This is a genomic window from Roseivirga sp. (assembly GCF_049099775.1).
Lineage (GTDB): Bacteria > Bacteroidota > Bacteroidia > Cytophagales > Cyclobacteriaceae > Roseivirga.
Genome location: NZ_JAGDZM010000012.1, coordinates 57,672 through 115,342, shown reverse-complemented (window position 1 = coordinate 115,342; position 57,671 = coordinate 57,672). Strand labels below are relative to the sequence as shown.

Annotated in this window: 50 protein-coding genes (2 of these 50 cut by a window edge); 29 read left to right on the top strand and 21 right to left on the bottom strand. The window is 38.8% G+C overall.

Features of this window, described 5'->3' with window-relative positions; translation table 11 throughout:
* Positions 1 to 360: the 5' portion of a DUF3244 domain-containing protein gene (locus JXQ92_RS17150; protein ID WP_421987869.1), read on the bottom strand. 231 nt of this gene lie to the left of the window's left edge; 360 of the gene's 591 nt are visible here — the first part of the coding sequence; its start codon is at positions 358 to 360; its stop codon lies off the left edge, out of view.
* Between the two features lie 372 nt (positions 361 to 732).
* Between JXQ92_RS17150 and JXQ92_RS17145 the strand changes: the two genes are divergently transcribed.
* The 8 genes from JXQ92_RS17145 (at position 733) to JXQ92_RS17110 (ending at position 11,961) form a co-directional block, all read left to right on the top strand.
* Positions 733 to 1,140, top strand: coding sequence for a 6-pyruvoyl trahydropterin synthase family protein (locus JXQ92_RS17145; protein WP_421987872.1), 408 nt, complete (start codon positions 733 to 735; stop codon positions 1,138 to 1,140).
* Positions 1,121 to 1,798 carry a GTP cyclohydrolase I FolE gene (gene folE / locus JXQ92_RS17140; protein WP_421987868.1) on the top strand — a complete coding sequence of 226 codons (678 nt, stop codon included), beginning with the start codon at positions 1,121 to 1,123 and terminating at the stop codon, positions 1,796 to 1,798. Before JXQ92_RS17145 ends, folE begins: the two co-directional genes overlap by 20 nt.
* Complete coding sequence (locus JXQ92_RS17135) at positions 1,798 to 2,496, top strand: SDR family NAD(P)-dependent oxidoreductase (protein ID WP_421987867.1); 699 nt, start codon at positions 1,798 to 1,800, stop codon at positions 2,494 to 2,496. Before folE ends, JXQ92_RS17135 begins: the two co-directional genes overlap by 1 nt.
* A gap of 158 nt (positions 2,497 to 2,654) precedes the next feature.
* Entirely contained in the window at positions 2,655 to 4,904 is a 2,250-nt protein-coding gene (locus JXQ92_RS17130) for a sodium-translocating pyrophosphatase (RefSeq protein WP_421987866.1), read from the top strand.
* A gap of 324 nt (positions 4,905 to 5,228) precedes the next feature.
* Complete coding sequence (locus JXQ92_RS17125) at positions 5,229 to 5,756, top strand: RNA polymerase sigma-70 factor (protein WP_421987865.1); 528 nt, start codon at positions 5,229 to 5,231, stop codon at positions 5,754 to 5,756.
* Positions 5,757 to 5,822: 66 nt separating this feature from the next.
* Positions 5,823 to 6,863 (top strand): FecR family protein, encoded by a 1,041-nt coding sequence (locus JXQ92_RS17120; RefSeq protein WP_421987864.1) that lies wholly within the window; start codon positions 5,823 to 5,825, stop codon positions 6,861 to 6,863.
* A gap of 112 nt (positions 6,864 to 6,975) precedes the next feature.
* Complete coding sequence (locus tag JXQ92_RS17115; RefSeq protein WP_421987863.1) at positions 6,976 to 10,386, top strand: SusC/RagA family TonB-linked outer membrane protein; 3,411 nt, start codon at positions 6,976 to 6,978, stop codon at positions 10,384 to 10,386.
* Positions 10,387 to 10,419: 33 nt separating this feature from the next.
* Positions 10,420 to 11,961, top strand: a complete 1,542-nt coding sequence (locus JXQ92_RS17110; RefSeq protein WP_421987862.1) for a hypothetical protein — start codon at positions 10,420 to 10,422, stop codon at positions 11,959 to 11,961.
* A gap of 551 nt (positions 11,962 to 12,512) precedes the next feature.
* Here the strand turns inward: JXQ92_RS17110 and JXQ92_RS17105 are convergent.
* Both JXQ92_RS17105 and JXQ92_RS17100 read right to left on the bottom strand, forming a co-directional pair.
* Positions 12,513 to 13,118 (bottom strand): hypothetical protein, encoded by a 606-nt coding sequence (locus JXQ92_RS17105; RefSeq protein WP_421987861.1) that lies wholly within the window; start codon positions 13,116 to 13,118, stop codon positions 12,513 to 12,515.
* 26 nt (positions 13,119 to 13,144) lie between these two features.
* Positions 13,145 to 13,735, bottom strand: a complete 591-nt coding sequence (locus JXQ92_RS17100) for a DUF4251 domain-containing protein (protein ID WP_421987860.1) — start codon at positions 13,733 to 13,735, stop codon at positions 13,145 to 13,147.
* A 273-nt stretch (positions 13,736 to 14,008) separates the two neighbouring features.
* On the opposite strand from JXQ92_RS17100, the gene JXQ92_RS17095 reads away from it, so the two are divergent.
* The 3 genes from JXQ92_RS17095 to JXQ92_RS17085 all read left to right on the top strand — a co-directional run bounded on the left by JXQ92_RS17095 (position 14,009) and on the right by JXQ92_RS17085 (position 18,092).
* Entirely contained in the window at positions 14,009 to 15,865 is a 1,857-nt protein-coding gene (locus tag JXQ92_RS17095) for an ABC-F family ATP-binding cassette domain-containing protein (RefSeq protein ID WP_421987859.1), read from the top strand.
* Between the two features lie 2 nt (positions 15,866 to 15,867).
* Positions 15,868 to 16,797, top strand: coding sequence for an adenylate/guanylate cyclase domain-containing protein (locus JXQ92_RS17090; protein WP_421987858.1), 930 nt, complete (start codon positions 15,868 to 15,870; stop codon positions 16,795 to 16,797).
* A gap of 107 nt (positions 16,798 to 16,904) precedes the next feature.
* Positions 16,905 to 18,092 carry a putative Ig domain-containing protein gene (locus tag JXQ92_RS17085; RefSeq protein ID WP_421987857.1) on the top strand — a complete coding sequence of 396 codons (1,188 nt, stop codon included), beginning with the start codon at positions 16,905 to 16,907 and terminating at the stop codon, positions 18,090 to 18,092.
* A gap of 89 nt (positions 18,093 to 18,181) precedes the next feature.
* On the opposite strand, the gene katG is transcribed toward JXQ92_RS17085, so the two are convergent.
* Positions 18,182 to 20,395 (bottom strand): catalase/peroxidase HPI, encoded by a 2,214-nt coding sequence (gene katG / locus JXQ92_RS17080; protein ID WP_421987856.1) that lies wholly within the window; start codon positions 20,393 to 20,395, stop codon positions 18,182 to 18,184.
* Positions 20,396 to 20,555: 160 nt separating this feature from the next.
* A complete protein-coding gene (locus JXQ92_RS17075) occupies positions 20,556 to 20,936 on the bottom strand; it encodes a DUF1987 domain-containing protein (RefSeq protein WP_421987855.1) in 381 nt (126 codons plus the stop codon).
* A gap of 257 nt (positions 20,937 to 21,193) precedes the next feature.
* On the opposite strand from JXQ92_RS17075, the gene JXQ92_RS17070 reads away from it, so the two are divergent.
* The gene (locus JXQ92_RS17070; RefSeq protein WP_421987854.1) at positions 21,194 to 21,451 is read left to right on the top strand and encodes a VF530 family DNA-binding protein; all 258 of its coding nucleotides are present in this window, start codon (positions 21,194 to 21,196) and stop codon (positions 21,449 to 21,451) included.
* Positions 21,451 to 22,497: a 23S rRNA (adenine(1618)-N(6))-methyltransferase RlmF gene (gene rlmF / locus JXQ92_RS17065; protein WP_421987853.1), complete on the top strand. Its 1,047-nt coding sequence runs from the start codon at positions 21,451 to 21,453 to the stop codon at positions 22,495 to 22,497. Before JXQ92_RS17070 ends, rlmF begins: the two co-directional genes overlap by 1 nt.
* Positions 22,498 to 22,526: 29 nt before the next feature.
* Here the strand turns inward: rlmF and JXQ92_RS17060 are convergent, their stop codons facing one another.
* Positions 22,527 to 23,012, bottom strand: a complete 486-nt coding sequence (locus tag JXQ92_RS17060; RefSeq protein ID WP_421987852.1) for a hypothetical protein — start codon at positions 23,010 to 23,012, stop codon at positions 22,527 to 22,529.
* 237 nt (positions 23,013 to 23,249) lie between these two features.
* Between JXQ92_RS17060 and JXQ92_RS17055 the strand changes: the two genes are divergently transcribed.
* From JXQ92_RS17055 to JXQ92_RS17035, 5 genes are all read left to right on the top strand, one after another.
* Positions 23,250 to 24,863: an ABC-F family ATP-binding cassette domain-containing protein gene (locus JXQ92_RS17055; protein ID WP_421987851.1), complete on the top strand. Its 1,614-nt coding sequence runs from the start codon at positions 23,250 to 23,252 to the stop codon at positions 24,861 to 24,863.
* Between the two features lie 174 nt (positions 24,864 to 25,037).
* Positions 25,038 to 25,580, top strand: a complete 543-nt coding sequence (locus JXQ92_RS17050; RefSeq protein ID WP_421987850.1) for a GNAT family N-acetyltransferase — start codon at positions 25,038 to 25,040, stop codon at positions 25,578 to 25,580.
* A gap of 1 nt (position 25,581) precedes the next feature.
* A complete protein-coding gene (locus JXQ92_RS17045) occupies positions 25,582 to 26,475 on the top strand; it encodes a DNA-3-methyladenine glycosylase family protein (RefSeq protein WP_421987849.1) in 894 nt (297 codons plus the stop codon).
* An 85-nt stretch (positions 26,476 to 26,560) separates the two neighbouring features.
* Positions 26,561 to 27,661 carry a YHYH protein gene (locus JXQ92_RS17040; RefSeq protein WP_421987848.1) on the top strand — a complete coding sequence of 367 codons (1,101 nt, stop codon included), beginning with the start codon at positions 26,561 to 26,563 and terminating at the stop codon, positions 27,659 to 27,661.
* A gap of 2 nt (positions 27,662 to 27,663) precedes the next feature.
* Positions 27,664 to 28,278, top strand: a complete 615-nt coding sequence (locus tag JXQ92_RS17035; RefSeq protein ID WP_421987847.1) for a hypothetical protein — start codon at positions 27,664 to 27,666, stop codon at positions 28,276 to 28,278.
* A 69-nt stretch (positions 28,279 to 28,347) separates the two neighbouring features.
* Here JXQ92_RS17035 and JXQ92_RS17030 read toward each other — a convergent pair whose 3' ends face one another.
* The 3 genes from JXQ92_RS17030 to JXQ92_RS17020 all read right to left on the bottom strand — a co-directional run bounded on the left by JXQ92_RS17030 (position 28,348) and on the right by JXQ92_RS17020 (position 32,473).
* The gene (locus JXQ92_RS17030) at positions 28,348 to 30,930 is read right to left on the bottom strand and encodes an ABC transporter permease (protein WP_421987846.1); all 2,583 of its coding nucleotides are present in this window, start codon (positions 30,928 to 30,930) and stop codon (positions 28,348 to 28,350) included.
* The gene (locus JXQ92_RS17025) at positions 30,931 to 31,266 is read right to left on the bottom strand and encodes a helix-turn-helix transcriptional regulator (RefSeq protein ID WP_421987845.1); all 336 of its coding nucleotides are present in this window, start codon (positions 31,264 to 31,266) and stop codon (positions 30,931 to 30,933) included.
* Between the two features lie 106 nt (positions 31,267 to 31,372).
* Positions 31,373 to 32,473, bottom strand: a complete 1,101-nt coding sequence (locus tag JXQ92_RS17020; protein WP_421987844.1) for an adenylate/guanylate cyclase domain-containing protein — start codon at positions 32,471 to 32,473, stop codon at positions 31,373 to 31,375.
* A gap of 118 nt (positions 32,474 to 32,591) precedes the next feature.
* Here JXQ92_RS17020 and JXQ92_RS17015 point away from each other — a divergent pair, with 118 nt between their 5' ends.
* From JXQ92_RS17015 to JXQ92_RS17005, 3 genes are read left to right on the top strand one after another with little or no spacing between them, the layout of a single operon-like run.
* The gene (locus tag JXQ92_RS17015) at positions 32,592 to 33,137 is read left to right on the top strand and encodes an RNA polymerase sigma factor (protein WP_421987843.1); all 546 of its coding nucleotides are present in this window, start codon (positions 32,592 to 32,594) and stop codon (positions 33,135 to 33,137) included.
* On the top strand, positions 33,134 to 34,612 hold the full coding sequence (locus JXQ92_RS17010) for a hypothetical protein (protein WP_421987842.1): 1,479 nt from the start codon (positions 33,134 to 33,136) through the stop codon (positions 34,610 to 34,612). The genes JXQ92_RS17015 and JXQ92_RS17010 overlap by 4 nt, the downstream gene beginning before the upstream one ends.
* A 26-nt stretch (positions 34,613 to 34,638) precedes the next feature.
* Positions 34,639 to 35,679, top strand: coding sequence for a glycosyltransferase family 2 protein (locus JXQ92_RS17005; RefSeq protein ID WP_421987841.1), 1,041 nt, complete (start codon positions 34,639 to 34,641; stop codon positions 35,677 to 35,679).
* Between the two features lie 24 nt (positions 35,680 to 35,703).
* Here JXQ92_RS17005 and JXQ92_RS17000 read toward each other — a convergent pair whose 3' ends face one another.
* Positions 35,704 to 38,238, bottom strand: a complete 2,535-nt coding sequence (locus tag JXQ92_RS17000; RefSeq protein WP_421987840.1) for a DUF3857 domain-containing protein — start codon at positions 38,236 to 38,238, stop codon at positions 35,704 to 35,706.
* Positions 38,239 to 38,384: 146 nt separating this feature from the next.
* A complete protein-coding gene (locus JXQ92_RS16995) occupies positions 38,385 to 39,755 on the bottom strand; it encodes a M28 family peptidase (protein WP_421987839.1) in 1,371 nt (456 codons plus the stop codon).
* Between the two features lie 460 nt (positions 39,756 to 40,215).
* On the opposite strand from JXQ92_RS16995, the gene JXQ92_RS16990 reads away from it, so the two are divergent.
* Complete coding sequence (locus tag JXQ92_RS16990; RefSeq protein WP_421987838.1) at positions 40,216 to 40,800, top strand: hypothetical protein; 585 nt, start codon at positions 40,216 to 40,218, stop codon at positions 40,798 to 40,800.
* Positions 40,801 to 40,966: 166 nt separating this feature from the next.
* Here the strand turns inward: JXQ92_RS16990 and JXQ92_RS16985 are convergent, their stop codons facing one another.
* The 8 genes from JXQ92_RS16985 to JXQ92_RS16950 all read right to left on the bottom strand — a co-directional run bounded on the left by JXQ92_RS16985 (position 40,967) and on the right by JXQ92_RS16950 (position 49,972).
* Positions 40,967 to 41,830: a nucleoside phosphorylase gene (locus JXQ92_RS16985; protein ID WP_421987837.1), complete on the bottom strand. Its 864-nt coding sequence runs from the start codon at positions 41,828 to 41,830 to the stop codon at positions 40,967 to 40,969.
* Complete coding sequence (locus JXQ92_RS16980) at positions 41,827 to 42,795, bottom strand: rhodanese-related sulfurtransferase (protein ID WP_421987836.1); 969 nt, start codon at positions 42,793 to 42,795, stop codon at positions 41,827 to 41,829. The genes JXQ92_RS16985 and JXQ92_RS16980 overlap by 4 nt, the downstream gene beginning before the upstream one ends.
* 52 nt (positions 42,796 to 42,847) lie before the next feature.
* The gene (locus tag JXQ92_RS16975) at positions 42,848 to 43,480 is read right to left on the bottom strand and encodes a NeuD/PglB/VioB family sugar acetyltransferase (protein WP_421987835.1); all 633 of its coding nucleotides are present in this window, start codon (positions 43,478 to 43,480) and stop codon (positions 42,848 to 42,850) included.
* A gap of 61 nt (positions 43,481 to 43,541) precedes the next feature.
* Positions 43,542 to 44,816, bottom strand: coding sequence for a DUF2851 family protein (locus JXQ92_RS16970; RefSeq protein ID WP_421987834.1), 1,275 nt, complete (start codon positions 44,814 to 44,816; stop codon positions 43,542 to 43,544).
* 25 nt (positions 44,817 to 44,841) lie between these two features.
* Complete coding sequence (gene pyrF / locus JXQ92_RS16965) at positions 44,842 to 45,657, bottom strand: orotidine-5'-phosphate decarboxylase (protein ID WP_421987833.1); 816 nt, start codon at positions 45,655 to 45,657, stop codon at positions 44,842 to 44,844.
* Positions 45,654 to 46,292: a LolA family protein gene (locus JXQ92_RS16960; RefSeq protein WP_421987832.1), complete on the bottom strand. Its 639-nt coding sequence runs from the start codon at positions 46,290 to 46,292 to the stop codon at positions 45,654 to 45,656. The genes pyrF and JXQ92_RS16960 overlap by 4 nt, the downstream gene beginning before the upstream one ends.
* A 22-nt stretch (positions 46,293 to 46,314) precedes the next feature.
* Positions 46,315 to 48,852 carry a DNA translocase FtsK 4TM domain-containing protein gene (locus JXQ92_RS16955; protein ID WP_421987831.1) on the bottom strand — a complete coding sequence of 846 codons (2,538 nt, stop codon included), beginning with the start codon at positions 48,850 to 48,852 and terminating at the stop codon, positions 46,315 to 46,317.
* Between the two features lie 73 nt (positions 48,853 to 48,925).
* On the bottom strand, positions 48,926 to 49,972 hold the full coding sequence (locus JXQ92_RS16950; RefSeq protein WP_421987830.1) for a quinone-dependent dihydroorotate dehydrogenase: 1,047 nt from the start codon (positions 49,970 to 49,972) through the stop codon (positions 48,926 to 48,928).
* Positions 49,973 to 50,201: 229 nt separating this feature from the next.
* Between JXQ92_RS16950 and corA the strand changes: the two genes are divergently transcribed.
* Positions 50,202 to 51,311: a magnesium/cobalt transporter CorA gene (gene corA, locus JXQ92_RS16945; protein WP_421987829.1), complete on the top strand. Its 1,110-nt coding sequence runs from the start codon at positions 50,202 to 50,204 to the stop codon at positions 51,309 to 51,311.
* Here corA and xerD read toward each other — a convergent pair whose 3' ends face one another.
* On the bottom strand, positions 51,312 to 52,211 hold the full coding sequence (gene xerD, locus JXQ92_RS16940; RefSeq protein ID WP_421987828.1) for a site-specific tyrosine recombinase XerD: 900 nt from the start codon (positions 52,209 to 52,211) through the stop codon (positions 51,312 to 51,314).
* 89 nt (positions 52,212 to 52,300) lie between these two features.
* Between xerD and aroQ the strand changes: the two genes are divergently transcribed.
* The 5 genes from aroQ (at position 52,301) to ppgK (ending at position 55,389) form a co-directional block, all read left to right on the top strand.
* Positions 52,301 to 52,723: a type II 3-dehydroquinate dehydratase gene (gene aroQ / locus JXQ92_RS16935; RefSeq protein ID WP_421987871.1), complete on the top strand. Its 423-nt coding sequence runs from the start codon at positions 52,301 to 52,303 to the stop codon at positions 52,721 to 52,723.
* 102 nt (positions 52,724 to 52,825) lie between these two features.
* Positions 52,826 to 53,398 (top strand): MarC family protein, encoded by a 573-nt coding sequence (locus JXQ92_RS16930; RefSeq protein ID WP_421987827.1) that lies wholly within the window; start codon positions 52,826 to 52,828, stop codon positions 53,396 to 53,398.
* Positions 53,395 to 53,853 (top strand): ribonuclease HI, encoded by a 459-nt coding sequence (rnhA, locus tag JXQ92_RS16925; protein WP_421987826.1) that lies wholly within the window; start codon positions 53,395 to 53,397, stop codon positions 53,851 to 53,853. Before JXQ92_RS16930 ends, rnhA begins: the two co-directional genes overlap by 4 nt.
* 63 nt (positions 53,854 to 53,916) lie before the next feature.
* Positions 53,917 to 54,567, top strand: a complete 651-nt coding sequence (locus JXQ92_RS16920) for a tRNA1(Val) (adenine(37)-N6)-methyltransferase (RefSeq protein WP_421987825.1) — start codon at positions 53,917 to 53,919, stop codon at positions 54,565 to 54,567.
* A gap of 78 nt (positions 54,568 to 54,645) precedes the next feature.
* Positions 54,646 to 55,389: a polyphosphate--glucose phosphotransferase gene (gene ppgK / locus JXQ92_RS16915; protein ID WP_421987824.1), complete on the top strand. Its 744-nt coding sequence runs from the start codon at positions 54,646 to 54,648 to the stop codon at positions 55,387 to 55,389.
* Positions 55,390 to 55,396: 7 nt separating this feature from the next.
* On the opposite strand, the gene JXQ92_RS16910 is transcribed toward ppgK, so the two are convergent.
* A complete protein-coding gene (locus JXQ92_RS16910) occupies positions 55,397 to 56,092 on the bottom strand; it encodes a hypothetical protein (RefSeq protein ID WP_421987823.1) in 696 nt (231 codons plus the stop codon).
* 87 nt (positions 56,093 to 56,179) lie between these two features.
* Between JXQ92_RS16910 and JXQ92_RS16905 the strand changes: the two genes are divergently transcribed.
* Positions 56,180 to 57,671: the 5' portion of a penicillin-binding protein 1A gene (locus JXQ92_RS16905; RefSeq protein WP_421987822.1), read on the top strand. 857 nt of this gene lie beyond the right edge of the window; only the first 1,492 of its 2,349 coding nucleotides appear in the window; its start codon is at positions 56,180 to 56,182; the stop codon falls past the right edge of the window.

The following is a 57,671-nucleotide window of genomic DNA, read 5'->3' as shown; positions in this document are numbered from 1 at the left end:
TTCAATCAATTTCTTACTACCTGACTCAATTCGTGCAGATTCTTCAGTTACTTGAATTGACATTACTTCTAAAGTCTCATCACTTTCAATTTCTAATTGCAACTGACCTTTATCTAACTTAGAAAGGTTGAATACTTTCCCATAAGCCTCGGCACTTGCTTCATCTTGGAACAACACTTTTCCGTTTTCATCTAATAATGAAATTTGAGTACCTGCTTTAACGTTGTCCATTCTCAAGACTACTGCTTTTTGATTTTCTGTAGTAAGTGAAATTTCTCTTTCCGTTTCGTTGGCTGATGCTATAAATCCGCTGGCCAAAAATATTGCTGCTGCTGCTAAAGTTTTGATTTGATTTTTCATGTTTTTGTTTTTTGAGTTTTTGTTGTTTTTGATCTTCATAAGTCTTCGCGGTATGTTGTTTGCGAATTCTTATTCAAATGAACGGTGGTTTTCGAGTGGGTTTGTCATGGAAGGGTAAACGAATGTCACAAGATGTCATAGACACATCTTAAGTTGTAAAAGCAGCCTTAAATCTGATAATTAAGACAATTTCAATGCCATTATTTATCTGAGAATCGTCAAAATAATATTCGACTGACTAAGATTCAGAGTGTTTCGAACGGTTTTAAATAGTTATTAGGCTTTTCTTGAACAAATCTGTTTTCATTGGTGTTGTAGTACCATTAATAAACAAGTAGTAAGCAAACTTCTTACTCATTGAAAAAATCAGAAATGAAAGTAGCAGTTTTTCGCAAGGAGCATTTTAATGCTGCTCACAGATTACATAACCCAAATTGGACGGATGAAAAGAACGAATCAGTTTTTGGTAAGTGTAATAACAAATACTATCACGGTCATAACTATGAACTCATTGTAAAAGTGAGTGGCGAACCTGATCCTGATACGGGATATGTATATGATATGAAATTGCTCAGCGATTTAATTAAAGAACACGTAGCCGACAAATTCGATCATAAAAACTTAAACCTTGATGTAGAAGAGTTCAAAACAGTCAACCCTACTGCAGAAAATATAGTTGTAGTGATTTACAATATTTTAAGGAATAAGATCGAGGCCAATCTTGATTTAAAAGTGACACTTTACGAGACCGAAAGAAATTATGTTGAATACCCAGCCTAATACATTAACAATAGAAGAAATTGGTGACGAGCATATAGGAACATCATATGACACACCTTTAAAAGAAGACGCATTTAATATTGATGACGATCTTAAAATGTCTCTTATCGAAGATAAATTCCGAGACATTATGGATATCATGGGATTGGATCTAACAGATGACAGTCTCAAAGGAACTCCGAAAAGGGTCGCTAAAATGTATATCAAAGAAATTTTCAGCGGACTTAACCCTGAGAATAAACCAAAGATAGCGCTCTTCGAAAACAAGTATCAGTACAATGAAATGCTTGTCGAGAAAGACATCACCTTCTACTCAAACTGTGAACACCACTTTGTACCTATTATAGGAAAAGCTCATGTGGCGTATATCTCTAGCGGCAAAGTAATTGGTCTTTCCAAGATTAACCGGATTGTAAACTATTATGCTAGAAGACCACAAGTCCAAGAAAGACTAACCGTTCAAATAGCCAACGAGCTTAAAGAAATTCTCGAAACAGAAGATGTTGCCGTTGTTATAGATGCAGAACACTTATGTGTTTCTTCAAGAGGTGTAGAAGATGTTAATAGCAGTACGGTGACTGCTCAGTTCTCTGGAAAATTTAAGCAGGACGGAACCAAGAATGAATTCTTCGCTTACGTGAACAACAAGATTAAATAATGGAAGGTAAAACTATTTTGATTGTTGGAGCTAGTTCTGGTATTGGTAAAAGCATTGCTGAAATGGCAATGGCTAAAGGTGCTAAGGTAATTTCTGCATCAAGACAAAACCCTAACCTTTCCGGTGTTGAACATCACACTGTTGATGTTTTAGCCGAAGAAATAAATTTTTCATTTATCCCCGAAACGCTAGACGGTGTGGTATATGCACCTGGTTCGATCAATTTAAAACCATTTCATAGGCTGAAAATTGAAGACTTTCAGGATGATTTTCAGATTAATGTAACTGGTGCCATTAAAGTTTTGCAAGCATCGTTTAAGGCACTCAAAAAGTCGGACAACGCTTCGGTAATACTTTTTAGCACTGTAGCAGCTAAGCTTGGTATGAATTTTCATTCATCGATAGCTACATCCAAAGGAGCAATAGAAGGACTCGCTAAATCACTAGCAGCAGAATGGAGCATGCATGGCATTAGAGTAAATGTATTATCTCCTTCACTAACAGAAACACCGTTAGCTGAACGATTATTAGCAAATGATGATAAAAAAGAAGCTTCTAATAAGCGACACCCTATAGGACGATTCGGTCAGCCAGAAGATCTTGCCCATATGGCTTCGCTTTTACTCTCTGATGAAGCTGGCTGGATTACCGGACAAATAATAGGCGTCGACGGTGGTGTTGGCAGCTTAAAACCTTAGACTTTTTACTTTCCGAGGCACAAAACCCTAGTTCATTCTAAAGAATTAAGAAAACCTGAGCATCTGACGTCGATTGCGGACAGATTCTTTGCTCATGCTTTTCATTTTCTATACGCTTCTTTTATCTTTGCGGGTCTTTAAAAAAAACGACCTTAAATATGTCATATCTACTTTACGCAGTACCCGCTCTGGGTTTAATTGGTTTGTTAGTCATGATCGTGAAAGCACGATGGGTTAATAAGCAAGATGCAGGTTCAGAAAAAATGCAAAACCTTGCGAATTACATCAAAGAGGGAGCACTTGCTTTCCTTAGCGCAGAGTACAGAGTACTTGCCATTTTCGTTGTAATAGCAGGAATTTTATTAGGAATAGTTTCTACGCTAGTAGAAACCACACATATTTTCATTGTAGTTGCTTTTGTAATTGGTGCTTTTTTCTCTGCACTAGCCGGAAACATCGGCATGAGAATAGCCACTGCTGCAAACGTTCGTACTACACAAGCAGCTAGAACAAGCCTTCCACATGCTTTAAAAGTTTCATTCACTGGTGGAACCGTAATGGGACTTGGTGTTGCAGGTCTCGCCGTATTCGGCCTAAGTGTATTATTCATCTTCCTTTTCCAATTCTTTATGAGCGGAAGCATGGACAACGGTGGTGTTGATAAAATGATTGTTGTATTAGAAGCATTAGCTGGTTTCTCACTTGGTGCTGAATCTATTGCACTTTTCGCAAGAGTTGGTGGTGGTATCTATACAAAAGCAGCAGACGTTGGAGCTGACCTTGTAGGCAAAGTTGAAGCAGGAATTCCTGAAGATGATCCAAGAAACCCAGCTACGATTGCCGATAACGTAGGTGATAATGTAGGTGATGTTGCGGGAATGGGTGCCGATTTATTCGGTTCTTATGTAGCAACAGTGCTAGCTTCAATGGTACTAGGTAACTATGTAATTAGAGATATGGGCGGATCTGTAGTCGATGATTTCGGCGGAATTGGTCCAATTCTTCTTCCATTAATCATTGCAGGTGTTGGTATCATATTCTCAATTTTAGGAGCAATGATTATCAAAGTGACTAATGAGAATGCAAAAGAAGCTGAAGTTCAATCAGCATTAAATAAAGGAAACTGGGGCTCAATTGTGTTAACAGCTGTCGCATGTTGGTTCCTAATCGATCTACTTTTACCTGCTACCATGCAAATGAGGCTTTTTGGTGAAGGTTTAGTTGAAATCACTTCTCTAAGAGTATTTGGAGCAGTATTGGTTGGTTTATTCGTAGGTGCAGCTATCTCCTACTTTACTGAATATTACACTGCTATTGGCAAGAAGCCGGTTATGAGTATTATTCAAAACTCTTCTACCGGTGCAGCAACAAATATCATTGCTGGACTTTCAACTGGTATGAAATCTACTTTTGCACCAATTATACTTTTCGCTGGTGCCATTTGGGGTGCTTACGAGCTAGCTGGTTTTTATGGTGTTGGTATTGCCGCATCTGCCATGATGGCTACAACGGCTATGCAATTAGCAATCGACGCTTTTGGTCCAATCGCTGATAACGCCGGTGGAATTGCTGAAATGAGTGAATTACCTGAAGAAGTAAGAGAAAGGACAGATATACTCGATTCTGTTGGTAATACAACTGCCGCTATTGGTAAAGGGTTTGCCATTGCTTCTGCTGCCTTAACTGCTTTAGCATTGTTTGCGGCATATGTAACTTTTACAGGAATTGACGGAATTAACATCTTTAAAGCAGACGTTCTTGCAGCGCTATTTATAGGTGGTATGATACCCGTAGTATTCTCTGCCTTAGCAATGGAATCAGTTGGTAAAGCAGCCATGGAAATGGTTAAAGAAGTAAGACGCCAGTTCAAAGAAATTCCAGGTATAATGGAAGGAACAGCTACACCAGAATATGGTAAATGTGTTGATATTTCAACGAAAGCAGCGATTAGAGAAATGATGTTGCCAGGTGCAATCACTATCATCTTCCCGATCCTTATTGGATTCTTGATGGGTGCTGAACCTCTTGGAGCTTACATGGCTGGAGTTGCTGTATCAGGTGTACTTTGGGCAATTTTCCAAAACAATGCCGGTGGTGCTTGGGACAACGCCAAGAAGTCTTTTGAAGCAGGTGTAGAAATTGACGGAGAGATGACTTACAAAGGTTCTGAAGCACATAAAGCTGCAGTAACTGGAGATACAGTTGGCGACCCTTTCAAAGACACTTCCGGACCATCAATGAACATTCTTATTAAACTTACATGTCTTATCGGTCTTGTTATAGCACCGATTCTTGGTAACATTGAGGGGACATCTTCTCACAGTGAAGACTTGAAAGTTGAGATGAATGATGACAAAAAGGAAATAAAGTTAGACGAAGTTGAAGAGGCCATTTCTATAGTAGAATAGCTCTTTTTAACAGAAAACACACCTTATGGCTCCATTCGATTTTATCGGATGGAGCCATATTTTTTTATACCAACTAAGGGCAAAACTGTGTGGAAATTGTGTTAATAGGGAAGAAATTCAGTCGATTTGAGTAAAATTTCATGTTTTACTCAACTTGAATGGAGTTGTTGCGTTACGATCTCATTAAGGTCAATAATTTTTTATCAAACTCAATCATCAACAACTATGCAAACAATAAGAACAGGTCGTATCACAGACATTGCACATTACCATTCAATTCTGAATTTCACTTTAAAAACATCTCTCACCTAAAGTCTCGGAGATATGAAGAGGCTGTTGGAAAGATTAAAAGATGGAGATGAAAAGGCTCTAGAAAAATTCGTACACCTAAACCTACCTAGGGTTTATAATTTTTCATTTTCATTACTAAAATCGAAGGAGGAGGCTGAGGAAGTCAGTCAAGATGTATTTATCAAATTCTGGAACAATAGGGAGAAGCTAGACTTAAACCTATCGGTAGACAATCTTTTATTCAGAATCGCAAAGAACCTAACGTTAAATAAGATTAGGGATAACCTAAAGCATAAAAATGCAATTGAGTTATCTGATGATCTATTAACTCAAAACTCCACAATGGAGCAAGTTCTTTTTAAAGAAATGGAAACCACGCTACTCAGAGCAATTGAAGGTTTACCGCCTAGGCGTAAGCTTATTTTTAAAATGAGCAGACTCGAAGGTTTCTCTAACAAAGAGATTAGTGAGGAACTGAATATCTCTATAAATACGGTAGAGGGGCAAATCAGAAAGGCTATTAAAACCATACACGCTTACTCTGATTCTATCTCTATCTAAAAAAATTTATAAATGGAGTAACGGCTACTTCATTTTTCGGTGTATTCATTATTAGACACTAGTGTATTGGAAGACAAAAACGTTTTGTATCATTTTTTAAGGGACGACTGCTCGGAGGAGGAGCGTAACCAGCTGCATACTTGGTTAGCCAATGATCTTGATGAAAATGATGCAAACGAACTTCTATTATCAATCTGGAACAAAACCGCAAACAAGGCAAAATCTTCAATAGACAAGGAGCGCATTCTCGAAGGAGTTAAGGCTGCCGTAAAAGCTCAAACAACTGAATCTAATTATGAATACAGCGAAATTGCGCTAGCGGCACCCAAGCAAAATAAATTCACCTCACTCCTTGCAGTAATGTCTATCCTTATTATAGTCTTAGCAGGTGGATATTTCTTAACTGATAGAAATTCAGTTAATGTTGATCAGCTTCATGTTGCCCGACAAATCGAAAAGACCACATCTAAAGGACAACGCAGCTCAATATTACTACGCGATGGATCTAAAGTGACTCTAAACTCAGAGACCACAATTATCTATGATGATAATTTTGGACTTGATAACCGAAGAATACAACTCAACGGGGAAGCATTCTTTGAAGTCACCAAAAATAAAAATCTACCATTTACAGTTACATCCGCTCACCTAGTAACAAGAGCACTAGGCACCTCATTCAACGTTCGTGACTATGTTGACGAGGAAGATGCATCAATTGCTTTGGCTACTGGCGAGGTGAAAGTGAACAGAACAGATGTTTCTTTAAAAGAGGTTAAAGTTATATTAACACCAAACGAACAAATTACCGTGGACAAAACGTCTAAGGAATGGTCGAAGACCGTTTTTAATCCTGACTACGTACTGTCTTGGAAAGAAAATAACCTCTACTTCAATAATATGCATCTAGCCGACATCATAAAAACTCTTGAAAGATGGTACAACGTAAACATCTCAGTGGTCGGTGAAGGAATTGAAAAATTGAAGTATGAAGGAACAGGCAAGTTCGAAAGACAAAGCCTTGAAAATATTTTAGGATCTCTCGGCTACACTATGGGATTTGAAAGTAGTGTAAATGAAAAACAAATTATTATTCACTTGACTAATTAAAAGATCGCGTATGACAAGAAACTAATCAGAACAAAATGCCAAGGCAAGCTATTGCAGTAGACCTGCCTTGGACTTACTATCTATATGTTTAACTAAAAACACAAGCAAATATATGAAAAATATATACAGTGCTTCGTTGCAGCGAAGTGTGAAGTATGTTCTATACGGAATGGTACTTCAGATGATATTAATATCATCGCTTTTTGCTAACACTACTAGTGCTCAAAGCATTAGGGATTACAAGGTTAGCTTAGAACTCCGGAAGGCTTCAATCACAGAGACTTTTCAAAATCTCGAAGGCCTGACTCCTTTTAAGTTTTTCTATAAGAAAAAGGACATTAAAAAGGGGGTGAAAATCACATTACCAAAAGGTGAGTATACAGTAGCAGATATACTTGAATCAATTTCTCAACAAGCGGAATTGAACTTCAAGCAGATCAATAAGAGTATTTCTGTTGCGCAAATACCAAGTAGTGGAACTCCCGATAACGACCGCGTTACGGTTGTGGAGCAAGTAGTAAAAACCATTACAGGAAGGGTCGTAAATGAAGAAGACAATGAGCCACTTATAGGCGTAAATGTTTTCTTAAAAGGTACAACAAACGGTACTCAGACTGATCCTGATGGGAAATACAGCCTAACCGTTCCTGATGAAGGTGGCACTATAGTCTTCCGTTATATAGGATTCGAAACGCGTGAAGAAGTAATTGGTACAAGAGCTGTCATTAACGTCGTCATCTCCCCTGACATTAAAAACTTAGGTGAAGTAGTGGTTACTGGTGTTGCAGCAGCTACACCAGTAGAAAAACTATCATTCTCAGTAGCTAGTGTAACAGCTGAAACTTTAACCAAAGCACCAGCGGCTAACGCAGGTAATGCATTAGTTGGTAAAGTTGCAGGTTTACGAATTGCACCAAGTAATGTACCTGGTCAGGGGCCTCAAATTCTATTAAGGGGTGCTACAAACTTAAGAACTGGAAACGGTCCGTTGGTAATTCTTGATGGAGCTATTCTTGAAGGTAGTTTGTCTGATGTAAACGTTCAGGATATCGAACGTTACGAGATTCTTAAAGGTGCATCAGCTGCAACTTTGTACGGTTCTCGTGCAGCAAATGGTGTAATTGCTATTTATACTAAATCTGGCGCTGGTCTTGATGTAGGTCAAACTAGTGTTTACTTCAGAAGCGAAGTAAGATCTGAAAACACTTACAAAGGAAGACACCCAGAAAAAGCGAGATTTCACAACAAGCAGGTGGATGCAAATGGTGACATTATCACTGATGATGATGGACTAGCACTTGATAGAAACCCGTCAATCAACGAAGTACCTTTTTCTCGATACAGAGATCACTTGGAAGACTTCTTTAACGGAAGCACCTCCCTTACAAACTATGTTCGCCTAAGTAATAGAACTAGAAACGGTAGTGTTAGTGTTTCTTTTGAACAACAAAATGCTTCGGGTGGTATCGATCTGCATGAAGGTAACAGAAGGTACAACTTCTCTGTTGCGCTAGATCAGAACTATTCTGACAGATTCGAATTAAAAATCAGATCGAAATACATCTGGGATAGAGATGACAGAAGACCTAGAAACATTGGTAGCTTAATTTTCGCTTCACCGGATGCTGATTGGTTTGCTCCAAATGAAGAAGATGGAAGCCCATTTAACTATGATGCTAACTCCTTCATTTTAGATTCATTCTTCAACCCTTTCTATGTGTTGAGTAACAATGAAAATGAAAGAGTAAGAAAACGTTTCATCGGTAGTGCTCAAGGTGATCTTCAGATTTCTGATGACCTGAAATTTACAGGTGTATTTGGTTTTGATACGAGACAAGACAACAATTCTGCCTTCCAAAACCCAGGTTACCTTGCTGTAGTAGGTGAACCTGGCCAAGGTGATATTGACAGAGGTTTTGCACAATCTTTCGCTATTAACGCTAGTGCTGCATTGACTTATGTTAAGAAGCTTGGCGATATCAGTTTAAGGTCTACCCTTAAGTATCAGTATGAAGATCGTCAAGATGAAGGATTTTCAGTAGATGCCGATTTCTTAGGCTTAAGTGGATTTAACAACTTGAATGCTACACTTGCAGATACAAGCGGCTTAGGTTATCAATTTTTCTCTGTAACTGATCAGCGAAACATTCAAATACGCTCTGATAGTTATGCATTCGCAGTAGGCGGAGATTATAAAGACAAGTATATCTTGGATATGGTTGTTCGTTATGACGGCTCTTCCCTATTTGGTGAAGATGAAAGATGGCAATGGTTCTCTAGAGTATCTGGCGCATATAGAATCACGGAAGACTTTGACATTCCGCATTTCCAAGAATTAAAATTATCCGCTTCACTAGGTACTGCCGGTGGTCGTCCATTATTTAATGATAGATTTGAGATTGCCAATGTTGCAAATGGACTAATATCCTTCCCTCAGCAGTTGGCGAACCCAAACTTGAAGCCGAATATCACAACTGAAACAGAGTTCACGCTTTCAGGTCAATTTTTAGATAAGTTCAATTTCTTGGCTTCATATTCAGCACAAGAGAATAGAGATCAAGTATTGTCAGTTCCAATTTCTGTTGCAGCTACAGGTGGTAGATCAACGCAGGTGCAAAACGCAGCAACGTTGTCAACTAACACTTTCGAATTTACTTTAGGATATACTGCTATCAACAAGCAGGACATGGGTCTGAATATTGATTTAGTTGCTGACCGTACGGTTCAAACTATTACTGAATTCAACGCTCCACAGGTTCTATCAACTGGTGCTGGTATTTGGAGAGAAGGTAGTGAGTTGACTCAAATGTATGGTAGAAAGTATGCTAAGTCTCTTTCTGATTTAACTGTTGATGAAAATGGTATTGTACTTAATGGTCAGTTCGCAGGACTTGGAAACACTTCTACTATTGATGACTATGTAATTAATGACTTAGGTTTTGTAATACCTGCAGGAACGCAGTATACCAACAATGAGAGAGTTGTTCCATTGGTAAACGAAGATGGTGAAGAAGAGCAAGAGCTAGTTATTGGTAACGCTCGTCCTGACTTAAACTTAGGCTTAAGAACTAATTTCCGCTACAAAAACATGACCGTTTACATGTTATGGGAAGCGCAAATCGGTGGAGATGTTTACAACTCAGGTTTACAAGCACTTGATAGAGATGGTTTAGGTCCTGACTACGATCAGGCAGACAGACCAGAAGGCCAAAGACACTGGACAGCATTCAGACAATCTATCTATAATGGACGAAGATTAAATGCTGAATATGTTGAAGATGCATCTCATGTTAGACTTCGCGAGATTTCTGTGAACTACGAATTAGGAGCTTCACAACTCGAAAAGCTAGGCATGACAAACGTATTCAACAAAGTTCAGTTCAGCTTGATCGCAAACAACGTTTTCTTGGCCGCCAAGTATCGCGGATTTGATCCAACAAGCGGAGGAATTAACGCAAGGTTTGATGGGTATGGATTCCCACTTATCAGAACCTTCTCAGGCTCTGTAGCCCTAACCTTCTAATAGAAAGTGTTTCAAACATTAAAAAAGACATTTATGAATTTTAGACAAAACATAAAATCTTTATTAGCTGCGGTAGCCTTTGTTGGATTCGTGAGCTGTGAAGACTTGGAGGTTGAAAACCTCAATGCCCTTGATATTAATGGCGTTTTAGCAAACCCTGGTGAGTTCCCTGCATTAGTGCAGGGTGCTTACGGGCAATGGTGGAACCAAACACAAATATCATACCCTAACATGTACTTGAGTGTTGCAGCTCAGGTGTTCTCATCATCATGGACAAACTATGCCATGTTCGATGGAGGTAGAATCCCTCCTAGACCATTTGTAAATTCAAATACGGCTTCTACTCGTTTAGTGAATAGAAACCCATGGAGAGGAATTTATAACTCTATCGGCCCAGTGAATGACGTTCTTAAGGTGATGAATTCGAATTTCGAAGGCAAAGCGATCGACCCAGTTACTGGAGAAGATAAAACCGCCGTTGTTTTAGCAAATGCTAGAATGATGCAAGGTTTAGCCCTTGGCTGGGTATCATTGATCTTCGATAGAGGATTTATTGTTAGTGAAGAACTAACAGATGACGAACTTGGATCGCTTGAATTCCAAGGATACAAAGAGTGTGCAGATGCTGCTAAGGCAAGGTTCTTAGAGGCAGCGGCCATTTTTGATGCAAATCCAGGAATTAATTTCAACGGATTCAATGGAGTAACCTTACCAGCGGCTGAAGCGGCAAGATTTGCCCGTTCTTACGCTGCAAAGATTGAGGTTTTCTCTGCAAGAAATGCTGAGCAGACGGTTAATGAGACAGATTGGAATGAAGTCCTCCAGTTAACAACCAATGGAATTACTGGAGATATTGCTCCTAACGGAGACGGTGGTAATCAGTGGTGGACTCGTGCCTTAAGAAACGGTCAATTTGCTGGCTGGGTACGAGTTTCTCAAAGATTGGTTAACATGATGGAAGGCGGAACAGGAGGTAGAGATATTCAAAACGCTGCCGATACTGATCCGAACCACCCTACTGCACCATATCCTTGGCAAGACAATGTATTGACATATCCAGAGATTAGCACACCAAGAGATCAGCGAATAGCAACTGATTTTACTTATAACAGCAGCGTACCATTTAGATCTGATCGTGGGTTCTACATTTATGGAAACTACAGCTATAGCAGATATATCTATTTCGTGAACGACAATTTAGTTGGGCCGATGCCTCACTTTACTTTAACTGAAAACAATCTTTTAAGAGCAGAAGCACTCATTAGAACAGGTGGAAGTAAAACTGAAGCGGCACAGTTAATTAACCTTACAAGAGTAGATAGAGGTGGATTAGCAGCGCTATTAGGTACAGAATCTGACGAAGAGCTTCTAAGACAAGTTACTTATGAGCGTCTCGTTGAACTAAGCTGGCATTCAGCTACTAATGGCTATTTAGCACGTAGAATTACAACATATGAAGACTACAAGCTAACGCCAGGAACACCATTGAGCATTCCTGTCCCTGCGTCTGAATTAGAGGCACTTGGACAAGATATATATACTTTCGGGGGACTTGGTAACCCTGATGGTTCTTGATTTAATAAGGATCAATATGGAGGGCTAATAACCCTCCATATTCAAAATTATTGATGACTAATGGGAGTAATAAAAATGTCCAACCTTGATTTAATTCTGACTATAAACTGACGAAGAAGACAACTCTGCGTGTTTTAATGAAGACCGAGTTTGAAAAGATCAGCGCCTTAAACTAGCAACTAAAGTTAGAACGATATCAAAAAAAATGTGCCCGAATAATATAAGGTTAAAGCCAATGGCACAAACCTAATACTAGGGGCACAAAAGACACATACTTTGCTTTCGTTTAGTCAGTATGTAATTTGTTTAGAGAGCTGGTTCTATACGAGAACCAGTTTTTTTCTTATAACAATAACAAAGATATAAGAATATTCAAGACCTATATTAATAACAACTAAATAGCATCAGTCACCTGACTGTTTACACTAAAATATTCTAGGATACCCATCACAGAGCCTATACGACCGTTGTGACTTTGTGCAATCAAAAAAGGCCTCAAATGAGGCCTTTTTTAAGCTGTATATAGTTTTTAAAATCATTTGAGAAAGACTTTAGTCTTCTCCTCCACCAAGTGAACGTGCCCTTTGAATAGCAGTACCACGATTGGCAGACCTTATGCCACTTTCCCAAATATTAGCGTCTTCAACATTTGAGAAATAACCTCTAATTCCAGCGGCCTCTACCCTATCACCAAATACATATACATTCACAATTTGCTGCGTATAAGTTAGCCTCTCTCTATAGTTGATAAAAACATGTAAAGGCTTATCAGGACCATTATCAATTACTTCATAAACGAAGATATCACCTACAATTTTCTTGGCTCCTCTTCGAAAATCTAACGAAGTACCGGTTTGGCCATTCGACCACGTTTGAATAGTAACCGTATCCCCGTGAATCTTAAAAAAAGAAGCTGTTCCAGAAACCCCAGATCGACCATCGTCTTTCAAAACAAAGTCTTTCTTAAGCAATAATTCCTTTGCTTTTCTTCTGACTTCGCTAAGTCTATTGAGTTTCTCAATCTCTTTAGCTTTCTTGCGTTTAGCCCTCATTTCTTTCCTAGTTAGGGGCTTTTCTTGAACTTCGTCCTGTGCCATCATCACTGTTGAAGACAGGCTACAGATGAGAAGAATAAATAGTGTGTGTTTAATTTTCATATACTTGATTGAATATTTATGGAAACTTAAAATCTGCTTACAGTTTTTAAACCAGATTCCCAGAGTTTAGTTTCGGATGCCTTGGCATATTTGCCGTCGAAAGTGACATTCCTGTCACCATTAAAAAACCTCGCCTGAGCTTTATCACCCCAAATAAAGATGCTTACGCTCATGATGTTTGCATTTTGTGGGCTAGTAAAATTGAGAATAGCATTGTATCCCTTTTTATCCCCTTTATCACTTATTCTGAAATTTTGTATTCGCCCTTCAAATGTTACGCCGCCCAATCCGTTAGCACCACCAGACTTACCCGGCAAACCGTATTGTACAGTCACGCGACCTTTCTTGATGCGAACAAAATTCATTGTCTCCCGAACTGGTAAAGTGGCCCCGCTTACGCCGCTTATAGTGCTTGCCATCAGTACGAAATCCCTTGATTCAATTAAAGCTATCCCTACGGCTTGTTTCTCAGATCTAATCCTGTCCTTTTCTTTCTTCTTCTCTTTCCTAATTTCCTTCTTAGACTTTTCTTTCTCCTCGAAATACGTAGCCTCTTGTGCTATAGAAAAGTTTAGTACTAAAATGAACCCTAATAATGTCAACAATGTCTTTCTCATATCACTTAGGTTTAATGAATACTCCTTTCATGAAAATCAGCCTGATATATTTCACGACGTTAGCACCTTACAAAAACAACTCAAGTTAACAAATCCCTCACAATGACGAACTTAAACAACAAAGACAGTTACCTACATAATTTTCTAACACCTTAATAAAGCCTTAAAGGCTAATTTCCTCTGATAAACAACCAATAATTATGCCAGTAGATTTTATGTATTTGGCCAGTGTTACAATCATTTCTTTGTGATACTATCGTAGATTTGCCAACCATGAATTATTTATCAGTAGAAAGCCTTTCAAAAACGTTCGGTGACAGAGCAATCCTTAATGAGATTTCATTTGGTATCGCACAAGGTCAAAAAGTTGCACTAGTCGGAATAAATGGCTCGGGAAAATCTACTCTACTGAAGGTACTTACGGGACTAGAATCTCCAGACAAAGGCGATGTAGTTTTCAGAAATGATATCGTAGTAAGATCATTACTTCAAAACCCTAGCTTCAAAGAAGGGCAAACCATATTGGATGCAGTGTTCGACGAAAATGACCCAACACATCAGCTTTTAATAAAATATGAACGTGCATTATCCTCAGGTGATACAGATCAACTTCAGACCCTTATTGAAGGAATAGATAGTGCCAACGCTTGGGACGTAGAAAGTCAGGCCAAACAGATACTAGGCAAATTAGGCCTTCATGACCTAGATCAGAAAGTAACGCGTCTTTCTGGTGGGCAGCAAAAAAGAATTTCCTTGGCGAGTGTTTTAATTCAGAAACCCGACCTATTAATACTTGATGAGCCTACAAATCATCTGGATATTGAGACGATCGAATGGTTAGAGAACTATTTAAGCCAGGCTAATATGGCACTTATCTTAGTTACTCATGATCGCTACTTCTTAGAAAAAGTTACAAATGAGATCATAGAACTGGAAAAAGGCGAACTACACCATTATAAAGGTGATTACGGGTTTTTCCTCGAAAAGAAAGGCGAAAGAGCAGAATCTGAAAGCGCATCAATTGATAAAGCTAAAAACCTCTATAGAAAAGAACTCGATTGGATAAGACGTCAGCCCAAAGCTAGAGGCACTAAGGCCAAATACAGAGTTGATGCTTTTCAAGACACCAAGAACAAAGCGTTTAGTGCTGAAAACACACAAGATTTAAAATTAAGAGCTGAGTCTCAGCGTCAAGGTAAAAAGGTATTAGAAGTAGAAAAACTTACCAATGGCTTTTCTGGAAACACACTATTTAAAAATTTCAGTTACGTTTTTCCAAGAAAAGACAGAGTCGGCATAGTTGGCCCTAATGGAAGCGGAAAAACCACCTTCATCAGGTCATTGATGGGAGAAATCGCACCAATGAGTGGAGAAGTTGTGAAAGGCGCTACAACCAAGTTTGGATACTATAAACAGACCGAATTGAGGTTTGACGATCAGCAAACGATTATTGACTTTGCCAAATCTATTGCGGAAGTAGTAGAAGTAAGCAAAGGTAGATCTGTGCCTGTTTCTCAATTTCTAACCCGCTTTTTATTCCCACCGGATGTTCAATACAAACCTATTGGTAAACTAAGTGGTGGTGAAAAAAGAAGGCTACAATTGTTGCAGATACTCATCACAAGTCCAAATTTTCTAATTCTCGATGAGCCAACAAATGATCTCGATTTGATCACTTTAAATACACTCGAAGCCTATTTGGAGTCATTTGACGGATGCGTTGTGTTAGTATCTCACGATAGATATTTCATGGATAAGCTCGTCGATCACCTATTCATATTCAGTGAAAGTGATGAAATTGAGAATTTCAATGGTAATTATACAGACTACAGGCTAGAACAGACTTCTGAAAAGACTCCACAAATTACTAAGCCAGTCGCACAAAAAAAGACGGAGTATAAGGAACCTAAAGAAAAGAAAAAGGCTTCTTTTAAGGAGAAACAAGAGTTCGAAACATTAGGGCAAGATATTGCCAAGCTTGAAGTTGAAAAGTCAAAGTTTGTTCAATTACTTAACGCTGGTTCCGAAAATCATGTTGAATTGACTGAGTGGTCTCAACGGATTGAGGAAATATCTAATGACTTGGACGAAAAAGAACTAAGGTGGCTTGAGCTATCGGAGTATTTTTAATCATGGCATCAATAAATCTAACATCTGATCAGGTAAAATTTGAATCGTCACCTAATGACACGATTCTTCAGGCATCCTTAAAACAGGGCGTAAATCATGTGCATGCATGTGGTGGCCATGGATTTTGTTCTACATGCAGAATATATATCGAAAACGGTTTAGAAGGCTTAAGCGAGCGTAATGAGAAAGAGGAGCGCTTGGCTAGTCAACTAGGGCTAACGCCTGAAATCAGGTTGGCATGTCAAACAAAAGCTCAAGGAGATATCACGGCTAGAAGATTGGTATTAGATGATGTTGATCAGCGATTAATCTTACAACATGGCGAGTCCAAAAAACCCCGAAGTCTTGGTAAAGAGAAGGAAGCTTCTGTCCTATTCGTAGATATAGCCGATTATACCGCTTTTACAGAACAAACACCAGCTTATGATGTAGTCCACATTTTAAACCGTTACTTCTTTATTGCCGGCAATATCATTAAAGAAAACGACGGTAGAATCATCGACTATTATGGCGACGGCTTCCTTGCTATTTTCGGCTTAAACGACAATAAAAATCATGCGGCCAACTTAATAAAAGCAGGCTTTGCTTTGCAAGATGCCATAGATCGTTTCGACCATGATATCCATGCTTTAGTGGATAGGGAATTCAAAATCAGACTAGGTGCGCATACCGGAAAAGTAATTTGGGGAACCATCGGCATAGAAGGAATGGAAAAAGAAGCAGCTATTGGAGATACCGTAAACTTCGCCAGTCGAATTGAACAAGCCAATAAGGACCTCAATACAAAATTCTTGATCTCTGAAAACCTCTACAAGCAATTCGATCAATGGTGTACAATTAGTGGTTCATACGATATAAAAGCAAAAGGAAAAGAAGGGATTCACAAAGTATTTGCTTTAGACAGAATGCTTGCTCCTATGCCTCCCGCTTAGGTTAGTATATTCTTTATAGTGTGCCGATAATCTACCCGTATACTTGGCCATCTTGATACACATCCGTATTTTTCGCGTTAAGGTAGTTCCTAACTGAAGTTTAATTCATGAAGTACGCTTCCATCTTTTTACTAGTAGTGTTTTGTGCGTGTAACAATGTGCAAGAATCCAACAACGCATCACCTTACCACCTCGATCAAGAGTTGCCAAGCGATATCCCGACGGTTTTTGGAGCTGGTACCATTTCAATTAAAGGTAGGTTCGACATGGGTTTTGCCATTTCACCAAATGGAGAAAATATCGCATTCGGTGTAGCACACGACGCAGACCCAAACCAAACACAAATATACTTAATGAGCTTTTCTGATGGAAAGTGGAGTAAACCAAACACCCAATTTCTTCCAGACAATAGAAACACTTTCTTCCCGATGTTCTCCCCGCAAGGAGATCAATTCTATTTCGCCAAATCTGTCGATAATATGCCGAATGACCTTTGGGTAGCAGATTTCAAGAACAATACCATTAGTAACCCAAGAAAATTAGACTCATTGATCAACTCAAAAACCAGAGAGGCTGGCCACGGAAAAGCGACGTCTGGAGCATTCTATTTTACTTCTAACAGAAATCTAGATTATGCTTGCTGCGGCGACATCTATAAGGCAGAAAAAGATAATCAAGGTCAGCTTAACATTAGTTTAGTTGAAGAAATTAATACGCAATCCGACGAAGAAAGTATATTTCTCTCTCCCGATGAGGACTACATGATTATTCAATCTTGGCAAAATGAATACCGTGGCAAACATGATCTCTATATCACTTATAGAGAAAAGTCTGGTAATTGGACAGTACCTATTAGATTGAATGAGAATATAAACGGAGGTGAAATAGAACAGCGTCCATTTGTCTCTCCAGGTAACAAACACCTTTTCTTTAGCCGCATGAGTATTACTCAAGAAAATGGACAAGATATGTTTGAATCAGACTTGTATTGGGTAAGTGCAAAGACTGTTTTTGCACCATTCGTTTACAATCCTAAAACTCCACCAAAAATGACGTTGAATGAGAGGTTTGAATGGAAAATTCCCAGCGATTTATTTAAGGACATCGATGACGAAATCTTGAGTTTGGAATTGTCTCCAAAAGACGCAAGCGTTCTTCCTGAATGGCTGAAATTTAACAAGGATGAAGTATCTATTAATGGGGTTTGGCAATCCGACCAGCCTCTTGAGCTTACCATTAAAGCCACAGATTCAGCCGGTAATTCAAACCATTTTGACTTCACACTGAGTAACTGATATTAATCTTTAGACAAGTCTTTTCAAAGCATAAAAAAAGTGGACTGTAAAGCCCACTTTAAACTATTATAATATGAAATTTTGCTTAGTTAAGCTAAATCAAAACGATCGAGGTTCATCACTTTATCCCATGTGGCCACAAAGTCATTTAAGAATTTCTCCTCTGAATCTGAACATCCATAAACCTCAGCTAAAGCTCTCAATTCAGTATTTGATCCAAGAATTAAGTCAGCTCTAGTTCCTGTCCATTTTACCTCTCCAGTTTTACGGTTACGCCCTTCAAATAAATCTTGAGCATCAGAAGTGGCGCTCCAAGTAGTACTCATATCAAGAAGATTTACGAAGAAATCATTTGTTAAAGCACCTGGTTTATCTGTGAAAACACCGTGATTTGAGCCATCATAATTGGTTCCGAGAACTCTCATTCCACCTAAAAGCACAACCATTTCAGGAGCTGTAAGGCTTAGTAATTGAGAGCGATCTACAAGCATTTCTTCAGCAGTAACCTTGTGCTCTGGTTTAAAGTAATTCCTAAAACCATCGCCAGCAGGTTTTAATGCTCTAAACGAATCTACATCCGTTTGCTCCGCTGAAGCGTCTGTTCTACCTGGTGTAAACGGAACATCAATTGAATGACCTGCCGCTTTCGCCGCCTGTTCTACACCAACGCAGCCTCCAAGAACTACTAAATCAGCAATAGATACTTGCTTACCACCATTTGAACCATTAAAACTACTTTGAACACCTTCTAAAGCTGTTAAAACTTTATTCAATTGAGCAGGATTATTCACTTCCCAATCTTTTTGTGGTGCCAAACGAATTCTACCGCCATTAGCTCCTCCTCTTTTGTCAGATCCTCTGAAAGTAGATGCTGAAGCCCAAGCAGCAGAAACTAATTCCGAAACTGATAAACCAGAATCTGCAATACTTGATTTGAGACTAGCAACATCCGAAGCATTGATCATGTCATAATCAGCGGCAGGAATAGGATCTTGCCAAACAAGCTCCTCTGCAGGCACTTCTTCTCCAAGATATAAGGCTTTCGGTCCCATATCACGATGCGTTAGTTTAAACCAAGCACGAGCAAAAGCATCTTCAAAAGCATCTTGATCCTCTCTGAATTTTTTTGAAATTTCTAAATAGGCCGGATCATTTTTCAATGCCATGTCAGCCGTAGTCATCATCAAACGTTGTTGTTTAGATGAATCACCAGCAGCCGGAGCCATTTCAGCATTTGAATCTGCTGTAGGAGCCCATTGGTGAGCACCAGCCGGACTTTTGGTTAACTCCCAATCATAGTCAAGTAATACTCTGAAGTAGTCATGGTCCCACTGAGATGGATTAGGCGTCCAAGCACCTTCAATACCACTAGTAATTGTGTCATCGCCATGTCCCGAACCAAAAGTATTCTTCCATCCTAGTCCTTGTTCTTCAATGGTAGCCCCTTCAGGTTCTGGACCAACATATTTATCAGGATCTGCGGCACCATGTGCTTTACCGAATGTATGACCTCCAGCAACCAATGCTACAGTTTCTTCATCGTTCATGGCCATTCGACCAAAAGTTTCTCTTATGTCTATCCCTGAAGCCATTGGGTCAGGATTACCATTTGGACCTTCTGGATTAACATAGATCAATCCCATATGAACAGCACCTAAAGTGCCTTCCAATTCACCATCTTCATAGCGTTCTTTATTCCCTAGCCACTCTCCTTCAGAGCCCCAGTAAATATCTTCTTCTGGCTGCCAAACATCTTCGCGTCCACCTGCAAAACCGAAGGTTTCAAAGCCCATTGATTCTAAGGCACAATTACCTGCCAGAATCATTAAGTCCGCCCAAGAAAGTTGCTTACCGTATTTTTGTTTTACTGGCCAAAGTAAAAGTCTTGCCTTATCGAGGTTTCCGTTATCAGGCCAGCTATTAAGTGGAGCAAACCTTTGAGTACCCGAGCCTCCACCACCACGTCCATCCGCGATTCGGTAAGTACCAGCACTATGCCAAGCCATTCTAATAAAGAAAGGTCCATAGTGACCATAATCTGCTGGCCACCATTCTTGAGAGTCAGTCATAACATCATATAGATCTTGTTTGACTGCCTTTAAATCTAATTTTTTAAACTCGTCAGCATAATTAAAATCTTCGCCCATTGGGTTGGTCAAAGTGGAATGCTGTCTGAGTATATTCAAGTTCAGTTGATTTGGCCACCAATCGTGATTCTTGGTTCCACCGCCAGCGCTTTGTTTAATTGCCCCGCCATGGAATGGGCATTTACTGATATCACCTGAATGTTGCATGTTTTCCATATTTGATAGTTTTCAATGTTTGCAACCTAATTTACAAATCAAATTGGTGAATATTCAGACTTGACCTTGATTATGACGTGGATTCAGTCATTAATCTATCAATACCTTATTGAGAATTTAAATGACTCTAAGTGAAGAAGAAAGGACTTATGAATTCAATTCAGTTAAGCGTGCTATAGGAAAAATTTAACGAAGTTTCAGCTTGAAGTCTCTTTCCAAGTTCGGCCATATCCTCATTGCCTGGCTTAAAATACCATGCTACAGTTACTTTTGTAAGATGCTTTTGGTGTAAGCTTTTGAGGTCATTGAGTATGTTCGCAAACACCTTCCTACTCGCATTATCCATATACTCCATTTGCATGGTTAAACATGTCTGTTCTGCTGGTTGCTCAGCATACTCTTTTAACCAATTGAGAATTGGCCTGTAAAATTCTTTATTATTCTGGGGTATAGAATAGCCCGTAAATGCGCACTCTCCTGTTTGCGCCTTTAATAAAACTCCAGGAGATCCAGACGTACTACTTAATTCAAAGTCAGACATTTTGCTCTTTTCTTAACTAACTGAATATGTAAATGAATTACAGTGTCTTAAATTTATTTTTATTCTTTAAATGGTGCAAGTAAAAAATCATAATTTACTTAAATCAATAACGTCATATTTATAATAAGTCACCCTTGAAGGCCACTTTTTGTTGAACTTGCAAGGCTGACCTAACCTTTATCCAATTGAGTTAAGCATATATATCATTATCGACTCAATATTTAAGTTATCAATTTTACCTAGCTTTGCCGGCCTATATGGAATTAAAGTATACGCGCAAAAACACTTCAACTCAGCAAGCCAACAATCCACTGCATGGAGTCAAATTAGCAGATATACTGGAGTATTTGGTTGCAACACAGGGTTGGGATAAAATGGCGAATAGCGTAAGCATCAACTGCTTTAAAAGTAACCCAACCATAAAATCAAGCTTAAAATTTCTAAGAAGAACACCTTGGGCAAGAACCAAAGTCGAGGAATTTTATCTTGAGGCGATTAAAGGAAAAAGCAAATAATGGATTCTAAAAAAGAAGATCAACCACGGAGTAGTTCCTTTGCTAGAGCATTGAGAAATCATGGTGCGCCGACAAAAAAGACTAAGGTGAAACCGAAGTTTAAAGGTTCTTCAAACTTACACCCACGGAATAAGCATATAGGCAGATATGATTTAGCAAAACTCACTGCTGCCCTTCCAGCGCTAAAAGAGCATTTGACTTTAAGTATTCGGAAAGAACAGACGATTGACTTCTCCAACCCAAAGGCCGTTAAGCTACTAAATGCCGCCTTGCTAAAAGTGCATTACGGGATTGAAGAATGGGATATTCCTGAAGGTTATCTTTGTCCACCAATTCCGGGTAGGGCCGATTACATCCATTATATGGCTGACGTGCTGAGCGCAAGCAATGGCGGAAAATTACCGGATGGAGAAAAAGTAACCTGTTTAGATATTGGGATAGGTGCCAACGGAGTTTATCCTATTATTGGCACAAGTACTTATGGCTGGTCATTTATAGGCTCTGATGTCGACCCAGTATCTCTTAAATCTGTTGAGGAAATCTTGAACAACAATGCTTGGCTTAAGCCTAAATTAACATTGAAGTTACAAGAAGACGCAAAGGACACACTTTATGGCATATTAGATCATGAAACATACATAGATTTAATTGTTTGTAACCCACCCTTCCATGCTTCATTAGAAGCAGCTCAAGAAGCTACATTGAAAAAAGTTAGCAACCTGAATAAGAAAAAAGTAACCACGGCCGTTCAGAATTTTGGCGGACAGGGTGGTGAACTCTGGTGCGACGGTGGTGAACGAAAATTTGTCGGCAACCTAATTAGAGAAAGCAAGAACTATGGTAAAACATGCTTTTGGTTTTCTTCGCTCATTTCCAAACAGTCTAACCTAAAAGCAATTCTAGAATATTTATCAATTGCCAAGGCTGTTGAAGTTAAGACCATTCCGATGAGCCAAGGCAACAAAGCAAGCCGAGTAGTTGCTTGGACTTTCCTGACTCCCGAAGAGCAAAAAGATTGGCGCGAAAATCGATGGAAGTCCGAATAGCAATTATTCAAGGACTCCCAATGCATTCATTATCGATTAAATACGTATGAATTACGAACAAAAAATTCATCCGTACCTTCATATTTCACAAACTTCTTAATCGTAATCTTGTTCGCACTTACTTTCACTTCTTTTCTAAAAGAAGCCTTTCTATTATTATCCTTACCCTCACTTTTCAATTCAAGACTCCATTCATCTAGACTTTTGATATCCGAAGACTCAAGGTCCCAATATCCGTTGTAGTAAATCTTATCTTTCTTAATTCTAAACCGATCCGTTCGCTTTTCAATTCTACCTCCAGGTTCAGTAAAATAGTATTTGAATTCAACGCCTTTGGCCGAGTGCTCGGCCTCTACTTTAAGTGGAAGTGTAACGAGGGTTTCATCATCACCATAGTTCAAATAAGTCAAACTACCCTCCCATTCTCCATTATAAACCTTCAAATGTTCATTAGTAAGAGGCTGTGAAAGCAAAAGGCCTAAAGAAAGGCATATTAAACTGGCTAAAATCTTCATGTTCTGTTTTTTCTAATTGCTAATACTAAAAGCCTGCCATAAACATAACACACTGAATAACAGACTATTAATATTTAATATACACGGTAACATGTTCCACCCTGAAACACAGGCATGACCAATTCGGAACACGGACCACAAGTGAATATGAAGTGTGGTTAATAAACGAAACTTCATTCTCAAGGCTATGTTCTTATTTGAAGAAACATTACCTTTGCGGCTTCAAATTCAAGGATTATGATTTCAGCACAAAACATATCACTCTCATTCGGAAAACGAGTTCTTTTCGACGAAGTCAATATTAAATTCACTGGAAACAATTGCTATGGTGTAATTGGTGCCAATGGTGCAGGAAAATCTACATTTTTGAAAATTCTTGCTGGCGATCAAGACGCGAACTCTGGAAAAGTGACGATAGAGCCAGGAAAGAGAATGGCTGTGCTCAAGCAAAATCACTTTGAATTTGACGAAGAGTCAGTGCTTGACACTGTCATGATGGGCCATACCGTACTTTGGAGCATTATGAAGGAAAAAGATGCTATCTATATGAAGCCTGATTTTTCCGAAGAAGATGGCATTAAAGCCTCTGAACTTGAAGCCAAATTTGCAGAAATGGATGGCTGGAATGCCGAATCTGATGCTGCCGCCTTATTAAGCGGTTTGGGTATTTCAGAAGATGCTCACTATAGTTTATTAAAAGACCTAGATGGTAGTCAGAAAGTAAGAGTATTACTCGCTCAAGCACTATTTGGCAACCCTGATATTCTAATACTAGATGAGCCTACCAACGACCTCGACATTAACACAATTGCCTGGTTAGAGGACTTCCTGTTAGAATTCAAGAATACAGTCATTGTTGTTTCTCACGATAGGCACTTTTTAGATACAGTTTGTACCAGCATTGTAGATATTGACTTTAGCCAAGTAAAGCTTTTCACTGGTAATTATAGTTTTTGGTACGAGTCAAGTCAGTTAGCGCTATCGCAAAGATCGGCTGCGAACAAAAAAGCAGAAGAAAAGAAGAAAGAGCTACAAGAGTTTATAGCCCGCTTTTCAGCCAATGCTTCAAAATCAAAGCAGGCAACCAGTAGAAGAAAGCTCTTAGATAAAATCACCTTAGAAGACATCCAACCTTCTACGAGAAGATACCCTGCCATTATTTTCCAACAAGCGAGAAACGCTGGAGATCAGATTTTAGAGATTAAAAATTTAAGCAAGTCAAGCGCCGATAAAACTCTTTTCAGCGGACTGGACTTGTTTGTGAACAGAGGAGATAAAATTGCGGTCTTAAGCAAAGATGGTTTAGCGACATCTTCGCTTTATCAAATTTTGATGGACGAGCAAAAAGGCGATTCAGGTGAATTTAAATACGGCCAAACCATCACAAAAGCTTATTTACCTAACGAAAACGAAGAATTCTTTACCGGAAACGAAAACCTTGTAGACTGGCTGAGACAGTTCACAGAAGGTGAAAAGGATGAAGTATACATGCGTGGTTTCCTTGGTAAAATGCTTTTCTCAGGTGAAGAAGTATTCAAGAAATCGAATGTGCTTTCTGGAGGAGAAAAAGTAAGATGTATGCTGTCTCGCATGATGCTCGCTCAAGCCAACTTGTTGTTGATCAATGAGCCTACAAGTCATTTAGATCTAGAGTCTATCCAAGCTTTTAACAATGCGTTAAAAGATTTCCCTGGTACAGTATTATTTAGTTCGCATGACCATGAGTTTACGCAAACTGTCGCCAATAGAATCTTAGAAATTGGACCAAAAGGCTATGTGGATAAGCTTTGTACTTACGACGAGTATATTGCAAATGAAGCATACCAAGCGCAGCGTGCTGCCATTTACTAGGCCAAAATTCCATTTATATGCCTTGCGCTTAAATGCAGAGCACTCTTTCCATGTAAACAGGCTGTATAGTAGATCAGAAAATGAGGTGGAAAGCTGGTAAAGATTAAAATAGCCTATCAAAGTAAATCCATACGATTATTATGATTGGAGGCATGTCTAAGCCTATATTTAGACATGCAACTTGAAACAGACCGACTCGTACTACAAGAACTTTCTTGGAGTGATCTTGACAATATTCATGCTTTCCATAGCATACCCGATGTTGCGAAATTCAATACTATTGGCATTCCTAAAGACATAGGCATTACCAAAAACATCATTAAAGGAGCTATAGAAGATCAATCTAACAACCCAAGATCTGTCTATGGATGGATCGTCCGACTTAAGCATGATAATTCCTTTATAGGGGAAACAGGAATGTCCTCTTCCAATGATCGCTTCAAACGAGGCGAAATTCACTACCATTTGTCACCAGTTTTCTGGAAACAAGGTTTTGGTACAGAGATCGCTCAAAGGCTCATAAAGTTCGGGTTTGAAGACCTACATCTTCACAGAATAGAAGCAGGCGTTGCTACCAACAATATAGGATCAATAAGGGTATTAGAGAAATCGGGCATGATTAGAGAAGGTCTACGCAGAGGCATTCTTCCTATTCGTGGCAAGTGGTGCGATAATTATATGTATGCCATCTTAGAGGGTGATTATATCCAAAAGTAATATGGTAACCAGAACCATCACACTTCCAACCCCAGATCTCTTTGATTTTGACCAATGCCTGTTCTTTTTAGACCGCGGTTACGATGAATGCCTTTATCAATTATCAGATAGATTGGTGCTTCGTGCCATTGAATTTGAAGGGACTTTAATACCTTTTTCGATTACGGAAAAGGAAGGGAAGTTATTGATTGAAATAGAAAGCAGTGTTACCGTCGAAGCACAAAAACAGGTTTTAGCCTATGTAAACGAATGGTTTGACATTGACCGTGATTTGAGTCCTTTTTACGAACTGCTTTCCGTTACAAAATCACTGAAGCCTCTTCTCGAAAAATATAAAGGCCTAAGGTTAATAGGGATTCCAAGTTTGTTCGAAGCCCTCTGTTGGAGCGTAATCGGACAGCAAATCAACTTGACGTTCGCATTTAAATTAAAACGACGTTTGGTTGAAACTTATGGCAAGTCCATCAAATTTAAAGGGCATACGCTCTATCATTTTCCTAGCCCTGAATCACTTGCCGCCTTAGACGAAGATTATTTAAGAACGCAGCAATATTCAAGAGGTAAAATTAAGTACATTAAAAATGTAGCAGAAGCGTTCCTCAATCATGGCTTGAGTAAGAAAGCATTAGCTCAAATACCAGATTTTGAATCTCGTCAGCAAACATTAACTGCAATAAAAGGAATCGGAGTTTGGTCGGCTAACTACGCGCTCATGAAAACGCTTCACCAACCCGAAGCCATTCCTTTCGGAGACACGGGACTAACGCAATCGCTCTACAATTTGAAAATCATTGCGGACCGGAAAGATGAACCAGCTATAGTAGCATTTTTTGAGGAAATGAAGGGCTGGGAAGCCTATACCGTTTTCTACCTATGGAGGAGCTTGGCTGGTTAGCATATATCAGAATCTTTTTTATTAAACCACCCGCAAGTTTTTATCATGCTTCTCATCTTAAAGGGAAAGCATAGTAATGAAAAAGATGAAACTTGTAGTTCTTGCAGCCTTACTGATCGCCTTAAGTGACTGTAGTTCTACTAAACCCGACCAGACTTCTCAAAGCCAACAACCGGATAGAAACCAAAGACCAGGCCCTCTAGGGCAGGGACCAGGTGGGCCTGGAGCAGGAGGTGCTAGCAGAAACAACCCTGAAGCAGACAACCAGTCAGGAGACACGTTCTTTATTAACCTTGATGGATCTGATTGTTCTGTGGATATAGCGTCTAAACTAGGCGTATCAAGTGTATATGAAGAAACAGTTGACGAAAAAAATAAATTGAGAAAGATCATTATTAATAGCGTTGCTGATCATAATGTGGGAGAATTTCCAAATGCAGGAAATCCTAATACCATCAAAGTTTCTAAAGGCGTTTTCAATATTCCATTATACCCACAGGTGGCGTCGAAAACCACCAGTGCGCAGGGTTTTGATTCTGGAGTTCTATTTAGTGGTGTTAGCATCGATCCATTTACCGCTGAAATGTTCATTGGTACGACTGGACAAATGAATCCCCAATATAATATTACAACCCTAACCACAACCGAAAACTTGGGCTTGGACTGCAACAATGCTCATGTTCAACCAACAGGGAAATACCATTACCATGGTACACCATCAGCAATAGTGGATGACAAAGGAATTGATGGAAGTGAAATGGTAAAAATAGGCTATGCTTCAGACGGATTTCCTTTGTATTACAAGTTTGGTTACAATAACCAAGGCGAAATCGTAGCGCATGAAAGTGGATACAAACTCAAAGCTGGCGAGCGAGGTGGCGATGGAGTTACCGCGCCTGACGGCCCTCATAATGGAAGATATTTTAGCGATTATGAATTCGATGCGAATCTATCTGAACTCGATGCCTGCAATGGCCGATGGGGAAAAACTCCAGAGAGCGAAAATGAATATTATTATGTAGTTACCGACAACTTTCCTTCCGTTCCACTATGTTTTAGTGGTACTCCAAATAGTGAATTGAGAAAAGGCGGAGGTAGAAATGGCAGCCAAAGACCGCAAAGAGGTGCTGGAGGTCCACCACCAAGAAGAAGTGGAAACAGAGGTGGAACAGGTAATACTGAATAGCGATGAAAAACTATTCAAGAATACTCGTATTAATTTTATTGTTGTGTGGGTTTTCAACCAACATCAAAGCACACGACCCTGATCAGTTCAGCTATAAGTTTATTCAGGGAAAGTCAGCGAATGAAATGACTGTGCATTTGACACCAAAAAGTGCATTTGACTTGATCCTTTCACTAAGGCAAGAACTGTCTGATACGGCGGTAATTACACTCAAAGATTACGTTGTAGAATATTCTGAATACTTCAACAAAACAGTCTCACTTACAATTGAAGGCACCCCCGTTGACTTTATCTTGTATGCGACTAACCTCACTGAACATGATGCTACTTTGAGCTTTCAGATTAACGGCTATAAAGGTGCATTCGATGATTTCGAGTTATCAATTACCAGTTTTACTGAAATTTACCACCACACTGAAAACCACATAACAATTCCTACAACTCAAGGGGAACTGAACTTTATGCTCGACAAGGACAAAAAGTCCTACACGCAGAAGGGAAGTATGATCAAGAGTTCTTTTTGGTCAGGAACCATGAAGATTTATACCATGGCCACTTTGGCTGTAATTTTAATACTGAGTCTTGCCTTTACTTACATAAAAAGACAAAAGTCTTAGTTTCCTATAGCACTATAAAAAAAGGGAAGCAGTTCGACTGCTTCCCTTTTTTTACGGATTGATTGTGAATCATTCAACCCTTAAAGTATCCGAAGGATTCATTTTCTTAACCCTTCTCATTTGGAAATTGATGGTTAGCATACAAACACCAAGCAATACCAATGATGCAAACCCAAGTGGCACAATATCTATTGGCGCATGTTCTCCATATACACTATCTAAGAGTAAAGTGACCACTTTAACGGCAAGAAAACATCCTGCAGCCACAGCAAAACCGACTATAAAAGAGAATTGCTTATAAACATCTTTTAATAGGCTTAAAGTCGGAGCTCCTAACACTTTCTTAATACCAAATTCCTTGAGTTTGGATGAAATATTCAGAGAAACTAGACCAAAGAGTCCCATGGCCGCAAGTACTATAGCCATACCGGCTGTAAAGACAAGGATATTTCTCAAACCTCTTACATCAGAAAACTCTCCTTCCCGTACTTCAGACTGTAAATGAGAAACAAATAACTCATCGATAAACATTTTTTCCCAAGAGGCACGCAGTTCCTCTTGAACATCCATAACGCTACCTGACAAGGTTTGTACTGTTAACGTAGTTTGCAAAGAATCAGGAATGGCAGTAAAAACAGACGCTTCGATTCCATCCTGAAAAGTACTGTAGTAGTAGTCTTCCAGTACGCCTATAATTTGGTATTCTTTCTCGTCGATCTTAACGATTTGATCATCGAACTTATCTAGCTGAAAAACCCCCATAAACCGCTCATTAACAAGTACTTTATCGATCAGGTCGCTTTTAAGCTCTTTATCAAAGTATCGACCAGCTACAAGCGGTATGTCCATAAACTCTGGATACTCTGGCGCACTTTGAATAAACTGACCTTGGTAAGACTGGTCTCCCATTTCCATAGCACGGAAATCCCAATGTCTATTCAGACTATTAAAACTACCAGTGACACCCTGTACATTTGGATTTTTGAGAACTACAGACTTGAAAGCATTCAGTCGTTTTTGGGTTACATCAATCACCAGTTTATCGGCAGGATCATAACCCCAATCTCTGCCCTCGTAGATCATATTATTTTGAACGGCAGATATACCCGCAACAATTGTAATGATAGCAAGCACAAATTGAAAAGTGAGTAGCACCATGGTAAACCTACGCTTACCTCCTACTTTCTCCGAACCTCTAAATATTCGAACTGGTTTTAATTTAGATACAAAAAATGCAGGGTAAGCTCCAGATACGAATGTTAAGCTCAGCAAGAGTATAACTACAAATTTCTGTAGCCCGAAGTGATTTAGCAATCCAAGTTTTAGCGTACTACCCGAAATTTGATTGAAGCCAGGAATAAAGAATGCCATGGCGAGTAAACTCCCCAAAATCATTGCAAAACTGCAAAGAATAAGGTTCTCCGAAAGAAACTGAAGTATCAATTGAGACCTCTTGCTACCAATCACTTTTCTAATTCCTATTTCTTTGACTCGCTTTGTTGCCATTACCGTTGCAATATTGATATAGTTGAAGACCGCAAGAGTAAGCATAAAGCCTGCTATACAAGCCAAAAGAATCATAGGTGCCTTCGGAGGCATAGAACCAACGCCGCTTTCGATAAAATTAGAATTTTTGGCCATTGTAATGATTGGCTCAATCCCCAAAGCATCATATTTTCTTTCTTGATTAAAGCCTTGTTGAAGTTGAACAATCGGCTGCAAACTGGCAATAAACCTATCTCTATCTATACCCTCCTCTAGTTCTATAAAAGTATTTGCGTTAATGTTTTTCAAGTCTCTTCCAGAACGAATCCAGTCGAAATGAATAACTAAGTCAGGCCTTAAACTACCTTTTCTTTCGGGGCTTTTAAAAACCGTTGCTACTTCAAAATCTAAAGCTTGTTTACCAATCGTAATGTTGACGATTTTACCGATCGGATATTCATCTTTAAAATACCACTCGGCAGTTTCTTCAGAAATAGCAATCTGTTTTGGGCTACTCAAAGGAGTATCCGTTCCATATACAACGGGAAATGTAAAAGTCTTAAAAAACCCTTCATCAGTAAAGACAGCAAAGTCAGAAAACGTTCGACCCTCAGTTTTGACATCTACAGAACTATGGGTGAATTTCAGTACGTTTTTCACACCTGTAATTTCCTCGTGAATCTGATCGCTCACGGCCCAAGAAACATAACCATACTTCCTATTTTCTCCCTCCACAAAAGCATCATGCGTGAGTAAATAGATATTATCTCCATTCTCATGAAAATCGTCTGAATTTGATTGATACTCTATGTAGAGATAGGCCACTAGACAGCAACCAATGGCTAGTGAGAGACCTAATACATTGATGGTAGAAGCCATTCGCTGTTTCCAGAGATTCCTTATACCAATTTTTAAATAGTTTTTGAACATGGCAATGTTGTTTAATTTTTGAGTTTGACTTGAATTCCTTTTGATATTTGACCACCTGAAAAGTCGGATGACATCCCAGCTAAATGCGCGTTTTGCTTTATCTAATCCATCTTCTTCCAGTCGCCAATAAAAGAGCTCATGTACATCCCCTTGGACCTGCTCTAGGAGCTTTGGGTTACAGTACCAACTCAGAAATCGATCGGCCCACTTGGGTGGATTTATTGGATTTTCTGGCATTTATGAAAATTGATATGAAGTGGCACTTGAAAGCTGACCATAGAGTTTCTCTCTTACTGATCTTACTTGATCTAAGGTAGACCGACCTGCCGCTGTGAGGTAATAATTTCTCCTCCTCCTGCCTCCTCGGGTTTTAGATGCCCCTCCCATTTCAGACCTTAAAAATCCTTTATCCTCCAGGCGATTCATCACCGCATGGATGGCACTGATATTTACTTCCCTGCCTGTTTGATCTTTAATTTCCTTCAATACCGACACCCCATAAGCACCATCATAAAGTACACCTACCACCAGAAGCACCAACTCTTCTAACTCACCTATATTCGTTCCTTTCATCTATGCAATATTAGATTTACAAACATAGATCAAATCTATAACATCTATGTTTGTAAAACAAATAATACCAGTACTGTAAACTAGAGAATGACTTGAAGTGTATTGTTTAGATCTGTTTTAAGTGAAATAATTCAATTGTCTGATCTCTTCCACGAAGTGAGTACTCACCTTTTGATGTGACTTGGTAGTCATTGCCTTGCTCCAATTTATTAAGTAAGTCTTCAGAAACTAACAGTTGACTTTCTAGCTCATTGCAAAGCGATTGAATACGAGCTGTGACATTTATTGTATCTCCTGTAAAAAGTAATTCCTTCTTTAAAACGCCAACCTCGCCCCGAGTGACTTGCCCGATATGAATACCAGCTTTAAAAGCTGGTAATTGACCGAAGGTGTTTATGTAATAATCGCGGTTCTTTTCTATAGCCTCTTGAATACCGAAGAAACAAGCCAAACAATTCGAATTGATTAAACCTGCTTTTCCTTCCCATGAGATTACAATCTCGTCACCAATATATTGATATATTTCGCCCTCGGTAGCAACTATCGGCCGTGTCATATCTCGATAATACCGATTCAAAAAGCGATAATATCGTTCATGCCCCATCTGCTCAGCAATTGTAGTTGAATCTTTCATATCTAAAAACATGAAAACTCTAGTCTCTTCTTTAGACGAGTGATATTTACCCGTGAAAAAGTTTTTGACCTGACTGATCCCGATATTATCAATCATTTCCTTAATAAATAAAGATAAAGTGATAAAAGCCGCACAATGGATCATCGCGCTCCAAAAGGCGTAATTACTCGTAAAGTCTCTAACGGTATCAAGAACATCCTGGTGAAATAGTGGCTGTTCTAATGCTAGCGCGTTAATAGGTAAAGACAAAAGTATAATGAACGAAGTAAGGAAAGCTGCATAAAGGAGCACTTTGCTGGCAATTTTAAATAGGAAAGTCTTATTGCTCAACAGAAACCTAAAAAGCGTTAACTCACAATAACCTATCACTGCACCCATAAACATACTTCCCAGTATAATGGACACGCCAGAAGCCATGGCATCATAGGGATTCTTAGTGGATGGATAAAAGCTAGCGCCTCCCAAAAGTCCTCTTTCTACATTATAAAATAGTAGGCCACCTATTACGAATATGATTACATAAGTAATCCATGAGAGCAGGAAGTTTTTTCTTTTGGGTGATAAAACCATCATCAAAATCAAATTACGGAATTCATAAGCTGATCTCATCACAAGAGAAAAAATATTTCAGGCCGATGTAACCTTTCTTTGGCGAGTGCGACTATCGGTTTAAGAATCCTTATTTTCGATTATGAGCAATTCCAAACAAACCGATTTTATGACAGCCTATAATGGCTGCCACGATCGTTTTTTGCGCTATTGCTCATCTCTAGCCTATGGTAAAATGGATGTACAAGATTTGGTACAGGATGTACTGCTCACGGCTTACCATAATTATGAGAAAATTGAAAAGAAGGAACAGCTTTTACATTACTTGATCCGGGCCGCTAGAAACAGGTCAATCAGCTTGTGGAGAAAACAAAAAAACCAACAAGAACTGACGGAAATTCACGCAGAAAGGCTCGCGGATCAAGGCGTATCACCTGAAACTATTCTAGATATTCAAGTGCTTTATCGCATGCTCAACAAACTGCCACTAAAACAAAAAGATGCACTTATTCTCTTTGAAATTAATGGGTTTAGCATGAAGGAAATTGCCGAAATACAGCATAGTAATGAAGGTGCAGTAAAGACAAAAATTAGTCGAGGAAGGAAGAAACTCACTGCTCTGATGTCAGACAAAACGAGCAGTCCAGTATCCGATTTGTTAGAAACCATTCAAACGATAACGCTATGAAATCTATAGATTCTTCGAGCTTATTTGAAAAGGCAAAACAAGTCCCTACGGAGCTTTCCAAGGAAACTGTTTTCGAGTTTATCGGAACAATTCCTTCGCTTCCTGCCCCGGCAAATAACTGGTTTCAAAATTTCAATTTAAACTCAATTATCATGACAACAACTGCCATTACACTGGTCACAAGTGCAGTAATCTATTTTACTTCATTTACTGGTCAGGAAAATACTCCTGTACTTCAAAACGTCCCAGAGGTCATTCTAAAACAAACAATTACCGATAGTATCGACAAGAAAGAACCCATCATCAAGCCAATACCTCAAACTGTACAGCTAGATGATCCGCAAGGAGAAAAAGCTGTTCAACAACAGAAAAAAGCTTCACTAAATACGACTTCAGAAAAAGTTGCAAAAGTGCCAAAAGAAGAAGAGGAGACTACTACTAAAATTGGCTCTTTAATTCCAACTGGCAATCATTTGGATGCAGGCAAGGCTGTACAATTTGAAGCATATTCGTCTGTCTCAAAAATTTCATTGACAGGTACTCAACTGCGGAAACTGAAAAGTGATTTAATAAAATATGTCAAAGCAGATGACTTAAACCGAGGAAGATCTAACCTTATAATAGTAGAATTCAATAGACAGAAGCCAAAAATCAATCATTACACGCTAAATCCTTCACAGATCCAGCGCTATGAAGGTCTATTAAAAAAATATAACATTGATTATGGTCCTCAACGGCGTATTGTAGTGGACAAGAAATACATAATGGTAGGCGATTTTACTGAAGAAGGCTTTTCTGGAAGTGCGTTGGGTAAGGCCATGGATATTCAATTTAAGGGTTATGATAAACCTGATCTTTTTAGTAATGACAAGAACAGCGATATCCCGTCCATAAAATCGGATACACTAAGACTGTCTAGACAAATATCTTTATCTCCAATAGATGAACCTAAAAGAACTGGAGGCACTATCTTTCAACCGTATCAGCCTGAACGTGATTCTCCTTCTATAAAGGGTGAGTACGAAATGAATTTCTATCAGGCTAGAAAAGTATCTCTACTAGATAAGGATGGGGTAAAAAAGAAGAATATTCTATCACGAAAGGATTTAAAAAGACTAAGACGCGATATCTACAGCGTTCTCTATAAATCTAACCTGATTGAATCCAAAAAAGCAGATATCAGGATTGGACTAAATCCAAATGAATTAACGGTTAATAAGGACGGTATTTCACAGAACACAGACGCCAAACTGCGAGAAGTATTTTTAAAGTATAGTGTTGCTTTAGGGACTAAAATGAAGCTATTAATGAATAACGATTTCATCATGATTGGCGAATTCAATGAAAATAAGTTCAAAGGTTCTGTAACGGGTACTATCAATTCAAAAGAGGCTAAAAGCGGTGTTTTTATGGAAGACCTAAAGGAAATTTCCTTATTCAAATTCGGGAGTAAGTCAAAAAAGAACGATAATTGACGATCTTCAATCTAAAATAATAGCTCTTGCCTTCTCTAAAAGATGTTACCACAAATAAGGTGTTGCCATTGGTCTCAATTATTATGGCGGCCAAAGACACAGCACCTTATTTAGTGGATTGCATTGAATCAATTCTCAATCAGAGCTATCAAAACTGGGAGTTAATTGCGATAAATGATCATTCATCTGACAGCACTCCTGAAATCCTCGAACAATATGCTCAAAAGGACAGTCGAATCAAGGTTTATCACAGCGATCGTAAAAAACTAATTCCTACTCTTAAATATGGATACCAATTTGCTCAAGGTGAACTCATCAATCGCATGGATTCTGATGATAAAATGCCTTCTGATAAAATAGAGTCATTGGTTAATGAATGGCTCAAATATGGAAAGGGAAACATTATTGCTGGAGGCACTGAACATTTCGTAGATGAAGGGGAAGTTGGAGGCGGATTCTTGCGATATGAAGCTTGGCTCAACGAGGTAGCACGAAACAGCAAGCACTACCAAGAAATATATCAAGAATGTGTGATTCCTTCTCATTGCTGGATTATTCACAAAGATGATTTTGATCTAGTTGATGCATTCAATCCTGAAATTTACCCTGAGGACTACGATTTATGTTTTAGGTTTTACAAACATTGCCTAAAGGTAATAGGCATTGATAAGGTCTTACATTTTTGGCGAGATCGTTCGAACCGTATTTCGAGAACTTGGGAGGAATACAAAGACAACCGCTACTTCGAGATGAAATTGAAGTATTTCTATCAAATTGATCGGGACCAGAATAGACCATTGGTACTTTGGGGAACTGGGAAAAATGGTAAGGATATGGCCAAGCTTATTCAAACTTATGAAGAAAACTTTCATTGGGTTTCCGATAACGAGCGAAAGGTTGGAGTGAATATTTACGGAATAAATACTCAGCATCTAAACGACATCTCCGGCATGGAAAATCCACAAATCATGATTGTAGTTGCGTCGCCAGATGGTAAAAAAGAAATCGAGCACCAGCTCAAGTCATGGGGCAAAATACCTGTTCAAGATTATTGGTTCTTCCTTTGAGTTGGTATAAAAAGAAAAGGGATATTAATCCGCTACCAAAGTATTACCTTCTCGAGGACTATACTTGGTAAAAGTGCCTTTTACTCTTTGAGATTTGTAAAAATATGGAACCCAAATTATTATGCCGAGAATGGCTCTCACCATTTCTCTGATCATTACCTCGTCATCTTGCGCATTGAATACAGTTGGGAAGTACGAACTCATTACCAAATAATCAATTATAGGAACAACAGAACCTAATATCAGAAAGGCCATCATTAGTCGTGGTGCTCTTGTTTTTCTAGTAAAAAACTGAAAGGCTACATAAAAAACGAATACTAGAAATCCGACATTATATATTATTTCCAATGCGATAATGAACTTGGCAAGCAATGGGTTACCGCCAATTAATTCAAGACCGGGCCAAAGGGATTTATTAAAATAATCAATAGCGAATGTATCAAATGCCGTTCTAAAAATCGATACGATCAATCCCATGGCCGGTAAGACTAGCCACCCACCTATAGAACTATAAGCTGGGATACCAGCGGGCTTAGGAACATAAACTCTATTTACATAAAAACAGACAAACACTCCAAGAAACAATCCAAGTACGGCGAGGACTGTTGAACCTATACTTAAGGTAAACCCTACTAAAGAAGAGTTATAGGTTAATATATAGTTTAACTCTCCTATTATTTTGTTATGATCCTTCAATACTTTTAACACTGCCTCAGGTTCAATAACACTGAGTTCAGATTCATATTCATGAGTTACGGTTACAATATTGCCGCTAGATGAAAGCTTATTCTCATACTTATACCCATCACCAACTATTTGGTCTGATATAGTTTCAACCTCCCATTCTTGCGGCATTTCAACAACACTTGTCTGCTTAAATTGTACAGGATCCCCCATACTATAAGGCATTGTAGGGTCTGCGACATCACCGAACGATATCAAGCTTTCTAGAAATATTGGATAAATCTCTACATAAGAATAATCAAGTCCTTCATCATTCTTCCAAATACTTGATATTTGGTACTCTTCTTCGGTTATCACTAAATTGCTATCGCCTCTAGAAGAATCAATTAATCTTACATTTTCAACAGATTTTATGCTAGGATAAATACCACTATAAAAATCCAGATACCCTTTGGTAATTGACCCTGGTGAGTTGCTTGCAAATTGACTTCTAATACCATCGGCTCTGGCACCTTGATACTCCGTACGTATGATTAAATTGGCCCCTCCATTTATTGAGTCTAAAACAAACCACTCTTTCACTTCGATTTTATCTCGTTTGGGTTTGGCTAGAGTCCTGAGTTGATTTTCATCCTTATTAAGCACTAACCCTAGTTCATATTGGGGGAAACTTCTATTCAGAATATTTCCACCCTGATTACTAATCGTTGGATCTATATATAAGCTTTCTCCATTATAATTATATGCCACTACACAGTGATCAAAGAGATTATTACCAGGTAAATAATCAGTAATTCCTGTCTTCAATGTTGTATTCACCAACATTGGAAATGACTCTATTCCTAAATCTCTAAGCAAAGCAACTAAGAGCAATGACTTGTCCTTACAATCACCAAAACGCTGGTTGAACACCTTCGCTGGAGAATTCGGCTTATATGCACCAATCCCTGATTCAAGGCCTAAATACCTTACCTCATCTTGAACGAACTCTATGGCTTTTAATACCTTATACTCAATTGAAGCATTACTGGGGTATTCTAATTTAATTTTACTAAGATCGGAATTTGGATATTGATACAGATTCCTTGCCCATTGAATGACCTCATTCCAATCTTGAAAATTAGAAAGAGATACATTTTTCAAAGGGTTATAATAAGATGGAGTATATGAATCTAGTGTAATTGGATCTGTAGATTCAACATCCCATATGTATTCAATTCTCTTCCCTTTTTTAGAAACCAGAGGCTCGGGCGCTTCATTATTCAATTTATATTTAAGCTTCTTTACTCCATCCTCCAATAACCGAAATACTATTCTGTTTACCGGAATTCCAGCGTATTCCAATGATGCACTCTTACTGTAAAAGCCATTATTTACTGGATTATATCCTTTGATAGAGTAAGAGTATTCAATTATATCTCCTGGTCTAACATCTGAAAGGTTAGTATATGCGGTTTCAGTACCATCATAGAGACTTCTTTCCATATTTGTCTCTCGCCTAACTCGCTCAATAGAACTTTTCAACAAACGGTCTAATTTGACCCCATCTCTGATAACATTTATTTCATGAAACATCAAAGACTGATAAGAAGGATCATAATCGGCAGAAATATTCGACATATTCTGAACACCCTCACTATTAGTAACCTTTATTGCAAAGTGCCAATAGTCTGTTTGCTCAACAATATTTTCCTGATTGTCTAAGAGTAAATACTGATACCCTGGGTTTTGATCATCAATATTGTTTTCGTCAAACGAATATTCGAGAACCCATAAAGGTTTCGGACTTTTTTGAGCCTTAAGATTGGGTGAAAGAGATAATAAGAGGAAAAAGGAGAAAAAAGATAAGGCGAGACGAACGTTACATGGTATCATTAAATAATATTATTTGAAGTATAATTTAAATAAAACACACTTCAGACCAAATTCAAATATTAAGACAATTAATATTTGAATAGTTTGTCAGAGTAAAATCATCTTTTAATTCAATTCCAGTTTTCCATTCGTATGGAAAACTAGCACTATCTCCTTCTTCTAATCTGTTGCGCAGGAAATACTACTGGAGATTCGTTCCCGTCTTTACCGACAGCGGATACGCCAAAGTAATAGTTATCGATAACTATTCCTTCTAGCGTATGCTCATTCACGCCTGAAACATATTTAAAATTATCCCACGTTGGTGAAGTTGTAAGCCTCCAATAGAGCTTATACCCAGCAATATTAGGATCATCGGATTTTGTCCATTGCAATGTTGTAGACGGTCTTACCGCACCTCCAATTCGAACATCTTTAGGTGCTGGCGGTGCCCAGGCAAGGCCAGCCATTGAAATAGCATTAACAGCAGTTAGTTTCTTTGCATAAGGAAAATTAACGCCTTCGATAACATCACCGTATTTGATGCCGTTTTCTTCCCTAATGTTCTGGTGTTGGCGATTATAATTCTCGTGAGCCTCCATAATTCTTACTCCTGCAAAACCTAAATCATTAAAAGGTCTGTGATGACCTCCTCTTCCAAATCGATCCAAACGATAAATCATCATCGGATTCATTTCAGGCATGTATGTTTTTACTTGTCCATGAATATATCTGGCTAATTGTCTGGAAATACCGTCTACTTCTCCCCCGGAAAATCTTCGTGCACCTCTCTGACGTGCAGTTTCGTTGGCTGGTGTAGGTTCAGAAAAAATACGGAAAGTACGGTTATCAATCACGCCATCGACGCCTTCGATATTTCCGATCATATCGTTATTCAAAATTCCAATCATTTCCCAATTGTTCTCTTGGGCATATTTTGCTAATCCTCTTCCACCAAAAAGACCCTGCTCTTCTCCTGAAAGTCCCACAAAAGCCACACTATGCTTGAACTTATATTTACTCATAACGCGCGCTGCTTCTATAGCACCTGCCATTCCGGATGCATTGTCATTGGCACCAGGGGCATCAATTTCAAAGTTCATAGTGTTAGAAGCCCTTGAGTCAATATCGCCAGACATCATTACGTATGAGTTCGGATAGTCTGTACCGCGTAGAACAGCTACAACGTTCACTATCCATGCGCTATGAGGCACTCTACTTCCTTCTGTCTTCTCCACAAAATCTTTTTGATAGAATACTTCCAGACAGCCGCCGCACTCAGCAGATATTTTCTCGAATTCAGCTTTTATCCATCTTCGCGCCGCACCGATACCTCTCGTTTCGGAAATAGTATCCGAAAAAGTATTTCTGGTACCAAAATTAGCTAGTCTTCTAATGTCACTTTCAATTCTTTCAGCGGAAGTATTAGTTATAATATCATAAATCCGTGTGTCAATTTCGGGAGGAGCATCTTGTGCTAATCCTACTTGAAAAAAGGCCATTGCAGCCACTAAAACAAATACTTTTAACCTATTCATAGCTAGTAGATCTTCTTAATAGTTCGGTTACAAATTAGAAAAGAATTAAACATTAATAAACTGATTCTTGACTAGCGGACTTATTGGAAGTATATCTTTTGTCCCCTAAGGGTCAAAGCCATTCAAATTGTTATAACCATGTACGATCGTAAAAAAATTAAAAATATTTTTTACCGGTGTAACAAACTTGGCACATAGATTGTCGTATACATAGAGTAAGCAATAAATGGAATGAAAAAGAAAACACTATTTTTAACAGCAGCAGCAGTAATTGCCACCGGTCTTGGCATTTATAGCATTGCAGGAAAGAAGATTGCACTTCCTAAGAAAAAAGGTAGCCGCAAGTAGGAACAGTTTTCGGTGTCCCGGCACCGTTAAATACTGTTAAGAAATGTAGCCTCGGTATTACCGGGGCTTTTTAGTGTATAAACTTTGTTAATTTAGCGTCAGACGAATTCCTATGAAGCAATTTCTACTCCTAGCTTTTTTCCTCACTGCAAGTATCTCGCAAGCACAAATTGTAGAACGCCCTGCTGATCCTAGGCTAAACATCGACTCTGCTGTTGTACTTTTAGCACAAGAACAGTTTGAAGAGGCTGATGTTTACTTTATGAAGGCTTTGGATGCTATTGAGGTTTTGCCTGCAGATTTTTGTTTTCACTTTGGAAAGAATTCCTTATTTCTTCAAAAGTATACCCAAAGCATTGACTGGCTTAATAAGTATTTAGAACTGAAAGGTAGTACTGGTCAATTTTCAAAGGAAACAATTTTACTCTTAGAGCAAGCTGAAAAGGGATTTAGAGAGAATAGAGGGGTTGTTTCATCGGCTAATGTGAATAACAAATTCTTTTATCAGAATACCGTTCAATGCAATGATGACAAACCGATCACCTGTCCTGTCTGTAAAGGTGATGATTTGATCATAACGATTGACAAATTTGGTGAAAAGCTCTATCAAGTTTGCCCTTATTCTACTAACGGTGTTCTCACTTGTACCGAGTTCAATCTTTTGATTCAAGGCAATTTGAAGGCTAAGAAAAAGTAAAAGCGCCTCTTCGGCTTGGTAAAAGGAGATATATTTTTTTTTATTCTATACCCTGTTTGAAGTTACCTGTTTTACCAACTTCATGTTTATAAACACTCAAAAACATATAAAAAACGTTTAAATAAAGCGTTTAAAGGAAAACAAGAAGGTAGTTATTACGCCCTTTTTAGTGTACTAGTTTTGCCAAAACGCGTTCTATTAAACTTGTTATAGCGGCTTCGTGATTTGAAGAAAACTCTTGCCTAGGTCTATTGGCTATTAAGGCGTTCAGGCTAATCATTTCATGACCAAGAAGTTTAGCCATAGCATAATAACCTGCGGTTTCCATTTCTAAATTTGTAAATCGACCCTTTGGGGTATCCATTTTGGCTAGCCTATCTACCAAACCACTGATTTTCGGCCTTAGTCTTACTTCTCTTCCTTGTGGTGCATAAAAGCCCGGAGCAGTTATTGTTACTCCCTTATGGAACCCTTGGTCGAAAAGTTCTAACAAGCTTTCTGATGCATTCGCCATATAAGGCTGAAAATTCAAGCCTAATGACTCTCGAAGATTCCAGAGAAATGCGTCTGTTGCATCACTTGAATCCCAATTATAAAAACTCATTAGTGTATCTAATCCAAGCGCGGCTTTAGAGACTAAATGCGCATCGAGTGGAATATCTTCTTGCAGGCAACCAGAAGTGCCAATACGGATAATTTTAAGTCGCTTTAAGATTCTATTAACCTTTCTTGTTTCAAGGTTGACATTGACTAATGCGTCGAGCTCAGTCATCAGCAACTCTACATTATCAGTTCCCATACCAGAGCTAATCACAGATATTCTAGTTCCACCAATATTACCTGTATGCGTAACCAGCTCCCGACTATTCACACGATGTTCCACCTGATCGAAATAAGAACTTACCTTAGGCACTCTTTCAGGGTCGCCCACTACGATAATGGTGTCGGCAACCATTTCCGGGAGTAAATTAAGGTGATACACCCTTCCTCCTGGTGTCAGAATTAATTCCGATTCTGGAATACGACTCATTGTTCGATTTTTGCAGGATCTCTTTTCACCCCTTTTAAAGGATTGTAATGATTTGTGTTCTTTTGGTAATAGCCGGTTCCATTATATGGACGCCTTGCTGGGTTTTGCCTGCATTCGTCTGAGCAGCAACCATCCATTAACCAACCCGCTTCTTCAGACATTGGGATGTGCGCATTACATTCAGGATTTGCACAATTGACCATACGATCAGTAGGCACTCCTGAAATATGGCATTTGGATAGAATCGATGGGTTGACTACGTTGACATCAGCAGTAATGCGATTATCAAAAACATAACATTTACCTTCAAAATCTTTCCCCTCAGCTTCAATTCCATATTTAATTATGCCGCCATGCAGCTGATATACATTTTCAAAGCCTTGTTCTAACAAATAAGCACTGGCTTTTTCACACTTAATACCACCTGTACAGTAAGTAATAACTTTCTTTTTCTTGAGGTGACCTAGTTGTTCAACTTCTTCTGGAAAATCCCTGAAGTTATCGATATCAAGTGTGAGTGCGTTTTTGAATTTACCTACTTTATGTTCGTAGTTACTTCTTACGTCTAGAATAACTGTGTCTTCATCGGGTTGGTCTAGTATTTCCCTGAACTCAGAGGGCTCTACGTATTTGCCCGTTTCAACATTAGGATCAATGTGTTTGAGACTGGAGTGTACAATTTCAGGTTTTACGCGTACATGCAGCTTGGCAAAAGCCATTCTATCATGGGCTTCGACTTTAAATTCTGTGTGCGCGAAACGACTATCGCCCTGAACGTATTTCATATAGGCTTCACAGTCTTGCTCAAAACCAGAAACGGTTCCATTGAGTCCTTCTGGTGAAATAATGATTCGTCCTCTTAGATTATTATCAACACAAAAAAGGTGATGTTCTTCTCTATACGCTTCAAAATCTTCGATTTTAGCGTAGCAATAATACAGTAATATTGAGTATTCTTTTTCCATAATGCCTGCCCTATTGCTGATAGGGTGGTTATAGGTTAACTAAAAATTTATTCTAAACTTCTTTGGCCGGGTTACCGAACATGGTTTTCCCAGCATCAACATCTGCTATAATAACAGACCCTGCGCCTATTCTTACATTTTTTCCAATCTTAATACCTGGTACTATTGTAACACCAGATCCAACAAACACATTGTCGCCCAATTTAGCTTCGGCACCAATCACAGACCCTGCGCCTACTTGTACTAAGTCTCCTAGTTCTGCACTGTAATCAACCAGCGCATTACTATTAATCATGCAGTGATCTCCAATTTTGGCATTGGCACCAATTACAACTCCACTATTGATGAATTCTCCGTGCCCAACGTGTGCAGTCGGTGCTATTTCGGTATTGCTATGAATAGCGTTCACTGGCATCATTTTCCTGCGCTCTTTTAATAGCTTCACGATACCTTTTCGCAAGGCACGATCATCTACCGCGATAAAGGCTTCACATTTCTTGCCAATAAGTTTTAAATGGCCATCATCGTCGGTGCGGCCCATTACCGATAACTCTCCCAATTCTTTGCCATGCAAGTCTTTATTATCGTCTAAATATCCATAAACGATAATGTCATTGCTCTCAAAAATTTCTTTGGCGGCCTGCCCAAGTGCGTTTGCACCAAAAATGATTACTGGATTTTCCATTCATACTTCAATTGAAGCGCAAAGATAATGTTTTTGAACGTATTTGATGCAGCTGGGGCAATTATCGACTCACTAACTCGGCACCTATATTACAAGACATACAGCGCTTTTGAATACAATATGCGTTATGCAATTCAATCAGACCTTGGCTATCGAAAGCCGAAGCAACATTCCACCCGTGCTGGGACCACAACTTTGTTATTGAATTGGTTTCTTGTGGTAGCGACATCAGCAAGTTCATAGCCTTTTCTAAGTACTCATGCTTATCTTGGTATTGTCCGTAAGCAACAAGTAATGGTACTGTAGTATTAATTAGCAAATTTACTTTAGCGGATTTACTCATCTGACTTACTTTCATCTTGCTCTGCTTATCAATGACAACATGGTTGTTCCAGTATTCTGAATGCTCAATATGCAAATCATCAATGAGTATTTTAGGGGCTTTAAATTCAGTAAAGAGACTGAAGATGTTTTGGTTTTCAAATAGAAAGAAGGCTAACTGTGCTATGCGTATTGTTGGAAAGTTTGACGGTCGGGCACCGGAGAAGTTCCATTGGTTGTAGCTCACGTTTTCCACTAAATTATACTTGGCTTTTAAATACTTATATTCCTTTTTGAGTTGATTTGGATACTCATCGTAAAAATCAATATTTAATAGCCCCGATGTGCCAAAAAGTAAGGCTTCATATTGAACGAGCTGATCGTGTTTTCTTAAAATTTTTGAAGGGACAGACTTTGCCATAGCCAACATATTGTCAGCATTGACTTTAAACCCAAACCCTTTTGATAGCCATTGATAGGCTGTTTCTTCCCATGAGAAATTATTCTCTTTTAGCAAACTCGTAACTGCCTCTGACTTCTTTTTTAGCCTGTTCACTAAGGCCTTCTCCAGCATTGAAAGCCTAGTAATAACTCTTGTTCCCTTAAGTTGATCACCGCAAGGTATTTTGTTTTCTGCTGTTACTATGGCGGTATACCTTTCAAGAAGTTTCGGTTTAATTAAGCCCTTTAGTTCAATCGTCGGAATTGGTAAACCATCTGAGCGTTTAACTTCTTTGTCGTTTTCATAGACTACATGCAATACTACATTTTCGTAGTTAGCATCATTGCTGTGTCCGTGCTTAAACCAGTCGGAGGCTTTGATATGAATTTCTACTGATCCTGCCCAGTGAATTGCTCCTATGGTTAGTTGGGCTTCTTTAAAATCAGGGCCAGCTAGTGTATTGAGTGTTCCAGTTTTATTAACCGATACACTTTCACCACGTGTTGTAGTTAGATTTTGCTTATTGTAGTATTGGTTCTGCCACACAAAGTGGAGAAAGGATTCTTGTATCATGGGTGCGTGCGTTTACACCCAGAATTTAAAGATAATTATCTAAATAACCAGCCATCTCTTGCTGGAGTTCTCGTGCTTTTTGCCCTGCCACGGTAGCGAAATTAACTGATTTATCAGCATAGATTATCCCTCTTGAGGAATTGACCAACAGGCCACAAGTAGAATTCATACCATGCTTTGAAACCTCTTCAAGGCTTCCTCCTTGAGCTCCTACTCCTGGAACTAACAGGAAGTGTTCTGGTACAATCTTACGAATGTTGATCAAAGCTTCGGCTCTAGTAGCACCCACTACGTACATCAATTGGTCATGGCTACCCCATTCTTGACTTTTACGCAATACTTCTTCATAAACATCTCCCCCTTGTGCCAATTCCAAGTTCTGAAAGTCTTTACCACCGGCATTGGAGGTTAGGGCCAACAGGATCACCCATTTATCTGGAAATGCTAAAAATGGTTTAACGGAATCTTCGCCCATGTAAGGGGCAACGGTTATGGAGTCGCAATTCATTTGCTCAAAGAAGGCTTTAGCATACATCTTAGATGTATTTCCAATATCTCCTCTCTTGGCATCTGCCACGATAAAAATATCCTTGGGAATATAATCTATAGTCTTTTGCAAGCTTTGCCAGCCCGATATGCCATGTGCCTCGTAAAAAGCAATATTAGGTTTATAAGCTACGGCATAGTCTGCAGTAGCATCAATAATTTGTTTATTAAAAGTGAAGAGCGGATCCTCCTCTGACAATAAGTGTTCTGGTATTTTTTCTATGTCGGTATCTAAGCCTACACAGAGATACGATGATTTTTTTTGGATTTGCTCAAAGAGCTCTTGTCGATTCATTCGTTACGTAAATCCTCTTTATGTTGCACAGGATTAGCTTTCTCATCAAACTCGAAGAACTTTGCGTCGTAGTTCTGATTAGGTTTGAAACTAGAGACTTCAAAAGCGGAAATTACACCATCATAATCTATTAAATCCCATCCTTTCAAATAAGAATCTTTCTGTCCTATGTACATTGAAATTTTAGGGTAATCCGCATCTTCATCGGTCGAAATCAATTCTATAACATGTACCGGTTCGCCATTTACTTCGTCAAGTCGCTTATATTCAAAATTAAAGCCCTCTTTATAGATGTCGTATATTTTGGCTGGATTAATCGCTCCTTCTTCTGGCTCAAAGTTACTGATCGTTAGTTCTTGTGTTTCGACAAGGTATGTCCATAAAACGGGACCATTACAGTAAATGTGCTGATCTTGAAATTTCAGAACGAATTTTTCTTTGGCTACAGCAGCACTACCACTAAGTCTTTCAATTACTTCTGACTCGCTGATTACTTTTTGTACAAATGCGATTTCATAACCCGGCATGGCCTTGTATGTCTCGCTCATTTTATCAAGGATAGATTTTGCTTCACCTTGCCCTTTGACAGTTATAGAAATAACTACCAAAATCATCACGTAAAATATTCTCTTCATCTTCTTATCTAATCTCTTTGAGTCAATTATCGTCGATAGTATTCAATAACTGTTCCAAACTATATTCATCCGGTATTAATACCTGACGCGCTTTACTCCCTTCAAAAGGACCAACAATTCCTGCTGCTTCTAATTGATCAATCAATCTACCAGCTCTATTGTAGCCCAATTTCAATTTTCGCTGAATCAAACTTGTACTTCCTTGTTGATGCATTACTATCAACTTGGCTGCTTCTTCAAACAGCGCATCTCTATCGGATAAATCAACATCTGCTTTACCAGCATCTCCTTCATCACCTGTGAATTCAGGGAGTAGATAGGCAGATTCATATCCTTTTTGAGAGCCAATAAAGTCGCAAATTTCGTCTACTTCTGGCGTATCTACAAATGCGCATTGCAATCTTATCACATCAGAACCCAAAGAAAGCAACATATCACCTTGCCCAATCAGCTGATCTGCTCCTCCAGTGTCCAAAATTGTCCTAGAATCCACTTTCGAAGTAACTCTAAACGACAACCTTGCTGGGAAGTTTGCTTTGATGATACCGGTAATAACATTCACAGAAGGTCGCTGTGTTGCTACTACCAAGTGAATACCAATTGCCCTCGCTAATTGTGCCAGTCGAGCAATGGGTGTTTCTACTTCCTTACCGGCCGTCATCATTAAATCAGCCAACTCATCTATCACCAAGACGATGTAAGGCAGGAATTTGTGTCCTTTTTCAGGATTAAGTTTTCTATCAACAAACTTCTGATTGTACTCCTTAATATTTCGGCAAGCCGCATCTTTTAATAAATCATAGCGTTGGTCCATTTCAATACATAGAGAGTTCAATGTATTTACAACCAGTTTGGTATCTGTAATAATTGGCTCCTCGTTGTCAGGAAGCTTCGCCAAGTAGTGTCGTTCTATTTTATTGAAAAGTGTTAATTCAACCTTCTTAGGGTCCACCAAAACGAATTTCAATTGTGATGGATGCTTCTTATATAAAAGGGAAGCCAAAATCACGTTCAAGCCGACTGATTTACCTTGACCTGTGGCACCTGCCATCAGTAAGTGAGGCATTTTCGCCAAATCGGCTACAAAAACATCGTTAGAAATAGTCTTACCAAGTCCAACTGGCAAAGCCATATCTGAATTCATGAATTTATCAGTTGATATAACCGACTTCATGGAAACCATTTCCTTATTCTTATTCGGTACTTCAATACCAATAGTTCCTTTTCCCGGAATTGGCGCAATGATTCTAATACCCAATGCGGCAAGACTTAAGGCAATGTCGTCTTCTAAATTCTTGATCTTAGAAATCTTGACACCGGCTTCAGGTACAATCTCGTAAAGGGTTACAGTAGGCCCAATAGTCGCTTTTATGCTCGCAATACCAATTTTGAAATTGGTTAAGGTCTCTACAATCTTATCCTTATTAGCTTGAAGTTCCTCTTTAGTTACTGAGATTTTTCCGGTAGAATACTCCCTCAAGAGCTCAATATTTGGGAACTTAAATTTTGGTAAATCAAGCGTTGGATCGTAGTGCCCGGCTTTCGCAACTAATTTCTCTGCTGCATCATTAATTTCCACTTCAAAACTAGGCTGTTTCTCGGCAGGCTCATTCACTGGAGCAACTTCCAACTCAAGTTCTGTTTCTTTTTTCTTTTCAGCAGGTTTTGCCGGAGTGGCGTCGAGTTCAATAGTTTCTTCCACAACTACAGGCGTTTCAGTAGCCTCAGCCGTTTTTTCCTGTTCTTTTTCTTTCTCTTCTTTTAATGAAACTACCCATTCCTTTAATTCCTCTTCTGAATCAGGCGCCACTTCATTAACTTCTGTTGTGGCTTCTTCTTCAGTTGGCAAAGTTTCTGATTCCGTAGAAAGAGGCGATGGCGATAAATCGTCCATTTCAGCATCTGGACTAGTTTGTTTTTTGAAAGCCAGTACTTCCGTGATATTGAAGAAGAAAATTACAAATACTAACAAGGTAAAGGCCAAAAACAGGATAGTTCCAAATCCTAAAAGGCTATCGAAAAAGATAGATAGTTCATAGCCTAAGCCTCCACTATAAAAGCTCCACTCTGAAACTGAATTTCCTCCTTTGATCATTGAACCCATCAGTAGACTCAACCAGATCAGGAAAAAGGCTACAAAGGAAATGGCTCTAGATAATTTTACAAGTGCTTTACCCCAAACAATCCGGTATCCGAAAATGAACAAGAGTGGTGGTATCAGAAATGCTGAAACGCCAAACCAAGAGAAAATAAGTTTATGAGATACTAGTGCGCCGACTAGCTTCATCCAGTTCGCAGCTTCTTGACCAAGATTTTTAACTGTTTCATCTTGACTAAAAAATGCTTCAACAACACTTTGGTCTACTTTACCGGTAAAGAGATAGCTAACGCAGGCCAGAAAGATAAATACTGACGAGAGTAGTAAAAAGAATCCAATGGAAAGTAGGAACCTTCTGTCTTTCAGGAAAGGGACATTCAGCTTAAATGAAAGTTTCTTCTTAGGCCTTTTTTCCTTGCTATTGGATTTGAAAGTATTGGACTTATAAGTGTTTTTGGCCATCTAAAAATCTAAAACCTGATTATACGAATTTAATCGAATTTAATTAACTGAAACCACAATTGATCAAACGATCTTACTGCTTGGTTTCTTTCCACTGGGCAATCCCTTTGTTTATGCGTTTAACCATACCTGGTCCTTCATAAATAAAGCCTGAATAAACTTGAACAAGGCTAGCTCCCGCTTCTAGCTTATCTATAGCGTCTTTAGCAGTCTGAATGCCTCCAACTCCAATAATTGGAAAACTCCCATTCGACTTTTTATGAAGAAAAGATATGACTTCTGTAGCCCTTTCCTTCACGGCTTGACCACTCAATCCTCCTGCTCCAATTTCTTTAATTGTTTTGCTAGGCGTTCTTAAACCGTCGCGAGAAATAGTTGTATTTGTAGCGATAACGCCATCAATTCCAGTTTCTTCTACTATTTCAACAATATCTAATAGCTGATCTTCAGAAAGATCTGGAGCAATTTTCAGTAAAATCGGTTTTTTCTGATCGAAGGCTTTACCTGCTTCTTGCAAACTATTCAAAATATGCTTCAAGGGCTCTTTTTCTTGGAGCGCCCTCAGGTTTGGTGTATTGGGCGAACTGACGTTTACCACAAAATAGTCTACATAAGGATGAAGTCCTTTAAAACAGATCAAATAATCGTTAACCGCTTCTTCGTTCGGTGTCACTTTGTTTTTACCAATATTTCCACCGATCAGTACATCTGACTTTCTAACCTTAAGTCGTTCGATAGCCGCCTCTAAACCTTGATTATTAAATCCCATCCGATTGATCAAACTCTTATCGTCGGGCAATCTAAAAAGCCTAGGTTTCGGGTTTCCCTCTTGAGGCTTCGGTGTAATTGTTCCTATTTCAATAAAGCCGAAGCCGAAAGCCGATAATTCATCTGATATCTTCGCATCCTTGTCGAAGCCAGCGGCAAGTCCAACCGGATTCTTAAAACTTAAACCGAAACATTCAGAAGCAAGCTTTGGATTAGTATAACCATACATGCCTTCGGCGATAGCCTTGGCACCAGGAACATTAAAGAGTCTTTTAATCCATCGAAATGCAAAATAATGAGCTGCTTCTGCATTTTTAGTAAATAGAAAAGGGCGTATGATACTTTTATACAATGGGGAGCTTTTTGGCAAAAATAGAGCTTATCCTCGAAAGGAATAATTCTTTGGGCAGGAAATCGTAGACATAAAGGTGCTATCGATCAAATTCATCTGAAATAGCCCCTTGAAACAAATCACTTTGGGCGACTAGAGGAAGCTTCTGATGACTGGCCTCGGCCAAATACTCAACATTTTTCATTTAAACTTAAAGTGCGATATTGACGGATATAAAACCATCTCTATTTTGAAGGAATTAAAATACCTTTCTCGTGCAGAACGTCTTTTTACAAAGAGAACCAAGATGACTGAGCCTACAGAAATGGCCCAAGAGCTGAACCAAATGCCTGGTTCTCTTATCTATACGGGCGAACAGCACGTGAGCGAAGTAAGGCTTGAACTCATTAGGTTCAGTGAAACTCATTTCACACAGAGTCTGATTACGATTTCAGAATTGGGCGACGTTCAAAAGAAAGGAAGTATCGCTTGGCTTAACGTGGTAGGACTGCACGAGATTCCTATCATCAAGCAAATTGGAGAGCAATTCAATATTCATACGCTTGTCTTAGAGGATATATTGAACGTAAACCAACGGCCAGTATTCGATGAGCACGACGATCATTATCTTTTTGCCACCAAGATGTTGAGAACCACTGATAAAAAGGTGATCAGCGAACAGTTCAGCATTGTTGTAGGTGAAAACATCATCATTACATTTCAAGAAAAAGATGGGGATGTTTTCGATGGCGTAAGAAACAGATTGAAAAAGCCGAAAGGAAGAATTAGAACAAGAAAATCCGATTATCTGGCTTTTGCCCTACTTGACGTTATAATTGATCACTTTTTAGCCATTATTGAAATATATGGAGATGTGGTAAACGAACAGGAGGTTATGCTCTTGGATGAGGTAAGCAAGGATATTTTAACTGATATCAACTTGGTCAAAAAAGAAGTCAACCTGTTAAGAAGGTATATACGTCCTTTAAAGGATGCCATTATCGCCTTAAACAAGTCAGATTCGGACTTAATTGAAAAAAGAACTCGTCCATTTCTGAAAGATTTACTTGAACATACTACATATGTAGCAGAGAGTATAGAGGTATACCGAGAAACAATTAATGATAACCTCAACACCTATCACACGCATATGACCAATAAGTTGAATGACATTTTAAAGGTTCTAACAATATTCTCGGTCATTTTTATCCCACTTACATTTATGGCGGGTATCTACGGTATGAATTTTGAATTTATTCCTGAGCTCGGTTATAAACATGCTTATCCCATTTTCTGGGGTGTAATTATAATCATTGCCTTAAGCATGCTTTATTACTTCAAAAAGAGAAAATGGCTTTAATCAGCTTCTAGGATGAAATTCCTGAATTATTTGCCTTAGATAGTCTCTATCTAAATGGGTATATATTTCGGTAGTGGTAATAGATTCGTGTCCTAGCATCTCCTGAACTGCTCTCAAATCGGCGCCACCTTCTATTAAATGCGTTGCGAAGGAGTGTCTAAAGGTATGTGGACTAATCGTTTTTTGAATTCCAGCACGTGCTACCAAATCGCGAATAATGGTAAAAACCATTTGTCTAGTGAGTTGCCTCCCTCTCCTATTCAAAAACAGAATGCTTTCGTTACCATGCTTGATATCAAGGTGGTTCCTGATAGTATCTCGATAAACATCAATATGCTTAAGCGCTGTTCTACCAATTGGCACCAAACGTTCTTTGTTTCCCTTGCCAAAAACCCTTAGAAACCCAGCATCGAAATGAACATTGGATACTTTTAGCCCAATAAGCTCACTTACCCTAAGCCCTGAACTGTACAGTGTTTCAAGCATTGCCCTATTTCGTGTTCCCTCTGGCTTAGAGTGGTCAATAGCCTCAAAAATTTGGTCGATTTCTTCCACACTCAATGTATCAGGAAGCTTCCGCCCTAGTTTTGGTGCTTCTAGCAATTCAGAAGGATCCACATTTAATTCACCTTCATAAAGCAGAAATTTATAGAACGACTTAAGGCCTGATATGATTCTGGCTTGAGAAAAAGCGCTCATGCCCAATTCATTAATCCATTCAATAAAATTCTGGAGTTCTATTATTGATACTTCTAAAGGGTTTAGTTCTTTTTCTGAAATGGCTAGAAACTGTTTTAGCTTTTCAACATCTCTTACATAGGCATCCACTGAATTTGCGCTCAAAGACCGCTCTAGCTTTAAATAATTCTCGTATTCCTGTATGTAAACCTCCCAAGACACATTCAATAATAGTCAAATCCTTGACCTAACTTATAATAATCGGCCGTTAAACTTTAGATCAATTGAAGAATCCTGTAGTTTTGATGACTATGAAGGTTATCATCATAAACGGACCAAATTTGAATCTGCTCGGTACCAGAGAGAAAAGCATTTACGGTGATGAGTCTTTTGAAGGCTATTTAGAAAAACTAAAAAGCAATTTCCCGAATATTGAACTGACTTATTATCAGAGTAATATTGAAGGTGAATTGATTAACAAACTTCATGAAGTTGGCTTCGACTTTGATGGCATTATTTTCAATGGTGGTGGCTATACGCATACTTCGGTGGCCATATCAGATGCTATTGCAGCTATTAACACACCCGTAGTAGAAGTACACATATCAAACATTCATGCCAGAGAAGAATTCAGACACCTAAGCCTTATTACAAAGGAATGTGCTGGTATGATTACTGGCTTTGGACTGAAAGGTTATGAAATGGCAATGGGTTATTTAACATCCGACTCTTAAGCAGCGATCGGTGCGTAATTTTTAGGAATGGACAAAAGAATTTCCCTTCCTTTTAAACATAATCACAAAGGCTATTCCTAGCTTTGCATAAACTTTTTAATCATGCTTAGTTTCAAAGCCATCTTATCCGTTACCTTAATCCTGTTTTCAGTGATTGATATACTTGGTTCAACACCAATAATCATTGATTTAAGAAAGAAAAACGGACATATTCAATCCGGAAAGGCCACCTTAGCAGCTGGTATTTTAATGATCTTATTCCTATTTATAGGCGACAATTTATTGGGCCTATTTGGGATCGATGTGGGCTCATTTGCCATAGCTGGTTCTATCGTCATGTTCATTATCGGTTTGGAGATGATTCTTGGCCGAAATTTCTTCAAAAATGATGCGGGAGCAGCAGGAACTTCTTCCATAGTTCCCATTGCTTTTCCATTAATTGCCGGGGCTGGTACGCTTACGACCATCATTTCTATTAGAGCTGAATATTCTGAGCTGAATATCTTAGTTGGTATTGTAGTTAACTTGATTTTCGTTTACATCGTGCTTAAATCTACGAATTGGTTAGAAAGAAAAATTGGCGATGCTGGCCTGGGCGTTTTGCAAAAGGTGTTTGGTATAATCTTATTATCAATCGCCATCAAACTATTTAAAGACAACATCATCAACCTATGATAGTAATTTACACTGATGGCTCTTCTCGCGGCAACCCCGGTCCGGGTGGTTATGGTACTGTACTTAAATACAAGGACTTAAGGAAAGAATTATCGCAAGGTTATCGTAAGACAACCAACAACCGCATGGAGCTGCTAGCCGTGATTACTGGGTTGGAAAGCCTTAAAGTAGAGCAAGCCAAAGTGAAGGTGTATTCCGATTCAAAATATGTTATCGACTCTGTAGAAAAGGGTTGGTTATGGAACTGGATAAAGAAGGATTTCAAGGGTAAAAAGAACAAAGATCTTTGGCTGCGTTTTGCCGATGTATATAAAAAACATCGTGTTACTTTTCAGTGGGTGAAAGGTCATGCTGGTATCGATGAGAATGAAAGGTGCGATCAGTTGGCTGTTGATGCAGCAGAAAGTGGTGATCATTTAGTGGACGAAGGGTTTGAATCTGGACTTTATTCATAAAAGGATTTGGCCAACAGTTACTTCCAATTTAAACAGTTCCGCATTGAGCAAGATAAAGCGGGCATGAAGGTCACTACTGATGGCTGCTTATTTGGTGCACTTATTAAACCTACAGATCAGGGACAAATTTTAGACGTCGGTACGGGTACAGGCTTGCTTTCTTTAATGATTGCCCAAAAGAGCAATACACGCATCCAAGCTATTGAAATTGACAATGATGTGGCAGAGCAAGCCAGTTCAAATTTTGAGGCTTCCCCATGGAAAAATCAATTAACACTTCATAATGCTAGTTTACAGCATTTCGAATCATCTATTCGATTTGAACAGATTGTCTGCAACCCACCTTTTTTCAAAGGAAATGCGCTTGGTAAGTCTACTGTAAAAAACCAAGCCGTTCACGACAATTCGCTGCCCATGAATGTTCTATTGGCCAAGTGCCTTGAGCTTTTATCGGAAAATGGAAGTTTATGGTTGATGTACCCTGCCTATGAAATGACACAGTTCAAATTATTGGCAGAAAAAGCAGGTTTATTTCCAGAAAACTGGATTAGTATTCGAAATAACTCAAATGCTAAGCCCATAAGAATTGTATCCTCGTTTAGCCGAAATAATGGTATAAAGGACATTTCACGCGATATTATTATCAGAGATACCGAACACAATTACACCCAAGAATTCATCGTACTGTTAAAACCATATTATCTCCATTTATAAGGCCTTTTAGGTAAGTTATCCCATACATTTGCAGCCACAATTAAAATCTGATACCTTGGCACCTTTCTTAAGAAACGCATGGAAATATTAGGTATAGACATCGGTGGTAGCGGAATAAAAGGCGCCATTGTTGACACTGAAAAAGGTCACTTAATTTCTGACCGATTTAGAATTCCGACGCCTGAGGGTAGAAAGCCAGACGATATGGCTTTAGTCATCAAGGAAATCCAAGAGCACTTTGACTGGAAAGACAATATTGGCGTGGCTTTTCCAACTGTTGTTGTAAATGGAAAGGCTAAGTACCATAGCAACTTAGACGAAAGTTGGAGAGGAATGCAAATCGATGATCACTTCAGAAATCATTGCAATCAAATTTTCAATGTGATTAATGATGCGGATGCTGCCGGTCTTGCGGAAATGAAATATGGCGCAGGCCGACATCATAGCGGATTAGTGCTTATGGTTACTATAGGTACTGGGCTAGGAAGTGGCCTTTTTTATGATGGCGTATTGATTCCAAATTTTGAATTGGGCCACCTTTACTACAAAAAAGGCCAGAATATAGAGCATTACGCTGCTGATTCGGCTAGAAAACGTGAAAAGCTCGATTTCGATGTTTGGGGAAAAAGACTCAATAAGTTTTTAACGCACGTGGAAAGAATTGTTAGTCCTGACTTTATCATTTTGGCTGGTGGTGTAAGCAAGCACATCCATAAATTTAGAGATCAGATTACGATTAAAACACCTTTTGTGGTGGGCGAAAAAGAAAATAATTCTGGAATTATTGGTGCCGCGGCATTCGCTGCAGACCATCACAAATAATTAACCTTTAATCTGTCAGCTTAAGACTTTGTAAAACATTTTCGTTACCGATTACCTCTGCTTTATTAAGAAATCGCTGCATGCCTAGCATTACCTCATAATTAGGTTGATGAAGATGCTTTGGAATTTTATAAATCCTTTCATCCTTACGATCGAAAGGTGTAGGTACTTTCGAATTGAAGAGGTGCGGCATTAAAATTTTCGAACAACTGAAGGCAATCCTATCGAAGTCATTTTCCTTCAAATGACGCGTTATTCGTTCATTAATTTGTTCGAAAAAGATCATAGTTTTTGCCAAACGAACTCTGGAACCTGCTCTAGATTTTCCTTTTGTTTTCAAATGTTTGAGCTGACTCTTACCCTGTTTTTTCCGAACCATGTAAGCAGATAAAACTTTATGCTCGAGGCAATTTTCTCCCTCAAACACGCCGATAGACGAGCTCCCAGTTTGTACTAGAAGCATCAAGTACTTTACATTGTATTCAGGGTCAATACTACCCGCTTTTACATTCAGCGTAATCGGCAACCTAATTTTCAAGTCAATTGCCTCTTTAGAAAAGAGCAGCTGATGCTTCTCAAAATCATAGTCTGATTTGTATTCACTAGCTTCAAGTGAACGGACAAAATCAATGATTTCAGATCGGTTTAGAAACTTACTCGATTGCTGCACATACAATGATCTCGATTTTGCATTACAAAACACAGCTTTTTTATTGAAGATAACGTGGATGATTATTTTCTTAATTAACTTATAAGAAGCACCTTCGCACCGCGTTATCTAGCTACATAAATGGCCAAAATAAAACTTAAACGAAAAAAGATTTTCAAGTGGTTCTTGAGTCTTTCCATAGTCCTGCTCTTGGGCTTGTTCGGGTTTTATTTTAGTGTTTATTGGAGCTTATGGGAGCCGCTTGCCACAAAAGAACAGCTATCAAATATTCGACAAAGTGAGGCTACAGAAATCTTTGCTTCAGCGGGTGAATTGCTAGGGAAATACTTCATTTTCGACAGGCAACCTATCAGTTTTGAAGAAATTCCGAAGCATTTAATTGAGGCCCTTATTGCAACAGAAGATGCCCGATTCTATGAACACAACGGAGTCGATAGAAGAAGTCTTTTGCGGGTAATATTTAAGACCGTATTGCTAAGAGATGAATCTTCCGGCGGTGGTAGCACCATTTCGCAACAGTTAATTAAAAACCTATATCCGCGTCAAGACCATGGTATCTTTTCAATGCCAGTTTCCAAAACTAGAGAATCCATTCTTGCAGTTCGACTAGAGAAAATTTACTCTAAAGAAGAGGTCCTAACGCTTTACCTGAATACGGTTCCTTTTGGCGATAATACATTCGGCATTGAAAGTGCTGCTGAAAAGTTTTTCAGTAAAACGGCTCAAGAATTAACGCTTGAAGAGTCCGCAGTTATCGTAGGCATGCTCAAAGCTTCACATAGCTACAACCCACGCTTGTTTCCTGAGCGCTCTGAGTTAAGGCGTAACGTGGTGATGAATCAAATGAAAAAATATGGCTTCTTAACCGACGAGGAATATCAGATTTCATCGAAAAGACCGCTGGAATTGAGCTATACGCCTTATAGTCATAACAAAGGTATAGCGGCTTATTTTCGAGCTAATCTTAGAAAAAAAGTACAATCATGGCTTCAATCATATAATGATTCAGTCGGCACGGACTACAACTTGTTTACGAGTGGTTTAAAGGTTTATACTACGCTCGACTATAACATGCAAAAGCTGGCTGAGGAGTCTTTAACCCAACACTTAACTCAGCTTCAAACTGATTTTGAAAAGAGTTATGGGCAAAGGGCGCCATGGCTTAGAAATTCAGAAATCTTAAAAGATGCACTGTATCGATCGAGCGTATATAAAAAACTTAAAGCTACTGGGCTTTCAGAAAAAGCCATCAGAGATTCTTTAAGCCAAAAACATAATGTAGAATTATGGGACTGGAATGGCAAAAAAATAGTTCAAGCAAGTACTTTAGACAGTATCCGTCATTATACAAAATTTCTCAACGCCGGGGTTTTATCTGTCGATCCATTTGCTGGAGAAATTAAAGCTTGGATAGGTGGAATTGATTACGAGCACTTTCAATACGACCATGTTTCACAAAGTAAGCGACAAGTTGGCTCCACGTTTAAACCGATCGTATATGCCACGGCCTTAGAGCAAGGCATAGCCCCTTGTCAGTTCTATTCTGCTCGCCAAGTGACTTACGCCAATTATAACAATTGGACACCCGTAAACTCAGGTACCCCAGACTACG

Excerpts from the sequence above, each read along its gene's own strand:
- JXQ92_RS17090 (WP_421987858.1), top strand. The coding sequence starts at position 15,868 with ATGGCATCAATAAATCTAACATCTGATCAGGTAAAATTTGAATCGTCA.
- JXQ92_RS16980 (WP_421987836.1), bottom strand. The coding sequence starts at position 42,795 with ATGGAAAAAGAATACTCAATATTACTGTATTATTGCTACGCTAAAATC.
- JXQ92_RS16960 (WP_421987832.1), bottom strand. The coding sequence starts at position 46,292 with ATGAAGAGAATATTTTACGTGATGATTTTGGTAGTTATTTCTATAACT.
- ppgK (WP_421987824.1), top strand. The coding sequence starts at position 54,646 with ATGGAAATATTAGGTATAGACATCGGTGGTAGCGGAATAAAAGGCGCC.
- pyrF (WP_421987833.1), bottom strand. The coding sequence starts at position 45,657 with ATGAATCGACAAGAGCTCTTTGAGCAAATCCAAAAAAAATCATCGTAT.
- JXQ92_RS16920 (WP_421987825.1), top strand. The coding sequence starts at position 53,917 with ATGAAGGTCACTACTGATGGCTGCTTATTTGGTGCACTTATTAAACCT.
- JXQ92_RS17145 (WP_421987872.1), top strand. The coding sequence starts at position 733 with ATGAAAGTAGCAGTTTTTCGCAAGGAGCATTTTAATGCTGCTCACAGA.
- JXQ92_RS16990 (WP_421987838.1), top strand. The coding sequence starts at position 40,216 with ATGAAGCAATTTCTACTCCTAGCTTTTTTCCTCACTGCAAGTATCTCG.
- JXQ92_RS17010 (WP_421987842.1), top strand. The coding sequence starts at position 33,134 with ATGAAATCTATAGATTCTTCGAGCTTATTTGAAAAGGCAAAACAAGTC.
- JXQ92_RS16930 (WP_421987827.1), top strand. The coding sequence starts at position 52,826 with ATGCTTAGTTTCAAAGCCATCTTATCCGTTACCTTAATCCTGTTTTCA.
- JXQ92_RS17060 (WP_421987852.1), bottom strand. The coding sequence starts at position 23,012 with ATGAAGATTTTAGCCAGTTTAATATGCCTTTCTTTAGGCCTTTTGCTT.
- JXQ92_RS17115 (WP_421987863.1), top strand. The coding sequence starts at position 6,976 with ATGAAAAATATATACAGTGCTTCGTTGCAGCGAAGTGTGAAGTATGTT.
- JXQ92_RS17020 (WP_421987844.1), bottom strand. The coding sequence starts at position 32,473 with ATGATGGTTTTATCACCCAAAAGAAAAAACTTCCTGCTCTCATGGATT.
- JXQ92_RS17045 (WP_421987849.1), top strand. The coding sequence starts at position 25,582 with ATGGTAACCAGAACCATCACACTTCCAACCCCAGATCTCTTTGATTTT.
- JXQ92_RS17130 (WP_421987866.1), top strand. The coding sequence starts at position 2,655 with ATGTCATATCTACTTTACGCAGTACCCGCTCTGGGTTTAATTGGTTTG.
- JXQ92_RS16955 (WP_421987831.1), bottom strand. The coding sequence starts at position 48,852 with ATGGCCAAAAACACTTATAAGTCCAATACTTTCAAATCCAATAGCAAG.
- JXQ92_RS17055 (WP_421987851.1), top strand. The coding sequence starts at position 23,250 with ATGATTTCAGCACAAAACATATCACTCTCATTCGGAAAACGAGTTCTT.
- JXQ92_RS17105 (WP_421987861.1), bottom strand. The coding sequence starts at position 13,118 with ATGAAAATTAAACACACACTATTTATTCTTCTCATCTGTAGCCTGTCT.
- JXQ92_RS17000 (WP_421987840.1), bottom strand. The coding sequence starts at position 38,238 with ATGATACCATGTAACGTTCGTCTCGCCTTATCTTTTTTCTCCTTTTTC.
- JXQ92_RS17030 (WP_421987846.1), bottom strand. The coding sequence starts at position 30,930 with ATGCCAGAAAATCCAATAAATCCACCCAAGTGGGCCGATCGATTTCTG.
- folE (WP_421987868.1), top strand. The coding sequence starts at position 1,121 with ATGTTGAATACCCAGCCTAATACATTAACAATAGAAGAAATTGGTGAC.
- JXQ92_RS17135 (WP_421987867.1), top strand. The coding sequence starts at position 1,798 with ATGGAAGGTAAAACTATTTTGATTGTTGGAGCTAGTTCTGGTATTGGT.
- aroQ (WP_421987871.1), top strand. The coding sequence starts at position 52,301 with ATGAAGGTTATCATCATAAACGGACCAAATTTGAATCTGCTCGGTACC.
- JXQ92_RS17075 (WP_421987855.1), bottom strand. The coding sequence starts at position 20,936 with ATGTCTGACTTTGAATTAAGTAGTACGTCTGGATCTCCTGGAGTTTTA.
- JXQ92_RS17025 (WP_421987845.1), bottom strand. The coding sequence starts at position 31,266 with ATGAAAGGAACGAATATAGGTGAGTTAGAAGAGTTGGTGCTTCTGGTG.
- JXQ92_RS17095 (WP_421987859.1), top strand. The coding sequence starts at position 14,009 with ATGAATTATTTATCAGTAGAAAGCCTTTCAAAAACGTTCGGTGACAGA.
- JXQ92_RS17125 (WP_421987865.1), top strand. The coding sequence starts at position 5,229 with ATGAAGAGGCTGTTGGAAAGATTAAAAGATGGAGATGAAAAGGCTCTA.
- rlmF (WP_421987853.1), top strand. The coding sequence starts at position 21,451 with ATGGATTCTAAAAAAGAAGATCAACCACGGAGTAGTTCCTTTGCTAGA.
- JXQ92_RS17050 (WP_421987850.1), top strand. The coding sequence starts at position 25,038 with ATGCAACTTGAAACAGACCGACTCGTACTACAAGAACTTTCTTGGAGT.
- JXQ92_RS16970 (WP_421987834.1), bottom strand. The coding sequence starts at position 44,816 with ATGATACAAGAATCCTTTCTCCACTTTGTGTGGCAGAACCAATACTAC.
- JXQ92_RS17040 (WP_421987848.1), top strand. The coding sequence starts at position 26,561 with ATGAAACTTGTAGTTCTTGCAGCCTTACTGATCGCCTTAAGTGACTGT.
- JXQ92_RS17085 (WP_421987857.1), top strand. The coding sequence starts at position 16,905 with ATGAAGTACGCTTCCATCTTTTTACTAGTAGTGTTTTGTGCGTGTAAC.
- JXQ92_RS16995 (WP_421987839.1), bottom strand. The coding sequence starts at position 39,755 with ATGAATAGGTTAAAAGTATTTGTTTTAGTGGCTGCAATGGCCTTTTTT.
- JXQ92_RS17100 (WP_421987860.1), bottom strand. The coding sequence starts at position 13,735 with ATGAGAAAGACATTGTTGACATTATTAGGGTTCATTTTAGTACTAAAC.
- JXQ92_RS16985 (WP_421987837.1), bottom strand. The coding sequence starts at position 41,830 with ATGAGTCGTATTCCAGAATCGGAATTAATTCTGACACCAGGAGGAAGG.
- JXQ92_RS16975 (WP_421987835.1), bottom strand. The coding sequence starts at position 43,480 with ATGGAAAATCCAGTAATCATTTTTGGTGCAAACGCACTTGGGCAGGCC.
- JXQ92_RS17035 (WP_421987847.1), top strand. The coding sequence starts at position 27,664 with ATGAAAAACTATTCAAGAATACTCGTATTAATTTTATTGTTGTGTGGG.
- JXQ92_RS17110 (WP_421987862.1), top strand. The coding sequence starts at position 10,420 with ATGAATTTTAGACAAAACATAAAATCTTTATTAGCTGCGGTAGCCTTT.
- katG (WP_421987856.1), bottom strand. The coding sequence starts at position 20,395 with ATGGAAAACATGCAACATTCAGGTGATATCAGTAAATGCCCATTCCAT.
- rnhA (WP_421987826.1), top strand. The coding sequence starts at position 53,395 with ATGATAGTAATTTACACTGATGGCTCTTCTCGCGGCAACCCCGGTCCG.
- JXQ92_RS17070 (WP_421987854.1), top strand. The coding sequence starts at position 21,194 with ATGGAATTAAAGTATACGCGCAAAAACACTTCAACTCAGCAAGCCAAC.
- JXQ92_RS17015 (WP_421987843.1), top strand. The coding sequence starts at position 32,592 with ATGAGCAATTCCAAACAAACCGATTTTATGACAGCCTATAATGGCTGC.